Source organism: Nocardioides sp. NPDC127503, assembly GCF_040302165.1.
Taxonomy (GTDB): Bacteria; Actinomycetota; Actinomycetes; order Propionibacteriales; family Nocardioidaceae; genus Nocardioides.
The window spans coordinates 300,077-356,030 of sequence record NZ_JBEORH010000003.1 but is presented as its reverse complement, the minus strand read 5'-3'; the positions used below and the strand labels follow the sequence as shown (position 1 = coordinate 356,030).

At 68.7% G+C, this 55,954-nt stretch carries 56 protein-coding genes (1 of these 56 only partly in view); 24 read left to right on the top strand and 32 right to left on the bottom strand.

Annotation, left to right across the window (positions count from 1 at the left end):
• Positions 1-82: 82 nt before the first annotated feature.
• The 3 genes from ABTW65_RS08765 to ABTW65_RS08755 are packed head-to-tail and all read right to left on the bottom strand — an operon-like array spanning position 83 to position 2,559.
• The gene (locus tag ABTW65_RS08765) at positions 83-286 is read right to left on the bottom strand and encodes a hypothetical protein (protein ID WP_350659651.1); all 204 of its coding nucleotides are present in this window, start codon (positions 284-286) and stop codon (positions 83-85) included.
• 26 nt (positions 287-312) lie between these two features.
• Complete coding sequence (locus ABTW65_RS08760) at positions 313-1,440, bottom strand: fatty acid desaturase family protein (protein WP_350659650.1); 1,128 nt, start codon at positions 1,438-1,440, stop codon at positions 313-315.
• Positions 1,441-1,464: 24 nt separating this feature from the next.
• Entirely contained in the window at positions 1,465-2,559 is a 1,095-nt protein-coding gene (locus ABTW65_RS08755) for a flavin reductase family protein (RefSeq protein WP_350659649.1), read from the bottom strand.
• A 146-nt stretch (positions 2,560-2,705) separates the two neighbouring features.
• Between ABTW65_RS08755 and ABTW65_RS08750 the strand changes: the two genes are divergently transcribed.
• A complete protein-coding gene (locus ABTW65_RS08750; protein ID WP_350659648.1) occupies positions 2,706-3,341 on the top strand; it encodes a TetR family transcriptional regulator in 636 nt (211 codons plus the stop codon).
• Positions 3,342-3,382: 41 nt separating this feature from the next.
• Here the strand turns inward: ABTW65_RS08750 and ABTW65_RS08745 are convergent, their stop codons facing one another.
• From ABTW65_RS08745 to ABTW65_RS08730, 4 genes are all read right to left on the bottom strand, one after another.
• Complete coding sequence (locus ABTW65_RS08745) at positions 3,383-4,924, bottom strand: MDR family MFS transporter (RefSeq protein ID WP_350659647.1); 1,542 nt, start codon at positions 4,922-4,924, stop codon at positions 3,383-3,385.
• Between the two features lie 214 nt (positions 4,925-5,138).
• Positions 5,139-6,107, bottom strand: a complete 969-nt coding sequence (locus tag ABTW65_RS08740; RefSeq protein WP_350659646.1) for a zinc-binding dehydrogenase — start codon at positions 6,105-6,107, stop codon at positions 5,139-5,141.
• 59 nt (positions 6,108-6,166) lie between these two features.
• Complete coding sequence (locus ABTW65_RS08735) at positions 6,167-7,360, bottom strand: NAD(P)-dependent malic enzyme (RefSeq protein WP_350659645.1); 1,194 nt, start codon at positions 7,358-7,360, stop codon at positions 6,167-6,169.
• Positions 7,361-7,541: 181 nt separating this feature from the next.
• The gene (locus ABTW65_RS08730) at positions 7,542-7,904 is read right to left on the bottom strand and encodes a S24 family peptidase (protein WP_350659644.1); all 363 of its coding nucleotides are present in this window, start codon (positions 7,902-7,904) and stop codon (positions 7,542-7,544) included.
• Between the two features lie 54 nt (positions 7,905-7,958).
• Here ABTW65_RS08730 and sodN point away from each other — a divergent pair, with 54 nt between their 5' ends.
• The 3 genes from sodN to ABTW65_RS08715 all read left to right on the top strand — a co-directional run bounded on the left by sodN (position 7,959) and on the right by ABTW65_RS08715 (position 9,671).
• Complete coding sequence (gene sodN, locus ABTW65_RS08725; protein WP_350659643.1) at positions 7,959-8,360, top strand: superoxide dismutase, Ni; 402 nt, start codon at positions 7,959-7,961, stop codon at positions 8,358-8,360.
• A 131-nt stretch (positions 8,361-8,491) separates the two neighbouring features.
• Positions 8,492-8,872: an ATP-binding protein gene (locus ABTW65_RS08720; RefSeq protein WP_350659641.1), complete on the top strand. Its 381-nt coding sequence runs from the start codon at positions 8,492-8,494 to the stop codon at positions 8,870-8,872.
• A 49-nt stretch (positions 8,873-8,921) separates the two neighbouring features.
• Positions 8,922-9,671 (top strand): SigB/SigF/SigG family RNA polymerase sigma factor, encoded by a 750-nt coding sequence (locus ABTW65_RS08715; RefSeq protein WP_350659640.1) that lies wholly within the window; start codon positions 8,922-8,924, stop codon positions 9,669-9,671.
• On the opposite strand, the gene ABTW65_RS08710 is transcribed toward ABTW65_RS08715, so the two are convergent.
• Positions 9,668-10,066: a hypothetical protein gene (locus ABTW65_RS08710; RefSeq protein ID WP_350659639.1), complete on the bottom strand. Its 399-nt coding sequence runs from the start codon at positions 10,064-10,066 to the stop codon at positions 9,668-9,670. The two genes, ABTW65_RS08715 and ABTW65_RS08710, sit on opposite strands and share 4 nt — an antisense overlap.
• A gap of 293 nt (positions 10,067-10,359) precedes the next feature.
• Here ABTW65_RS08710 and ABTW65_RS08705 point away from each other — a divergent pair, with 293 nt between their 5' ends.
• A complete protein-coding gene (locus ABTW65_RS08705; protein WP_008362075.1) occupies positions 10,360-10,614 on the top strand; it encodes a WhiB family transcriptional regulator in 255 nt (84 codons plus the stop codon).
• Between the two features lie 36 nt (positions 10,615-10,650).
• Here ABTW65_RS08705 and ABTW65_RS08700 read toward each other — a convergent pair whose 3' ends face one another.
• Positions 10,651-12,141, bottom strand: coding sequence for a sensor histidine kinase (locus tag ABTW65_RS08700; protein WP_350659638.1), 1,491 nt, complete (start codon positions 12,139-12,141; stop codon positions 10,651-10,653).
• 83 nt (positions 12,142-12,224) lie between these two features.
• Here ABTW65_RS08700 and ABTW65_RS08695 point away from each other — a divergent pair, with 83 nt between their 5' ends.
• Both ABTW65_RS08695 and ABTW65_RS29410 read left to right on the top strand, forming a co-directional pair.
• Positions 12,225-13,064 (top strand): DUF2785 domain-containing protein, encoded by an 840-nt coding sequence (locus tag ABTW65_RS08695; protein WP_350659636.1) that lies wholly within the window; start codon positions 12,225-12,227, stop codon positions 13,062-13,064.
• 79 nt (positions 13,065-13,143) lie between these two features.
• Positions 13,144-13,218, top strand: coding sequence for a 50S ribosomal protein bL37 (locus ABTW65_RS29410; RefSeq protein ID WP_370249596.1), 75 nt, complete (start codon positions 13,144-13,146; stop codon positions 13,216-13,218).
• A gap of 68 nt (positions 13,219-13,286) precedes the next feature.
• Here ABTW65_RS29410 and rsrA read toward each other — a convergent pair whose 3' ends face one another.
• The 6 genes from rsrA to ABTW65_RS08665 form a co-directional block, all read right to left on the bottom strand.
• Complete coding sequence (gene rsrA, locus ABTW65_RS08690) at positions 13,287-13,550, bottom strand: mycothiol system anti-sigma-R factor (protein WP_350659635.1); 264 nt, start codon at positions 13,548-13,550, stop codon at positions 13,287-13,289.
• The gene (locus ABTW65_RS08685; RefSeq protein WP_350659898.1) at positions 13,547-14,194 is read right to left on the bottom strand and encodes a sigma-70 family RNA polymerase sigma factor; all 648 of its coding nucleotides are present in this window, start codon (positions 14,192-14,194) and stop codon (positions 13,547-13,549) included. The genes rsrA and ABTW65_RS08685 overlap by 4 nt, the downstream gene beginning before the upstream one ends.
• A 120-nt stretch (positions 14,195-14,314) precedes the next feature.
• Positions 14,315-15,823, bottom strand: a complete 1,509-nt coding sequence (gene arfA / locus ABTW65_RS08680; protein WP_350659634.1) for an arabinosylfuranosidase ArfA — start codon at positions 15,821-15,823, stop codon at positions 14,315-14,317.
• Positions 15,824-15,893: 70 nt separating this feature from the next.
• Positions 15,894-17,222, bottom strand: a complete 1,329-nt coding sequence (locus ABTW65_RS08675; RefSeq protein WP_350659633.1) for an ABC transporter substrate-binding protein — start codon at positions 17,220-17,222, stop codon at positions 15,894-15,896.
• A 33-nt stretch (positions 17,223-17,255) separates the two neighbouring features.
• Positions 17,256-18,137 (bottom strand): carbohydrate ABC transporter permease, encoded by an 882-nt coding sequence (locus ABTW65_RS08670; RefSeq protein ID WP_350659632.1) that lies wholly within the window; start codon positions 18,135-18,137, stop codon positions 17,256-17,258.
• Positions 18,134-19,042, bottom strand: a complete 909-nt coding sequence (locus tag ABTW65_RS08665; protein ID WP_350659631.1) for a carbohydrate ABC transporter permease — start codon at positions 19,040-19,042, stop codon at positions 18,134-18,136. Before ABTW65_RS08665 ends, ABTW65_RS08670 begins: the two co-directional genes overlap by 4 nt.
• A 244-nt stretch (positions 19,043-19,286) precedes the next feature.
• Between ABTW65_RS08665 and ABTW65_RS08660 the strand changes: the two genes are divergently transcribed.
• Positions 19,287-20,375 carry a LacI family DNA-binding transcriptional regulator gene (locus ABTW65_RS08660; RefSeq protein WP_350659630.1) on the top strand — a complete coding sequence of 363 codons (1,089 nt, stop codon included), beginning with the start codon at positions 19,287-19,289 and terminating at the stop codon, positions 20,373-20,375.
• Here the strand turns inward: ABTW65_RS08660 and ABTW65_RS08655 are convergent.
• From ABTW65_RS08655 to ABTW65_RS08635, 5 genes are read right to left on the bottom strand one after another with little or no spacing between them, the layout of a single operon-like run.
• Entirely contained in the window at positions 20,365-21,234 is an 870-nt protein-coding gene (locus ABTW65_RS08655) for a fumarylacetoacetate hydrolase family protein (protein WP_350659629.1), read from the bottom strand. The two genes, ABTW65_RS08660 and ABTW65_RS08655, sit on opposite strands and share 11 nt — an antisense overlap.
• Before the next feature lie 10 nt (positions 21,235-21,244).
• Positions 21,245-23,026 carry an IlvD/Edd family dehydratase gene (locus tag ABTW65_RS08650; protein ID WP_350659628.1) on the bottom strand — a complete coding sequence of 594 codons (1,782 nt, stop codon included), beginning with the start codon at positions 23,024-23,026 and terminating at the stop codon, positions 21,245-21,247.
• Positions 23,027-23,082: 56 nt separating this feature from the next.
• Entirely contained in the window at positions 23,083-23,721 is a 639-nt protein-coding gene (locus ABTW65_RS08645) for an alpha/beta hydrolase family protein (protein WP_350659626.1), read from the bottom strand.
• Position 23,722: 1 nt separating this feature from the next.
• Positions 23,723-24,466: an SOS response-associated peptidase gene (locus ABTW65_RS08640; protein WP_350659625.1), complete on the bottom strand. Its 744-nt coding sequence runs from the start codon at positions 24,464-24,466 to the stop codon at positions 23,723-23,725.
• Between the two features lie 44 nt (positions 24,467-24,510).
• Positions 24,511-25,233: a hypothetical protein gene (locus ABTW65_RS08635; RefSeq protein WP_350659624.1), complete on the bottom strand. Its 723-nt coding sequence runs from the start codon at positions 25,231-25,233 to the stop codon at positions 24,511-24,513.
• A 292-nt stretch (positions 25,234-25,525) separates the two neighbouring features.
• Between ABTW65_RS08635 and ABTW65_RS08630 the strand changes: the two genes are divergently transcribed.
• From ABTW65_RS08630 to ABTW65_RS08595, 8 genes are all read left to right on the top strand, one after another.
• Entirely contained in the window at positions 25,526-28,090 is a 2,565-nt protein-coding gene (locus ABTW65_RS08630; protein WP_350659623.1) for a sigma-70 family RNA polymerase sigma factor, read from the top strand.
• Positions 28,091-28,146: 56 nt separating this feature from the next.
• Positions 28,147-29,454 (top strand): 3-phosphoshikimate 1-carboxyvinyltransferase, encoded by a 1,308-nt coding sequence (gene aroA / locus ABTW65_RS08625; RefSeq protein ID WP_350659622.1) that lies wholly within the window; start codon positions 28,147-28,149, stop codon positions 29,452-29,454.
• 7 nt (positions 29,455-29,461) lie between these two features.
• A complete protein-coding gene (gene rsgA / locus ABTW65_RS08620) occupies positions 29,462-30,472 on the top strand; it encodes a ribosome small subunit-dependent GTPase A (protein ID WP_350659621.1) in 1,011 nt (336 codons plus the stop codon).
• Between the two features lie 98 nt (positions 30,473-30,570).
• Positions 30,571-31,443 carry an inositol monophosphatase family protein gene (locus tag ABTW65_RS08615; protein WP_350659620.1) on the top strand — a complete coding sequence of 291 codons (873 nt, stop codon included), beginning with the start codon at positions 30,571-30,573 and terminating at the stop codon, positions 31,441-31,443.
• Positions 31,444-31,499: 56 nt separating this feature from the next.
• Positions 31,500-31,934: a CBS domain-containing protein gene (locus tag ABTW65_RS08610; RefSeq protein WP_350659618.1), complete on the top strand. Its 435-nt coding sequence runs from the start codon at positions 31,500-31,502 to the stop codon at positions 31,932-31,934.
• 81 nt (positions 31,935-32,015) lie between these two features.
• Entirely contained in the window at positions 32,016-32,717 is a 702-nt protein-coding gene (locus ABTW65_RS08605; RefSeq protein WP_350659617.1) for a response regulator, read from the top strand.
• Positions 32,714-35,332, top strand: coding sequence for a DUF4153 domain-containing protein (locus ABTW65_RS08600; protein WP_350659616.1), 2,619 nt, complete (start codon positions 32,714-32,716; stop codon positions 35,330-35,332). Before ABTW65_RS08605 ends, ABTW65_RS08600 begins: the two co-directional genes overlap by 4 nt.
• Positions 35,333-35,336: 4 nt before the next feature.
• Entirely contained in the window at positions 35,337-35,711 is a 375-nt protein-coding gene (locus tag ABTW65_RS08595) for an FKBP-type peptidyl-prolyl cis-trans isomerase (RefSeq protein ID WP_141795436.1), read from the top strand.
• A 66-nt stretch (positions 35,712-35,777) separates the two neighbouring features.
• Here ABTW65_RS08595 and ABTW65_RS08590 read toward each other — a convergent pair whose 3' ends face one another.
• Both ABTW65_RS08590 and ABTW65_RS08585 read right to left on the bottom strand, forming a co-directional pair.
• Positions 35,778-36,029, bottom strand: coding sequence for an RNA-binding S4 domain-containing protein (locus tag ABTW65_RS08590; RefSeq protein WP_350659615.1), 252 nt, complete (start codon positions 36,027-36,029; stop codon positions 35,778-35,780).
• Positions 36,030-36,038: 9 nt separating this feature from the next.
• Positions 36,039-37,316, bottom strand: coding sequence for a DUF445 domain-containing protein (locus tag ABTW65_RS08585; RefSeq protein ID WP_350659614.1), 1,278 nt, complete (start codon positions 37,314-37,316; stop codon positions 36,039-36,041).
• A 250-nt stretch (positions 37,317-37,566) separates the two neighbouring features.
• Here ABTW65_RS08585 and ABTW65_RS08580 point away from each other — a divergent pair, with 250 nt between their 5' ends.
• From ABTW65_RS08580 to ABTW65_RS08555, 6 genes are all read left to right on the top strand, one after another.
• A complete protein-coding gene (locus tag ABTW65_RS08580) occupies positions 37,567-37,866 on the top strand; it encodes a hypothetical protein (protein WP_350659613.1) in 300 nt (99 codons plus the stop codon).
• Between the two features lie 100 nt (positions 37,867-37,966).
• A complete protein-coding gene (locus ABTW65_RS08575) occupies positions 37,967-38,815 on the top strand; it encodes a nitrilase-related carbon-nitrogen hydrolase (RefSeq protein ID WP_350659611.1) in 849 nt (282 codons plus the stop codon).
• A gap of 10 nt (positions 38,816-38,825) precedes the next feature.
• Positions 38,826-40,250 (top strand): dihydropyrimidinase, encoded by a 1,425-nt coding sequence (hydA, locus tag ABTW65_RS08570; RefSeq protein WP_350659610.1) that lies wholly within the window; start codon positions 38,826-38,828, stop codon positions 40,248-40,250.
• A 4-nt stretch (positions 40,251-40,254) separates the two neighbouring features.
• Positions 40,255-41,280, top strand: coding sequence for a TIGR03842 family LLM class F420-dependent oxidoreductase (locus ABTW65_RS08565; RefSeq protein ID WP_350659609.1), 1,026 nt, complete (start codon positions 40,255-40,257; stop codon positions 41,278-41,280).
• 162 nt (positions 41,281-41,442) lie between these two features.
• The gene (locus ABTW65_RS08560; protein WP_350659608.1) at positions 41,443-42,744 is read left to right on the top strand and encodes an aspartate aminotransferase family protein; all 1,302 of its coding nucleotides are present in this window, start codon (positions 41,443-41,445) and stop codon (positions 42,742-42,744) included.
• A gap of 23 nt (positions 42,745-42,767) precedes the next feature.
• Positions 42,768-44,267, top strand: coding sequence for a CoA-acylating methylmalonate-semialdehyde dehydrogenase (locus tag ABTW65_RS08555; protein WP_350659607.1), 1,500 nt, complete (start codon positions 42,768-42,770; stop codon positions 44,265-44,267).
• A 160-nt stretch (positions 44,268-44,427) separates the two neighbouring features.
• Here the strand turns inward: ABTW65_RS08555 and ABTW65_RS08550 are convergent, their stop codons facing one another.
• Together ABTW65_RS08550 and ABTW65_RS08545 are read right to left on the bottom strand one after the other, a co-directional pair.
• Complete coding sequence (locus ABTW65_RS08550; RefSeq protein WP_350659606.1) at positions 44,428-44,616, bottom strand: Rv3202a family protein; 189 nt, start codon at positions 44,614-44,616, stop codon at positions 44,428-44,430.
• An 80-nt stretch (positions 44,617-44,696) separates the two neighbouring features.
• Positions 44,697-45,827: an endo-1,4-beta-xylanase gene (locus tag ABTW65_RS08545; RefSeq protein WP_350659605.1), complete on the bottom strand. Its 1,131-nt coding sequence runs from the start codon at positions 45,825-45,827 to the stop codon at positions 44,697-44,699.
• Between the two features lie 140 nt (positions 45,828-45,967).
• Between ABTW65_RS08545 and ABTW65_RS08540 the strand changes: the two genes are divergently transcribed.
• Positions 45,968-47,218 (top strand): FAD-binding protein, encoded by a 1,251-nt coding sequence (locus tag ABTW65_RS08540; RefSeq protein WP_350659604.1) that lies wholly within the window; start codon positions 45,968-45,970, stop codon positions 47,216-47,218.
• Between the two features lie 11 nt (positions 47,219-47,229).
• On the opposite strand, the gene ABTW65_RS08535 is transcribed toward ABTW65_RS08540, so the two are convergent.
• The 7 genes from ABTW65_RS08535 to ABTW65_RS08505 all read right to left on the bottom strand — a co-directional run bounded on the left by ABTW65_RS08535 (position 47,230) and on the right by ABTW65_RS08505 (position 53,721).
• Complete coding sequence (locus ABTW65_RS08535; RefSeq protein WP_201451241.1) at positions 47,230-47,520, bottom strand: chorismate mutase; 291 nt, start codon at positions 47,518-47,520, stop codon at positions 47,230-47,232.
• 43 nt (positions 47,521-47,563) lie between these two features.
• A complete protein-coding gene (gene trxA / locus ABTW65_RS08530) occupies positions 47,564-47,932 on the bottom strand; it encodes a thioredoxin (RefSeq protein WP_141803039.1) in 369 nt (122 codons plus the stop codon).
• A 105-nt stretch (positions 47,933-48,037) separates the two neighbouring features.
• Positions 48,038-48,178: a hypothetical protein gene (locus ABTW65_RS08525; protein WP_350659602.1), complete on the bottom strand. Its 141-nt coding sequence runs from the start codon at positions 48,176-48,178 to the stop codon at positions 48,038-48,040.
• A 93-nt stretch (positions 48,179-48,271) separates the two neighbouring features.
• Complete coding sequence (locus ABTW65_RS08520) at positions 48,272-50,479, bottom strand: DEAD/DEAH box helicase (protein WP_350659601.1); 2,208 nt, start codon at positions 50,477-50,479, stop codon at positions 48,272-48,274.
• A 284-nt stretch (positions 50,480-50,763) separates the two neighbouring features.
• The gene (locus ABTW65_RS08515) at positions 50,764-51,453 is read right to left on the bottom strand and encodes a hypothetical protein (RefSeq protein WP_350659600.1); all 690 of its coding nucleotides are present in this window, start codon (positions 51,451-51,453) and stop codon (positions 50,764-50,766) included.
• An 83-nt stretch (positions 51,454-51,536) separates the two neighbouring features.
• Entirely contained in the window at positions 51,537-52,295 is a 759-nt protein-coding gene (locus ABTW65_RS08510; RefSeq protein ID WP_350659599.1) for an alpha/beta hydrolase family protein, read from the bottom strand.
• 43 nt (positions 52,296-52,338) lie between these two features.
• Positions 52,339-53,721 carry an NAD-dependent succinate-semialdehyde dehydrogenase gene (locus tag ABTW65_RS08505; RefSeq protein WP_350659598.1) on the bottom strand — a complete coding sequence of 461 codons (1,383 nt, stop codon included), beginning with the start codon at positions 53,719-53,721 and terminating at the stop codon, positions 52,339-52,341.
• 134 nt (positions 53,722-53,855) lie between these two features.
• Between ABTW65_RS08505 and ABTW65_RS08500 the strand changes: the two genes are divergently transcribed.
• Positions 53,856-54,704 (top strand): acyl-CoA thioesterase domain-containing protein, encoded by an 849-nt coding sequence (locus ABTW65_RS08500; protein WP_350659597.1) that lies wholly within the window; start codon positions 53,856-53,858, stop codon positions 54,702-54,704.
• Positions 54,705-54,754: 50 nt separating this feature from the next.
• On the opposite strand, the gene ABTW65_RS08495 is transcribed toward ABTW65_RS08500, so the two are convergent.
• Positions 54,755-55,954, bottom strand: the 3' portion of a protein-coding gene (locus ABTW65_RS08495) for an Eco57I restriction-modification methylase domain-containing protein (RefSeq protein WP_350659596.1). It continues 1,098 nt past the right edge of the window; only the last 1,200 of its 2,298 coding nucleotides appear in the window; its start codon lies off the right edge, out of view; its stop codon occupies positions 54,755-54,757.

Here is a 55,954-nt window from a genome sequence, read left to right as displayed (position 1 = left end):
CTGGCGAGCGAGAAATCAGTTGTGGGCGACGAAACGATGGTTTCGTCGCCCACAACTGCGGCTTCGGCCGCCAGAACTACTACTATTCGGCGAGGTCCTTCTCGGCTCGCTTGGCGGCGGCACGGAGCTCGAAGAGCTCGGTGGCGAGGCCACCGATGGCACCGGCCACGTCGCGTACGGCGCCGGTGATGATCATGGTGACCTGGCCGACCGTGGTCGCGGTGACCTCGACGGCACTCTGGGCGACATCCTTGCGGATCTCGTTCTTGCTCAACTCGGGCTCCATGACAACCCATTGTGGCTGGTCAGGCGTCATGCCGCCACCTCGGTAGCGAGAGCGGGAGTGCTCTCGACACCCACGGAAGCCGGCTTCTTGCGGTCGGGAAGGGCGTACTTGCAGATCTTCTTGAAGACGCCCCACAGCTGCTGGTGCAGCGGGCCGGTGTTGTAGGCCAGGTCGTAGCGCTCGCAGATCTCGCGGACCTCGTCGGCGATCTCCGGGTAGCGGCGGGCGGGGAGGTCGGGGAAGAGGTGGTGCTCGATCTGGTGGGACAGGTTCCCGGACATGATGTGGAAGATGCGCCCACCGGTGATGTTGGCGGAGCCGAGGAGCTGGCGGTAGTACCAGTGACCCTGGGTCTCGTCCTCGCACTCCTCCTGCGAGAAGGAGGCGACGCCGGCCGGGAAGTGGCCGCAGAAGATGATGTTGAACGTCCAGATGTTGCGGATGATGTTGGCGGTGAAGTTTCCGGCGAAGGTCAGCGGCGCCAGCGGGCCGGTGAGCAGCGGGAAGAGGACGTAGTCCTTCAGCGTCTGCTTCTTCACCTTGCGCCAGATCCGGGCGCCGATCTCCTTGTTCTCGGCCCAGGTCCGGCGACCGGCGACGAGCTCGTCGACCTCGAGGTCATGCATCGCCACCCCCCACTCGAAGAACGTCATCAGCAAGAACGCGTAGAGCGGGTTGCCGAGGTAGTAGGGGTGCCACTTCTGGTCCTCGTCCATCCGGAGGATGCCGTAGCCCACGTCGCGGTCCTTGCCCACGATGTTCGTGAACGTGTGATGCATGTAGTTGTGGCCGTACTTCCAGTTCTCGGCCGGCGCCATCGTGTCCCAGTCGAACATGCGCGAGTTGAGGTCGGGGTCGCCCATCCAGTCGTACTGGCCGTGCATGACGTTGTGCCCGATCTCCATGTTGTCGAGGATCTTGGAGATCGACAGACAGGCGACGGCCGGGACCCAGCCGATCACGGGCAGGTAGAACAGCGCGCGGCCGGCGAGCTCGAAGGCGCGCTGCTTCTTGACGATGTCGTAGATGTACGCCGAGTCCTTCTCGCCCAGGTCGGCGACGATCCGCTGGCGGATGGCTTCCATCTCGGCGCCGAACGCCTCCAGCTCCTCGGGGCTCAGCCGGCGGTTTCCGGTGTTCTCAACGGTGGTCATGGGGATGTCTCCTTGGAGGAATCGTCAGAGGTCCACGGAGCAGTCGCCCTCGGGCGTGCTCACGCAGATCCGGATCTGTTCGTCGGGGAGCTCGGAGGTCTCGCCGGTCAGGATGTTGCGGACCCTTCCGGAGCTCTTGTTGGTCGTGCAGGAGAAGCAGATCCCCATCCGGCAGCCGGACTCGGGGGTCAGCCCCGCGGCCTCGGCCTGGTCGAGGATCGTGGCGCCGTCGTTGGCGACGGTCTTGCCGGTGCGGGCGAACTCCATCTCGCCACCGGCCACGCCGGCGTTCTTGGGCGGCTTGAAGTACTCCACGCGGAGCGAGTCGGTCCCTTCGTACGCACCCTGGGCCGCCTCGATCAGCGACGCAGGCCCACAGGCCCAGGCCGGTACATCGCGGTAGCCCGGGACGAGCTTCTCCAGCAGCGCCGGGGAGAGGTAGGGCGCCCCGTCGGCGGTGTGGAGGATGTGCAGGTCGACGCCGTGGCCCTGGTGACGGATCTCCTCGAGCTCGTCGGCGAAGATCTGGCGGTCGGCGCTGGGCGCCCAGTGCAGGAAGGTGACCTTGCCCCGGTGCGTACGCCGCTGCAGGGAGCGCAGCATCGACATCACCGGGGTGATGCCGGAGCCTCCGGAGATGAGGAGGATGTGCTCGGGCACCCGGTCGGGGAGGACGAAGTCGCCCTCGGCCTGGGACAGGTGGACCAGGGTGCCGACGGTGGCCCGCTCGGTCAGGTACTTGGAGATGCTGTAGGGGGTCGCGTGCTCGTCGTCGTGGGCACGGACCGTGATGGTGAGCGGCTCACCCGGCTTCCCCTCGGTGTTGGAAACGGTGAAGACGCGGGTGGTACGCCGCCCCTCCCCCGTGTCGATGCCGACACTGACGTGCTGACCGGCGCGGTGGCCGCGCCAGGTCGAGGTGGGCTGGAGCGTCACGGTCGCCACCCGGGGCGCGCCAGGCGCGCTCACCTCCGGGTGGATGTCGGTGATGCGGGCACGCACCTCGTGCGCGGCCAGCATCGGGTTGATCTGGGTCAGATAGCGGTCGATGCCGTGCGGTGAGGCGAGCGCCGCAACCGTGCGGGAGCGGAGGATCCGGCCGCCGAGGTCGAGTGCCATGTCTTTCGCCTTTCAGTGAACATCTGTACACCGACAACCATGGCGGGTCATCCCAGCACGCGTCAAGACGCTGCGAGCGTGGTCCAGATCACGGTGTACAGGTGTGCACCTGACGCTCCACCGACCTCTGCGCCTAGGATGGTCTGGTGATCGAGACGGGTGCCGAGCCTGAGAGCCGTGCGGAGCGCAAGCTCCGGACCCGGCGAGCGATCCTGGACGCGACGCTGGAGCTGTGCACCGACAGCTCGTTGACAGCGCTCTCGCTACGCCAGGTCGCCAAACAGGTCGGCATCGTACCGACCGCGTTCTACCGCCACTTCGACTCCATCGAGTCGCTCGGGCTGGCGCTGGTCGAGGAGTCATTCGACTCGCTGCGCGACCTCTTTCGAGACGTACGCCGCAACGCCCGGGCCGACCAAGACATCGTCGACGGCTCGATCGATGCGCTCGTCGACCACGTTCACCGGCGCCGCGACCACTTCGGGTTCATCGCCCGCGAGCGTGTCGCCGGGCCGCGTTCGGTGCGCGAGGCCATCCACCGCGAGATCGAGCTCTGCGAGCGCGAGCTCGCCACCGACCTGGCGCTGATGACCGGCACCGACACCTGGACGGCCAAGGACCTGCACGTGCTCTCGTCGCTGTTCGTGACTGTCCTGGTCGCCACCGCCGAGCAGATCCTCTCCACCGCCCGTCCCGAGCAGGAGGAGCAGATCGTCGCCACCGTGCGCACCCAGCTGAGGATGTTGCTGATCGGCGTCTATCAGTGGCGCTCGGAGTCGTAGGAATACCCGGTTAACCGGGTATTCCTACACAGGCATACGGCTCAGCAGCCGCACACAGCAGGCTCGCGCCCGTGCTCGCACAGCTCGGCGAGCTCGGCGTCGATATCTGCATCCGGCTCCTCGGCAGAATCCTCAGCGGACTCCTCGTCGGACTCGCCGTAGCCCTCGGCCCGAGCCGGCAGCAGGACGGCCATCACGACCACGATCAGAGCCAGCGCGGCGCTGACCATGAACGCGGCCTGCAGGCCGCTCACCTGGGCAGCGATGGCGCCGACCTCGTCGATGACCTGGTCGCTGCGTACGGACATCACGGTGACCGCCAGCGCGGTGCCGAAGGCGGCCGCGACCTGCTGGAGCGTGCCCAGGATCGAGGAGCCGTGGGAGTAGAGGTGCGAGGGCAGCGAGCCGAGGCCCAGGGTGAAGACCGGGGTGAAGGCCGCCGCCAGGCTGACCATCAGGACCAGGTGCAGCACCAGCACGAGCAGGTAGGGGGTGGTCAGCGAGATCTGCGAGAGCCCGGCGAGAGCGACCACGATGCCGACGGAGCCCGGGATCACGAGCACCCGGCCACCGTACGTGTCGAAGATCCGTCCCACGGTCGGCCCGAGCAGACCCATGGCCAGGCCACCCGGCATGACCAGCAGACCGGTCATCAGCGGGGACAGGCCGCGCACGGTCTGCAGGTAGAGCGGCAGCAGGATCATCGAGCCCATCATCGCCAGGAACGCGATCGCCATCAGCACCAGCGCCTTGGTGAAGGTGGAGTGCAGGAACGCGCGCAGGTCCAGCAACGGCGTACCGACCCGCTGCAGGTGGAGCTGACGGAACACGAACCCGACGATCAGCACCGCACCGAAGGCGGCGATCACCACCGGACGCCCGACCTCACTCTCCGCGAAGCGGCTCAGCCCGTAGACCAGAGATCCGAACCCGAGTGCGGCGATCACCACGGACGCCCAGTCCACGGTCGACTCGGAGGTCTCGCCCACGTTCTCCAGCTTGCGCAGCCCGGACCAGGCGACCCCGATCGCGATCGGCAGGACCAGCAGGAAGAGCAGTCGCCACGATCCGAAGCCCAGGATCAGCCCGGACACGGTCGGCCCGAGCGCCGGCGCGACCGAGATCGCCATGGTGACGTTGCCCATCACCCGGCCCCGGTCGCTCTCGTCGACAACCGTCATCAGCGTGGTCATCAGCAGCGGCATCATCACCGCGGTACCGGCCGCCTGGATGACTCGGCCGGCGAGCAGGATCCCGAAGACCGGCGCGATCGCCGAGATCAGGGTGCCGGCGATGAAGACACCCATCGCCGTGGCGTACGCGGTCCTGGTCGTCACCCGCTGCAGGAACCAGCCGGTCACCGGGATGACCGAGGCCATGGTCAGCATGAACGCGGTCGAGACCCACTGAGCGGCATGCTCGGTGACCCCGAAGCTGTTCATCAGGTTCGGGATCGCGTTGAGCATGATCGTCTCGTTCAGGATCACCACGAAGGTGGCCAGCACGAGCAGGGTGATGACGGCAGGCGTACGCCGCTTCTCACCGTCTTGTGGACGATGCGATGTTGTGACGGCAGCAGTCATGACGTGTTCCTCGGGTCGTACGCAGGGGCCCGGTGCCACCCGCTCTATACATAGATCGAACGGGCGGGGCCGATTTCGACATCACGCCACGAGAAACTTTTCGAGCCCCCCGGCAGTGACACTCAATGGTCGCTTGTTGAACCGGGGAGAGTCGAACGATATTCCGTACGTCACACGGCCGTACGTCACACCGCAGGCGTCACAGAGTGCTGTGTCACAGGGTGAAGACGACCTTCCCGAAGAGATCACCGGCGTGCATCGCCTCGAAGCCGGCCTTGGCCTCGGTCAGCGGCATGGTGCGGTCGATCAGCGGGCGGGTGCCGGTGGCCTCGAGCAGCGATACCAGGCTGGCCAGCTCGTTGCGGGTGCCCATCGTCGAGCCGATCACCTTCAGCTGCAGGAAGAAGATGTTGGTCAGCATCGCGTCGTCGAGGTTCGCCCCGGACGTGGTGCCGCTGATGATGATCGACCCGCCCGGACGCAGCGAGCGCACCGAGTGCTTCCAGGTCGCCCGGCCGACGGTCTCGATCACCGCGTCGACCTTGACCGGCAGCCTCTCGCCCGAAGGCAGGGCCTCGTGGGCACCGAGCTCGAGGGCACGCTTCTGCTTCGCCTCGTCACGCGAGGTCGCGTAGACCTTCAGGCCGGCTGCCCGCGCGAGCGTGATCGCCGCGGTCGCCACTCCCCCGCCGGCGCCCTGCACCAGCACCGAGTCGCCGGCCTTGAGCCCGCCCTGGGTGAACAGCATCCGGTAGGCCGTCAGCCATGCCGTCGGCAGGCAGGCGGCCTCCTCGAACGACATCCCCGCGGGCTTCGGCACGACGTTGCGGCGCGGCACGATCACCTTCTCGGCGAAGGTGCCCTGGTGGCGCTCGGAGAGCAGCGACCGCTTCGGGTCGAGGGTCTCGTCGCCGGTCCAGTCGGGCGAGGAGATCACCGAGTGCACCACGACCTCGTTGCCGTCCTCGTCGAGGCCGGCCGCGTCGCAGCCCAGGATCATCGGCAGCGCCTCGGCCTTGAGCCCGACCCCCTGCAGCGACCACAGGTCGTGGTGGTTGAGCGAGGCCGCCTTGACGGTGACCGTCGTCCACCCGTCCGGAGCGACAGGGTCGGGCCGCTCCCCCAGCACGAGGCCGGAGATCGGATCGTCGGATGAGAACTTCTCGGCGTACGCAGCGAACATGCGCCCGACCCTACCGACCTGGGCGGTTCCTCGATCAAGGTGTGCAGATCGCGGAACGCTCAGGCGCGAGCGACCCCGTCAGCCCGAGCGGCCTCGGCGACCGCGGCGGCGACGGCGGGGCCGACGCGGGGGTCGAACGGCTCCGGGATGATCTTCGTCTCGGAGAGCTCGTCGCCGACCAGTGCAGCCAGCGCCTGCGCGGCGGCGAGCTTCATGCCCTCGGTGATCGAGGAGGCGTGCACGTCGATCGCACCCCGGAAGATCCCGGGGAAGGCGAGGACGTTGTTGATCTGGTTGGGGAAGTCCGAGCGCCCGGTGGCGACGATGCTGGCGTACTTGTGGGCCACGTCGGGGTGGATCTCCGGGTTCGGGTTGGCCATCGCGAAGACGATCCCCTGCGGGGCCATGGTCGCGACGAGCTCCTCGGGGACGGTGCCGCCGGAGACGCCGACGTAGACATCGGCGCCGGCCAGCGCGTCGGCCAGCGAGCCCGAGCGGCCGGTGACGTCCGCGGTCACCTCGGCGATCGCCTTCTTCGACGCGGTCAGGTCCGAGCGGGTGGAGGAGATGACGCCCTTGCGGTCGAGCAGCGCAAGGTCCTTGATGCCGAACTCGAGCAGGATCTTGGCGACCGCGACACCGGCGGCACCGGCACCCGAGATGACCACGCGGGTCGACTCCGGGTTGCGGCCGGTCAGCTTCAGCGCGTTCATCAGAGCGGCCAGGGTGACCACGGCGGTGCCGTGCTGGTCGTCGTGGAAGACCGGGATGTCGAGCGCCTCCTTGAGGCGGTCCTCGATCTCGAAGCAGCGCGGCGCGGAGATGTCCTCGAGGTTGATCCCGCCGAAGCTCGGCGCCATCCGGATGACCGTCTCGACGATCTCGTCGACGTCGGTGGTGTCCAGGCAGATCGGGATCGAGTCGACGCCGCCGAACTCCTTGAACAGCACCGCCTTGCCCTCCATCACCGGCATCGCGGCGGCCGGGCCGATGTCACCGAGACCGAGCACCGCGGTGCCGTCGGTGACGACCGCGACGGTGTTGGGCACCCAGGTGTAGGTGTGGGCCAGCTCAGGGTTCTCGGCGATCGCGGTGCAGACTCGCGCGACACCGGGGGTGTAGGCCATCGACAGCGAGGCCTTGTCGGAGACCGATGCGGTCGCCGCGATCGCCATCTTGCCGCCGCGGTGAAGCTCGAACACCGGGTCGCCGTCATAGGCGGTGGTCTCGGTGGACAGGGTGGACTCGGTCATTGGGGGCCTCCAGAAAACTACGGACTCGGACGTCGGGCGGTCGAACGCGAGCCGAGGGGTGGAGCCGCGCAAGGCGCCATCTACAGGGATGTGATGCCCGGATGGCGAAAAGTTTCCCACAGGCTACCGGAGGAAGCGGTTGATGTTTCCTACAAGGTGACGAAGCCCTCATCTGGAGCCCTCATCCAGAGATTTGCCCCAGGATGCGCGGGCGCGGCCAGAGTCGGGCGACGACGACGCCGATCATGTCGGCGTCCGCGACAGGCCCACGGTGACGGGAGTCGATCACGCCGGGAGCGGCCGGATTGTCCGAGAGCAGCCACCACGCGGGACGCCCGGATGCGGTCGTACGCCGCTCCACCGCCCGCTTCACCACGACCGCCCCGTCGGCGAGCCGCGCGACGACCACGCACCCGGCCACCGGCGTACGTCCGTAGGAGACCCACAACCGGTCCCCCGCCCGCAGCGTCGGCTCCATCGAGACCCCTACGACCTTCGCCATCCCCCAGCTGTGTCGGGGTGCCCTGGCCGCGATGTCTTCCATGCGGAGTAGTGTCGCAATCCGTAGGACACATGAACACTCTTTGAGAGGACCCGCATGTTCGCGCGACTTTTCGCTCCCACCATCGAGGTCTCGGCCCACTGCGACCTGCCCTGCGGCGTCTACGACCCCGCCCAGGCCCGCATCGAGGCCGAGTCCGTCAAGGCCGTCATCGCCAAGGCCCTGGACAGCGACGACCCCGACTTCCGCACCCGCGCGGTGCTCATCAAGGAGCAGCGCTCCGAACTGGTCAAGCACCACCTCTGGGTGCTGTGGACCGACTACTTCAAGCCCCCGCACTTCGAGGCCTACCCCCAGCTCCACACCCTCGTCAACGAGGCCACCAAGCTGGCCGGCGCCTCCGGCACCAAGGGCACCCTCGACCTCGAGGTAGCCGACAAGCTCCTCGCCAAGATCGACGAGATCGCCGAGATCTTCTGGGCGACCAAGAAGGCCTGATCTCTCCCGAGATTCAGCTCGTACGCCACAGCCGCTCCGTTCACGGAGCGGCTGTGGTGCGTTAACGGCGCGGCGAGAGCGGTCTCGTTGCATAATCGTCGGGACTCCCACAGAAGGACTGACAAACCCAGATGCCCCAGGTCGAACTGCGCGTTCCCGCAGAAGGTGCTTACGTCTCCGTGCTGCGTACGACGACCGCCGCGCTCGCCGCGCGCCTCGACTTCACGCTCGAGGACATCGAGGACCTGCGGATGGCGGTCAGCGAGGCCGCGGCGATCTGTCTGGAGTGCGCCGCGGAGGACGCTGACCTGGACGTCGTCTTCGACCTGGGCGAGGACACCATCGGAGTCACCGTGACCACGACCTGCGATGCCGTGGCGGAGATCGACGAGGAGAGCTTCGCCTGGCAGGTGCTCACCACGCTGGCCAGGGAGGTCACCGCCACCCCGGACGGTGATCAGCTCAGGATCTCCCTGGTCGCGGGAGCGACCCCGCTTGGAGCCGCGCGCTGACATGGCGCAGGAGACGATTCGGTCGTCGAGGTCCAGGAGCTCCAGCGAGGTGGATGACGCCCGCGCACGCTCCCGTGAGCTCTTCAGGACCCTCGCCGGCCCAGACCTGACCGACCCAGAACGGACCCGCGTTCGCGACGAGCTGGTCCACCTCAACATGGCGCTGGTCGAATACTGCGCCTCCCAGTTCTACGGCCGCGGCGAGCCGCACGAGGACCTCGTCCAGGTCGGCGTCGTCGGCCTCCTCAACGCCGTGGACCGCTACGACCTCTCCCGCGACGTGGAGTTCTCGACGTACGCCGTGCCCACGATCCTCGGCGAGATCAAGCGTTACTTCCGCGACAGCCGGTGGGCCGTCAGCGTCCCGCGCCGCCTTCGCGACCTGCAGCAGAACCTCCGCGACGCCACCGCCGAGCTCTCCCAGGAGCTCGGCCGCTCCCCCACGGCCCGCGACCTCGCCACCCGGCTCGGGGTCAGCCTGGAGACCGTCGTCGAGGGCCTGGAGTCCAGCAATGCGTACGCAGCGCTGTCCCTCGACTCCGAGAGCGACGAGACCTCACCGATGCTCGACTCGCTGACCGCCCACGACCTGCGCCTGGACGACGTCGAGGTGCGGGAGTCGATCAAGCCGGTGCTCGACAGCCTCTCCGCCCACGAGAAGCAGGTGCTGATGCTGAAGTTCTTCCGCAACAAGACCCAGACCGAGATCGCCGCCGAGCTCGGGGTCTCCCAGATGCAGGTCTCCCGGCTGCTCAACCGCTCGCTCGCCCAGCTCCGCAAGGCGCTGGAGGAGGACTAGGGCGCGTCTTCGGGCGACACGCCCGGGCGGTCCTCGAGCGCGGCGATGCTCGGCGGCGCGAAGATGCCGACGAGGGCGACGACCGCGACCAGCGCCAGCCCGCCCGCGATCGCGAGATCGTCCCGCAGGTTCCAGGCCAAGCCGAGCACGATCAGCTGGACGAGCACCAGCGGCGCCCGCGCCCACGACTCCAGTCGCCAGAACATGGCGGCGCACCAGCCGATGCCGGCGGCGCAGAGCAGGAAGAACAGGCCACCCGCGATCGCGGTCGTGAGCGAGGCGGCGCCGGGGATGCGTACGAACTCCAGCGCTCCCCAGAGCAGCATCGCCACGGTCTCGGCGCCTGCGGCGAACACGGTCAGCAGGAGGGTCCAGGGGCGATGCGGCGCGGTCACCTCAGCAGCCTAGAACCCTCGCCAAGCGTCAGAAAATCCGCAGCAGCATACACCACCCGATTTGCGGGTAACTCACCGCGTTACCGAATTGTCTAGCCCCAGGAAGACTGAGTGTTACGGTCCGGTGACGAACCAGACACTGGTTAGGGGTTGTTTCGGCGTCCATTTCTTGGAACTCTAGAGACCAGCACGCACGTGAAGACATTCACACATCCCCGCCACGTGCCGACTCGCAGGGTCTCGAACCACCAGGGCCTTGCCCATCCTACGTCAGAAAGAGGGTCTACCCAGCCATGGATTGGCGCCACCGTTCGGCTTGTCTCGATGAAGACCCGGAACTGTTCTTCCCCATCGGAAACACCGGTCCGGCCATCCTCCAGATCGAGGAAGCCAAGCAGGTCTGCCGGCGTTGCGACGTCCGGGAGCAGTGTCTTCAGTGGGCTCTTGAGGCCGGTCAGGACCACGGCGTGTGGGGTGGACTTAGCGAGGACGAGCGTCGTGCGCTGAAGCGCCGCAACGCCCGCTCCCGTGTCCGCACCGCCGTCTGACCAAGCCCTAGAGGCCATCAACCCCTAGCGATCCACCTAGAGCTCCAACGGCAGTTCGACAGCAGCTCTCGCCCCATGGCCATTAGGCCGGGGCCCCAACGAGAGCCGGCCCCCGAGCTCGCCTTCGACGAGAGTCTTCACGATCGACAACCCAAGGTTTGTCGATGTGTCGAGACTGAACCCGTCGGGTAGTCCATGACCGTCATCCTCGATGGTCACCCGGAGATGCCCGGCGGGTTGCTGTCGTACGGACATCACGATCTTGCCCGTCTCGGCATCGCCAGGACCGCTGCCGCGGTAGCCGTGCTCGACTGCGTTCTGCAGCAGCTCGGTGACGACCATCGCCATCGGCGTGGCCACCTCCGAGGGCAGCGATCCGAACGACCCCTCACGGCGCACCCGCACCGGGACGCCGACCGAGGTGACCTCCCCGACCATCAACGCGAGCCGGTCGGCGATCTCGTCGAACTCGACGGTCTCCTCGACGGCCTGCTGAGAGAGGATCTCGTGGACCAGCGCGATGGACCCGACACGCCGTACGGCCTCGTTCAGCGCATCTTGGGCGACACCGGAGTCGACCCGGCGAGCCTGCATCCGAAGCAACGCGGCCACGGTTTGTAGGTTGTTCTTCACTCGATGGTGGATCTCGCGGATCGTTGCGTCCTTTGTGACGAGCTCACGATCGCGTCGGCGCAGGTCGGTGACGTCGCGCAGCAGCACCAGCGCGCCGATCGCCTCACCGCGTGGCCGCAGTGGGATCGAGCGCATGATGATCGCCATCACCCCGGTGTCGATCTCGGTGTCGCGGTGGGCCCGCCCACCGAGGACCGCGCTCAGCGTCTCCTCATCGGGCCGCTTGCGCGGCGGCACCAGAGCACGGGTCATCCCGGCCAGGGACTGGCCGGCGAGGTCGCCGGAGAGCCCCAGCCGGCGGAAGACCGAGAGCGCGTTGGGGCTGGCGTAGTCGACGACGCCGTCGGCGTCCACCCGCACGAACCCGTCCCCCACCCGAGGGGTATCGGTGTGGTCGCTGCGCTGCCCCACCGCCGGGAAGTAGCCGTTGGCCACCATCTGGGTCAGGTCGGCGGCGGTCTGCAGATAGGACAGCTCGAGCTTGGAGGGCGTGCGTACGCCGAGCAGGTTGGTGTTGCGGCTCAGCACCGCGATGATGCGGCCGGCGCGGCGCACGGGGATCGTCTCGACCCGCACTGGGAGGTCGTCGCGCCACTCCGGGTCGCCCTCACGAACGAGCCGGCCGGCGTCGACGGCGTCGTCGAGGGTGGCGTGGCGCCCCTTCGGCACGAACATGCCGACGATGTCGTCCACATAGGCCGTCGGACCGGTCGTGGGACGCATCTGACCGGCCGCCCAGAAGCCGTTCCCGGACTTGTCCGGCAACCACAGCACCAGGTCGGCGAAGGAGAGATCGGCCAGGATCTGCCAGTCGGCCATGAGCAGCTGAAGCCAGCCGACGTCCTCGCTGTCGAGGTCGGTGTGGCTCTGGGCAAGCTCACTCAGGGTGGGCACGCGGACAGCGTAGATGTAGACCTTGGTAGGGCATTGCGCGGGTCGGTGGTCGGCGCGTGGCCGGGTTTGGCAGGATGTTCCCCATGTCGGAGGCGTACTGGCGGGAGGTTCACTCGACCGGTCTCGCCGTACCCACGGACCGGCCCCTCGGTGACCTCACCATCGAGCTCACCCGGATGCTCGGTGATCCAGACCCGGACGTACGCAGCGGACTGGCCGTGCCGGCCCTGTCGACGTGGATCCAGCGCGGCGTCTACGACGACCTGCTGGGGGGTCTTGGCGACGGGATGGCCGCCGGCCTCGTGGTCGGGCTCGGCGACTCCGGCAACAACGGCGTCTTCCGCCGGGCTTCCTCGGTCGAGGCCCTGGCGCAGTGCATCGCCCGCGACAACGCCCGCTCGCTGGTGCCGGCGGAGAAGGTGCTGGAGTGGGGCGACCGGATCGCCACCTGGCTGCTGCGCGAGCGCGACCTGCGCGCCTTCGTTCCCGAGCGTGGCTGGGCGCACGCGGTCGCCCGTGGCGCCGACGCGCTGGGCACCCTGGCCTCCTCCACCCACCTCGGCAAGCCCGAGCTGACGGTGATCCTCGACGTGGTCGCCGACCGGGTGCTCGCCCGCGGAGACACCATCTACGCCCACGGCGAGCCCGACCGGCTGGCGGCCGCCACGATGTCCGTGCTGCGCCGCAACCTGGTCCCGCTCAACATCATGGAGCCGTGGATCAACCGGATCGTCACCGTCGCCACCGCCACCCCGGAGACACCCGACCGCGACCCGTTCCTGCTCACCGGCAACGCCGAGGCGTTCCTGCGGGCCCTCTACATCCAGCTCGCGCTCAGCAACGACATCCCGCAGATCCGCGGCGACCTGCTGCTGGTCGTCGTCGCCGCGCTGAAGAAGTCGAACGCGACCTACCTGACCTGAATTCGCCCTCCCGCACCTGGGTTTGAGAGACTGTGCCGAGGCCCCTCGGGGTCCACGTACCCCAATGGAGGAGATCATCATGGGCAAGACTGGCCGCAAGCGCCGCGCGCGCCGCAAGAAGGGCGCGAACCACGGCAAGCGCCCCAACAGCTGAACACAGCTGTAAATGACGTGAGAGCCCCAGCCGATTCGGCTGGGGCTCTCGTCGCGTCTGTGAGCGGATCAGGACCTCGTGCGGAGCTCCTGGATCTGGACCATGATCTTCGCGCGCAGGTCGCCCGGGGCGACCTCTGTGCACGAGCGTGCCACAACCGCCTTGACGATGCGCTGCTGGTCGTACGTCTCCAGGCAGGGGTTGCAGCTCTGCAGGTGTTGCTTGACCTGGTCGGCGTCGGCCGCGGTGAGCTCGTTGTCGATCAGGAAGACGATCTGCTCGAGGAAGTCCGCGCAGTCGGTGGGTGACGCGTCATGTTTGTGGGCACTCATGACGCACCTCCACGAGCGCCGGTGAGGTCGTTGGTGCGGACGTAGTCCGAGAGAAGATCGCGCAGCTGGCGCCGGCCGCGGTGCAGCCGCGACATCACGGTGCCGATCGGGGTTTCCATGATCTCGGCGATCTCCTTGTAGGCGAATCCCTCGACATCGGCGAGGTAGACAGCGAGCCGGAACTCCTCCGGGAGGCGCTGCAGCGCGTCCTTCACCTGAGAGTCGGGCAGGTGCTCGAGCGCCTCCATCTCCGCGGATTTCAGACCGGTCGAGCTGTGCGACTCGGCCCGCGCCAGCTGCCAGTCCTCGACGTCCTCGGACATCGACTGCTGCGGCTGGCGCTGCTTCTTGCGGTAGGTGTTGATGAAGGTGTTCGTGAGGATGCGGTAGAGCCAGGCCTTCAGGTTGGTGCCGGGCTTGAACTGGTGGAAGGAGGAGTAGGCCTTGGCGAACGTCTCCTGCACCAGGTCTTCCGCATCGGACGGGTTGCGGGTCATCCGCATCGCCGCCGAGTAGAGCTGGTCGAGGAAGGGCAGCGCGTCCCGCTCGAAGCGCAGCGCGCGCTCCTCGGGAGTCTCGGTGGCCAGGTCGACGACCTCATCGTTGTTGTCGCTCATCACGTCCCAGGGTACGCGCGCGACCATCGGGGCGCTCATCGGCGACATATTTGCCACCGGGCGTTCGAGCAGAATGGTCATGTTGCGTGAACGCCGCGACGGCCGCCAAACATTCCCTGCTGTCCAAGGGCCCGGCGGACCGCTGCGTCAGGACGTCTGCAGGACGAACAAGCTCCACGAGGCCGGCGGCAGCTCGGCCTCGAGCGCGCCACCCACGACCTTCGCGGAGTCGTACGCCTTCGGCACCACCCGGTCGGGATCCTCCATGCTGTTCACCGCGAACAGGTCCTCGTCGCCCAGGACCGTCGCCTCGACCAGGTCCACGCCGCCGAAGTAGCGCAGGTCGGTGGAGAAGGCCACGGACTCCGACGGGTGCCGGTTGACGACGAACACCGCCACGCGGCCGTTCTCCGGATCGTGGGTCGCCACGGAGTCGAGGACGGAGACGTCACCGTGCTTGGCGGTCGCCATCGTCGGAGCGACCACACGCGGCTCGAGCACCTCTCCCTGCGCGAACCGGGCGGTCAGCGCGAACGGGTGGAAGATCGACTGCCGCCATGCCGGCCCGCCCGGCTCGCACCTGATCGAGCCGATGGTGTTGACCAGCTGGGCTTGGCAGGCGGCGGTCACCCGGTCGCTGTGCTTGAGCAGCGTGATGAGCAGAGAACCGACGACGACGGCGTCGAGCACCGTGTACGCGTCCTCGCTGAGCCGAGGGGCGGAGGTCCACTCCGTCGGCGTCCCTTCCTGCTGGAACTTCTTCAGGTACCAGACGTTCCACTCGTCGAAGGAGATGTTGATCCGCTTCGGCGAGGCGAGTTTCGCTCCGACGTGGTCAGCGGTCGCGACGACCTCCCGGATGAAGAGGTCCATGTCGACCGACGAGGCGAGGAAGCTGGCGACGTCGTCGCCCTCGAGCTCGTAGTAGGCGTGCGCCGAGACGAAGTCCACGACGTCGTAGGTGTGCTCGAGCACCGTCGCCTCCCACGCACCGAAGGTCGGCATCGAGCGTCCCGAGCTGCCGCAGGCGACGAGCTCGAGGTCGGCGTCGTACTGACGCATGCCGCCAGCCACCTCCTTGGCCAGACGCCCGTACTCCTCGGCCGTCTTGTGGCCCAGCTGCCAGGGACCGTCCATCTCGTTGCCGAGACACCACATCCGGATGTCGTGCGGCTTCACGGCGCCGTGCGCGATACGACGGTCGGACAGCTCGGTCCCGCCGGGGTGGTTGGCGTACTCCAACAGCTCGAGCGCCTCCTGCAGGCCACGCGTCCCGAGGTTCACGGCCATAATGGGCTCGATACCGGCCTTCCTCGCCCAGGTCATGAACTCGTCGAGACCGAACGCGTTGGTCTCGATGGTCCGCCATGCAGGGTCGAGGCGGGTCGGCCGCTGGTCGCGCGGCCCCACTCCGTCCTCCCACTTGTAGCCGGAGACGAAGTTGCCCCCGGGGTAGCGAACAGCGGTCACGCCGAGCTCGCGTACGAGATCCAGTACGTCACCCCGCAGGCCGTCGTCGTCCGCCGTCGGGTGCCCCGGCTCGAAGATGCCGCCATACACACAGCGCCCCATGTGCTCCACGAACGACCCGAAGATCCTCCTGTTGACGGGGGCGACGGTGAACGCCGGATCGATCGTCAGCTTGCCGTTCTCCATGGGTCCCTCTCTGGTCCGGGCAGCGGCGTCCCGGGCGCCGGCGACCGCTGGCGCCCGGGATCGTTGCCATCTACTTGAGCTCGTTCTCCAGATCGGCCTGCGCCTGGTCCAGCGCCTTCTTGGCCGGGACACCGTCCCCGAAGATCTGGTTGTACGTACTGGTCGTGAACACCTCGTCGACCTTGGGCAGGTTCGGGTCCTCGAAGGACTCGAAGTGGCCGATGTCGCCCTTGACCTCGTTGAGGACGTCGAAGAGATTGGTCCGGAAGTACTTGTTGAACTTGTTCTCCGGGTTGTGGGTGACGTCCTTGTCCTCCCACACCGACATGTTCACCGGGTCGAAGCCGAGCTCCTCCCAGACGGCGACGTTGGCCTCCGGCGACAGCTTCGCGAAGGCGAGCCACTCCGTGGCGAACTCCTTGTCCGGGGAGCTGTCGATCACCGCGGTGCCGGTGCCGCCGCCACCGATCGTGGCGACCTCACCACCCTCGATGACCGGCGCCGGTGCGATCGCGACGTCGCCGGCCAGGTCGGGCATGTAGTCGACGAAACGGGAGGTGTACCAGGCCGGGTAGACGATGGCCGCGTAGTCGCCGTTGTTGATGGGGCCGAAGGCCTCCTCGATGTCCGGGCTGCCACCCGGGATGGTCGAGAGCGCTCCGGCCTTCTGCATCTCCTGCAGCAGCTCGATCGCCTCCACGACCTCCGGGCTGTTCACGGTGACGTTGCCGTCCTCGTCGAACAGGTTGCCGCCGAGCTGCGCCATGACCAGCGGCTGCACGATGTTGGTGTCGGTGCTGGCGACGCCGAACGCCTTGCCGGTCTCCTTGTTGTACTTGGCGCCGGCCGCCTTGAAGTCGTCCCAGGTCTCGATGGTCTTGTAGTCGACCCCGGCCTTCTCCATCAACGGAACGTTGTAGAAGGCCACCTGAGCCCCGACGTGGGTCGGGAAGCCGAGCTGCTTCCCCTCCCGGGCGTACAGGTCCATCCGGGCCTGCACGATGTCGTCCTTGTACGGCTCGGCGGCCTCGGAGAGGTCTGCCAGCGGCGTACGCCCGTCCTCGGTGACGAAGTTGGAGAACTTGTTCACCTCGATGTCCACGACGTCCGGGAGCCCCTTGCCGGAGTTCACCGCCAGCTGGAGCTTGTTGTGCATCTCGTCGTACGGGAAGACCGTGACGTCGAGCTTGATCTCCTTGTCGGGGTTCTTCTCGTTCCACTCCTCGGCCATCGCCTCGTAGTAGGTGCCGTGCAGCTCGGCGAACACCCACATGTCGATGCTGGTGCGGCCCTGGGCGTCAGGTCCGCCTTCGTCCTCGGAGCCGCCGCAGGCGCTCAGCGCGAGCGTCGCGGCGAGTCCTGCGGCGAGGAGCGAGGTCAATCTCCGCGTTGTCGTCATTGGTTCTCTCCATCTGTGAGGTTGTGCAAGGGGTCACCCCTTGAGCGCCCCGGCCGTCATCCCAGCGACGAAGAACCGCTGGAACAGCAGGAAGAGCACGAGGACGGGAAGGAGCGAGAACAAAGATCCGATGATGAGAAGCTCGTAGTTGTTCTCATGCGGGGTGAGCAGGGTGTTGAGCCCGATCGGGAGGGTGAACTTCGACTCCGAGCGCAGCACCAGCAGCGGCCAGAGGAAGTTGTTCCAGATGATCATCCCGTTGAGGATGGCCATCGCCGCGAACGCCGGTTTCGCCACCGGCACCACGATCTTGAAGAAGATGCCGAACTCCGTGGCGCCGTCCATACGGCCCGCCTCGAGCAGATCCTTCGGGATGCCGAGGAAGTACTGCCGGAAGTAGAAGATCGTCACCGAAGCGGCCAGGAACGGCAGCACGATCACCGAGTAGGAGTCGGCCAGGCCGACGTCGTTCACCAGCACGTACAGCGGCAGCATCATGATCTCGAACGGCACGGCCATGAGCAGCAGCACGGCGATGAACAGCGCGGTCTTGCCCTTGAAGTCGTAGACCGCGAAGCCGTACGCCACGAACGAGCTGACCAACAGCGTCCCGGCCACCTGCACGACGGTGAGCAGGATCGAGTTGGCGAACCAGCGGAAGTACGGCCCGGAGTCGGTGAAGAGCATCACGTAGTTGTCCAGCGACAGCGAGCCGAGGTCGATGTCGAAGGAGAGTCCCCGCCGGATGACGTCGTTGCCGTCCTGGAACGTCGCCACGAACATGATCAGCAGCGGAGCGAGCACGACAAGGGTCAGCACCAGCAGGAAGATCGTCATCAGGAGCGCCGTCTGGACCGAGCCGTGGATCCAGTACGGCAGCTGGACCCTGGTACGCGTTGCCGGCTCGGCACTCATCGGGCGCTCTCCTTCTTGAAGGTCCCGCTGAGCGTGAGGAACGTCAGGTTGATGGTCATGATGACCACGAGGAGCACGACACCGACCGCGGAGGCGAAGCCCAGATCGTTCTGCTCGATCCCCCGCCGGTAGAGGTAGCCGATCACCGTCAGGCCCTGGTCGTTGGGCGAGGCGTTGCCGCGGTAGAGCATGAAACTCTCCAGGAACATCGCCAGACCGCCGTACACGCTGATGGTCGTGACGTAGACGATGGTCGGCTTCAGGTTGGGCAGGGTGATGTGGAAGAACTGCTGCAGCTTGCTGGCCCCGTCGATGGTCGCGGCCTCGTAGTACTCCTCCGGGATGGCCTGCATGCCGGCGAGGAAGTAGAGGATGTTGACGCCGGTCCAGCGCCACATCGCCAGCGCCAGCAGGGCGATCAGCCCGCCGGTGTCGATGCGAAGCCACCGGACCGGCTCGAGGCCGAACACCCCGACGATCTGGTTCATCAGGCCGGTGCCGGTCTCGGCGAACATCAGCCGGAAGATGATCCCGGCGACGACGACGGAGGTCAGCGCCGGAACGAACATCGAAGCCTTGAAGACCGCTTTGACGCGGTCACTGCCGATCTTGGAGTTGATGGCCGCGGCCAGCACGAGCGGGATCGGGATCAGGAGCGCGATGGTCAGCACCATGTAGCGGGCACTGTTGAACATCGCCTTCCAGAAGAGCCGGTCCTCCCAGAGCCGCTGGTAGTTGTCCAGACCGATGAAGGCGGACTGTCCGAACACCACCTCCTGGGTGCTCAGCAGGAAGGTACGAACGAGCGGGATCATCCAGAAGGCGAGCAGCGTGATCACGAACGGCGCGATGAAGAGGTAGGGCGCCGCCCTCTGCGAGTACAGCAGCCGCCGGAGAACGACCATGAAGACTCCTCTTCGCTGAGGTATCCCACGCGTGGGGACACCGCCGGTTTACGACGATGCACGCCTCTCACCAGCGGATTTACTACGTGGTAATTAGCGCATATCCTTGTCCTGCGCTCAGGCGCTGTCAAGACCCGAACGTGACATTCGCCACACGGAGCGTCCGAATGGGCAGGCGGCGTCGAGGGAAAATAGCGATGTAGGCTGCCCCTGACCCGGGGGCACGAGGGAACACGAGGCGACGATGGCTGTGACGATGCGCGAAGTCGCGGCCATTGCCCGTGTCTCGCCCAAGACCGTGTCCAACGTGGTGAACGACCACCCGAACGTGCACCCGGACACGCGTGCCCGCGTGCAGCAGGCGATCGCCGAGCTGGGCTACCGGCCGAACCATTCCGCGCGCGGCCTGCGTTCCGGCCGCACCGGCGTCATCGGCCTGGCGGTGCCGGAGCTGAGGCAGGCCTACTTCGCGGAGCTGGCCGATGCGGTCATCGCGGCGGCGGCCAAGCGCGGACTGAGCGTCATCGTCGGACAGCTCGGAGGCGACCGCGAGCACGAGATCGAGCTCCTCACCCACGGGCTCCCCCAGACCGACGGCCTGCTCTTCAGCCCCGAGCGGCTCGGCACCGAGGACCGCGACCTGTTGGCGTACGTCGACTTCCCGCTGGTCATGCTGGGAGAGTGGATCTTCGGGGGGCCCACCGACCACGTGACGATGCACAACATCAGCGCGGCGCGCGCAGCCGTCGAGCACCTGATCTCACTGGGGCGCCGGCGGATCGCCGTCATCGGGGCCCATCCGGACGACGAGACCCGGGTGATGGGGCCCTCGAACCTGAGGATCCAGGGCTACCGGGAGGCTCTGGCGGCTGCCGGTATCGAGCGCGATCCCCGACTCGAGCGCGTCGTCGCGCCCTGGCATCCGGAGGACGGCGCCGACGCGGCCCGGCAGCTGATCGAGTCCGGGCTGGAGTTCGACGCCATCTTCACCCTGACCGACTCGCTCGGGCTGGGTGCGCTCCGGGCTCTCGGTGAAGCCGGGCGCATCGTGCCCGACGATGTGGCCGTGATCGGCTTCGACAACATCACCATCAGCCACCTCACCATCCCCTCGCTCTCCAGCATCGACCCCGGCCGTGCGGAGATCGCGGAGATGGCGGTCAGCATGCTCGTCGAGCGCATCGAGTGGGGCGCAGGGTCGGCGCGGCCGGCACGGCTGCACAAGGCTGCCTTCGACGTCATCGTGCGGGAGTCGTCCGGCGGGACCGCCTCCGGGACACCGAAGACCTCATCGCGGAAGTCCGGCGCGCCGGCTCAGACACTCAACGGTTGAGCCTCCCGAAGGGCTCCTTGCCGACCTCCACCCGGTTGACGAGCCTTCCGACCTCCGCGACCTCGATCTCCACCATGTCGCCGGGCTGAAGACTGAAGTCCATGTCGGGGACGATCCCGGTGCCTGTGGCCAACGCCGCACCGTCAGGAAACTCGTTGGCGGCGAACAGGTAGTCGACGAGCTGCTGGATCGGACGTACGAGCTGGTTGGTCGATGTCCTTGCCGTGACCACCTCCTGGTCATTCCGGCGGACCACCAGGCTGATGGCGAGGCCGGTGGCGTCGGGGACCTCCCATACGGGTCTGATGCCTGTCGCGAGCGCTGCCGCACCTGCGTACACCTTGGCCTGGGGCAGGTAGAGCGGGTTCTCGCCCTCGATCGAGCGCGAGCTCATGTCGTTGCAGACCGTGTAGCCGATGATCTCGCCGTGGGCGTTGACCACGACGGCAAGTTCCGGCTCGGGCACGTCGTGGCCGGAGTCGACCCGGATGCCGACCGGCTGGCCGTCGGTGACCAGGCGCCAGGCCGGCGCCTTCAGGAACAGCTCGGGCCGCTGCGCGGAGTAGACCTTGTCGTAGACCGACTGCTCGGCGCTCTCCTCCATCCGGGCGCTGCGCGAACGGGCGTAGGTGACGCCCGCGCACCACAGCTCGGCCCGCCCGTCCAGCGGGGCGAGCAGACGTACGGACGCGACCGGGACCGGGGCCGCCGACGCGGACTCGACGGTCGCCCGGAGCTCGTCGTACGGCATCGCGAGGAGCTCCGCCATGGATCCGACACCGCTCACCGGCGTGATCGAGTCGTCCCTGCGTACGCCGACCTGTGGACCGTTCCCGCTGTCGTATCGGACAAGGTGCATCGGCTGCTCCTCAGTGGTTGTCGCGCGGGGTGCCCTTGGTCTGCACCACCCGCTGATATCTCACCGCAGGCTCGAGGACCATGCCTTCGGCGAGCTGGCCGACCATTGACCGCTGGATCTCCTGCCACGGCGTCTGCGACTCCGGCACCGGGAACTCCCCGAGCGCCTGGCGCCGCTCGGCCAGCTCGTCGTCCGAGACCAGCATGTCCGCCCTTCCCGCGTTGAGGTCGATCCGGACACGATCGCCCGTACGCAGCACCGCCAGGCCTCCTCCGGCGGCAGCCTCGGGCGAGGCGTTGAGGATCGAGGGCGAGCCTGACGTACCGGACTGGCGGCCGTCGCCCACGCACGGCAGCGAGTGCACACCACGCTCGATGAGTGCGGCGGGTGGCTGCATGTTCACGACCTCGGCCGAGCCGGGGTAGCCGATCGGGCCGACACCCCGGATGAACAGGATGCACTGCTCGTCGACCTCGAGCGAGGGATCGTCGATGCGGGCGTGGTAGTCCTCGGGCCCTTCGAAGACGATCGCGCGGCCGTCGAAGACGTTCGGGTGCTCGGGGTCCGAGAGGTAGCGTTCCCGGAACTCATTCGAGATCACGCTGGTCTTCATGATCGCGCTGTCGAACAGGTTCCCGGTCAGCACGATGAAGCCGGCCTGCTCCATGAGCGGGTCGTCGAAGCCGCGGATCACCTCGGCGTCCTCGCTCATCCTGTCGCGGCAGTTCTCGCCGATGGTGCGTCCGTTCACGGTGAGCGCATCCTCGTGGATCAGCCCGTGACGCATCAGCTCGTGGACGACGGCCGGCACCCCGCCCGCGCGGTGGAACTCCTCACCGAGGAACCTGCCGGCGGGCTGCATGTCGACCAGGAGCGGGATCCGGTGCCCGATCGTCTCCCACTCCTCGATGCCGAGGTCGACCCCGATGTGCCGGGCGATCGCGTTGATGTGGACCGGAGCGTTGGTGGAGCCACCGATCGCCGAGTTCACGACGATCGCGTTCTCGAAAGCGTCCCTGGTCAGGACGTCGGAGGGCTTGATGTCCTCGTGCACCATCTCGACGATGCGCCTGCCCGTCAGATACGCCGTCCGGCCGCGATCACGGTGCGGCGCCGGGATCGCGGCCGAGCCGGGCAGGCTCATCCCGAGGGTCTCGGCGAGGCTGTTCATCGTTGCGGCGGTGCCCATGGTGTTGCAGTGGCCCGGCGACGGCGCAGAGGATGCGATCAGCTCGGTGAACTCCGCCTCGTCGATCTCCCCCGCAGCGAGCATCTCGCGCGCCTTCCAGATGATCGTGCCCGAACCGATGCGCTCCCCCTTGAGCCAGCCGTTGAGCATCGGCCCGCCCGAGAGCACGATCGCCGGGATGTTCACCGTGGCCGCCGCCATCAAGCAGGCCGGCGTGGTCTTGTCGCATCCCGTCGTCAGCACCACCCCGTCGAGCGGATATCCGTAGAGGACCTCCACCAGACCGAGGTAGGCGAGGTTGCGATCCAGCGCCGCCGTCGGCCGCTTCCCCATCTCATGGATCGGGTGCACCGGGAACTCGAACGCGATCCCACCCATCTCCCGGATCCCGTCGCGTACGCGCTGCGCCAGCCCGAGATGGTGCCGGTTGCAGGGCGACAGGTCCGAGCCGGTCTGCGCGATGCCGATCATGGGCTTGCCCGACTGGAGTTCCTCGCGCGTCACGCCCCAGTTCATGTAGCGCTCGATGTAGAGCGCCGTCATCGGAGGATTGGCCGGATTGTCGAACCAGTCCCGGCTGCGCAGACGAGAGGCGTTTACCACGTTGTAAACCCTAGCGCCGCCACACATGGCTCGCTTTGGAAATCGCCCAGATCCGGCTAGACGATGACCTCGCGGACCAGCCACTCCAGGGTCGACTCGACCAGGATCGCGTCGGCGTCGGCCTGCGTGATCGGGCCACGCTTGCCGACGATCAGGGAATGGTCCGCGCCCGGGATCGGGGTGACCTCGATCCCCTCCGGGAACTCCTCGGGCCTGCCGAACCTGTCCCGGGTGCCCTGCAGCACCAGCGTCGGCACCCGAGACTCCAGCAGCTCGTGGGCACGGGAGATGCTCGGCTTGGCGATCGGGTGCAGCGGGAAGGCGAGGCAGAGCGCCCCGGCGGCGCCGAACCCGCGCGCCGTACGGACCGCCGAGCGCGCCCCCGCGGAGCGGCCTCCGACCACCAGCGGCGTGCGCACCCGCATCCAGTTGGCGGCCAGGGTCAGCGCCGCGTCGAGGGACTTGGGCGGCGTGGCCACCGGTTTCCCCTTGACCCGCCAGGGCTGCTCGAAGCGGACCACAGTGATCCCCTGAGCCGGCAGCGCGTCGTTGAGCGCCATCAGGTCGTGGGTGTCGATGCCGTTGCCGGCACCGTGGGAGAGCAGCAGCGTCGCCTGTGGTCGCCGCGCCCGGCGGGTGTAGAGCCGCCCCTGTCCGTAGGGCGTGTCGATCATCTGCGTCGTGGTTCCACCCATGTCATCCCCAGGCTTCCTCGAGCGGCAGCGGCTTTACGAGCTCGCGGCCGTTGTTGCGTACGTTGCTCACCAGCGTCGAGACCGGGTAGGCCTCCAGCCGGCCGGGCGCCGCCGGGGTCAGCAGCTCCAGGTCACCCGGACGGGCCGGGTCGAGCCACTCGTCCCAGCGCTCGCGTTCCACCATGAGCGGCATCCGGTCGTGGATCCGCCCCAGGGAGTCCTCCGCCTCGGTGGTGATCACCGTGCAGCTCCACAGCCACCGGCTGGGGTCGTCCTCGGCCTTGGCGGGGTCGGGCCAGAGCTCGTAGAGCCCGGCCATCGCCAGCACTCCCCCGTCCTTGGGGGTGATGAAGTAGGGCTGCTTGCGAGGTTTGCCCTTCGCGTCCTTGGCCTCGGTCGCGTACCACTCGAAGTAGCCGTCGGCCGGCAGCAGGCAGCGGCGCTTGGCGAAGGCCCGGCGGTAGGCGGGCTTCTCGCCCACCGTCTCCATCCGGGCGTTGATCATCCGGTTGCCGACCTTGACGTCCTTGGCCCACGACGGGACCAGGCCCCAACGTACGGAACGGAGCTGGCGCTCGCTGGAGGCGTCGTCCTCTCGCGGCGGGCGTTCGACGACGGCGTAGACCTCGTCGGTCGGGGCTACGTTGTAGCTCTCGGTGAGCGGCTCCTGCAGGCGCAGCTCATCGATCTCGAACTCCTCGGCCAGCTCGTCTGGTTGGCGGCTGGACGCGTAACGACCGCACATACGTTCACCTTAGCGCCGCGCGGCGGTGGTGTTCGGAGGTATTTCTAGGCTCCGCGGGCGAGCTCGTCGAGCAGGATGCCTGCAGACCGGTCGTTCTCCGGGAGCCCTTCGATCCAGATCCGGTCGGCACTGTGCTCGACCATCCGCTTGAGGAGTCCGAGCCGTTTGACCAGCGTCTCGTCACGCGGTGCGACCACGACCATCCGGCTGTGGCCGACCTGTCCGACGGCGGCTGCGGTCGCGAAGACGGTGCGAGCGGTCTGGCCGAGCAGCGACATCCGGCGGGCGGTGGCGATGCTGTCGGTCTTCCCACCGGGGGCGCCTGGGAGGTGGGCGTCGGTGACGACCAGCGCGTGACTGCGCGCCGTCGCCTCACGGTAGAGATCCGAGATGCGTTCACGCAGGTGCGCGAGGGTGGCGAGACCGGTGAGCGGGTCGGCGCAGGAGATCGTGTGCAGGTAGCCGAGCGTCGCCTCGCTCCAGGCGACGGACAGCGCATGCATCTCGACGAAGGCCGGGTCGCGATCCTCCATGGCCTGGGTCGTCATCCGCAGGTCCTCGAGGCTCTCCCCGAGGGACACGCCTGACTCCGCGAGGTCATGGCCGGCGACCCAGCAGGCCTCGGCGACGTAGTTGCTGCGCTCGGCGAGCGCCTCCGCGACGGCCTCGAACCGCGGCGGGAGCGCCGCACGCTGCTCGTCGGAGAGCTCTCTGAATTCAGGCGAGGTGGATGCAGGCGCACGCCGACCTCGGGAGAACAGCCGCACAACTCACCTCTTTCCTCGTGTTTCCTGGCGTTGGTGTCGTTCCTTGTCCGAAGTTGCTGGGTCACGGATACAGTGGTGCGCGCGCTGATCTACCGCGTGCCCACATGGACTTGACGTACTAAATCGGCAACCATGACGCGGTAGCGACCCACATTTTCTGGGTTTCGCGAAAGTTGTTGTCAGATCCGGGGAGGGGGCGTGACGTGCGGGCTTCCGTAGTCGTTAGCACAACGCATGTCTCCCGTCGGCGCAACCCGCGTCATACCTCCGTCCTTCTAACGTCTCTGGTGCTGTGAGCGAATCGACCCCCACCTCTCTACCTACCCTCGACGCCCCTGGCGACGCCGAGCTGATCACCGCTGTCCGCGGCGGTGACCTGGATGCGTACGGGACCCTGTTCGAGCGCCATGTCGAGGCTGCCCGCCGTCTCGCCCGCCAGCTGGTGTCGGCCGGTGACGTCGACGACCTCGTCTCCGAGGCGTTCGCCAAGGTGCTCAACGTGCTGCAGCGGGGCGGCGGCCCGGACCTCGCTTTCCGCGCCTACCTGCTGACCTCGCTGCGCCGGCTCCACGTGGACAAGATCCGCGCCGCCTCGAAGCTGACCACCACCGACGACCTGACGCCGTTCGACCCGGGCGTGCCCTTCGAGGACACCGCGGTGTCGGGCTTCGACAACCAGGCCGCCGCGAAGGCGTTCCAGCAGCTTCCGGAGCGCTGGCAGCAGGTGCTGTGGCACACCGAGGTCGAGGGCCAGAAGCCGGCCGAGATCGCGCCGATGCTCGGGATGTCGGCCAACTCCGTCTCCGCGCTCGCCTACCGGGCTCGCGAGGGCCTCAAGCAGGCGTTCATCTCGATGCACGCGCAGGACGCCGGCGAGGAGGCCTGCGCCACCACGCGCGCCAACCTGGGTGCCTACATCCGCAACGGCCTGTCCAAGCGCGACTCGACGAAGGTCGACGACCACCTGCAGGACTGCCGTCCGTGCACCGCGATCTACCTCGAGCTCACCGAGGTCAACTCCGGGATGGGTGCTTGGCTCGCTCCGGCCCTGCTCGGCGCCGCTGGCGCGGGCTACCTCGCCGTCGGAAGTGGTGTCGCTGCCAAGGGTGGCGTGGTGCTCTTCTTCGGGCGAGTCCGGGACTGGGTGCTGGGCGATCCGGTGGGACGTACGGTCGGTGCGGGTGCCGGTGTCGCGGCCGCTGCGGCCGTGGCCGCGGGGCTCGTGCTCACCGGCGGCGACCCGGCGCAGAAGGTGCCGGCCGCCGAGGAGCCTGCTGCCGAAGCACCGGCAGACCCTGCTCCGGCTCCGGCAGACCCGGCCGCACCTCCGGCCGACAACCCTGCGGCGCCGCCCGCAGCGGCACCGCCTCCCGCCGACCAACCGGCCGACCAGCCCGCTGACCCGGCTCCCGCCCAGACGCAGCAGGCGCCGGTCATCAGCCAGCCCCTGTCCACCGTGAGCGGGCAGCCCGGCGGCAAGACCATCATCGACCTGACCGAGGGAGCCACCGACGCCAACGGCGACCCACTCTCGGTCAAGGAGGCCACCGTCGCCTCCCCCGCCCACGGCACCGTCACCATGGGCGGCACGTCGTCCCCGGGCGGTAGGGGCGGCAGCGTCAGCGGCGCGATCTTCGGTGGTCTGCGGATGGCCGGCGAGCCCGTCACCACGGTGACCTACCAGGCGGACATCGGCTGGCGGGGCACCGACACCATCGAGTACGTCCTCACCGACGGCAACGGCGGCGAGGTCGCCGGCACCGTCGACGTGACCACGCCCAACGCCGACCCGAACGCGGTCAACGACACCGCCACGGCGACGGTGACCGACGGCAACGGCAACGGCGAGGGCAACAACGGGAACGGCAACGGCAACCAGCCGGGGACCGCCAAGACCACCATCGACGTGCTCGCCAACGACGCCGACGACAACGGCGACACCCTCGGGCTGGTCGAGATCGTCGAGCAGCCTGCGCACGGTAAGGCCGAGATCGTCGACGGCAAGGTCGTCTACACGATGACCGCCGGCTACGACGGCGCTGGCGACACCTTCACCTATCGGATCTCGGATGGCCACGGCGGTAAGGACGTCGGTGCTGTGGAGGTGACCTTCGAGCAAGCTCCGAAGCACGACCCAAAAGTCGGGGTTAGCCACCGTCACGAATCGGGTATGGGCGGGGTCTTCATCATCCCGGGCGTGTCCGACCTGCACGAGTACGAGGACGTCGTCGTCTCTGTCGACGGCCTCCCCGAGGCTGCCGACGGCCGGTCGACGACGCTCCGGATCACCATGACCGGCGTGGCCTCGCCCTACTTCGGACCTGGTTTCGCCTGGTCGGCCTGCGGAGCTCCCTTCGCCACCATGCCTGTCAACGGCACGGTCACCTACGAGTGCACGCTCGCCGGTGACGGCGAGGCCGCGCACGTCTCGTTCATCCCGATGTCGGGCGCGACCTGGACCTTCGAGGCGAGCATCGTGCCCGCCGGCTACGAGGACAGCGACACCAGCAACAACACCGCCTCGACCAGCGGCACCGCCGAGCCGGAGCCGACTCCCACTCCGACTCCGGAACCGACGCCCTCCGAGACGCCGGACGTGCCGCAGGTGCCGACGCCGCCCACGACTCCCGACGTACCCCAGGTGCCCACGCCGCCCACGACTCCTGACGTTCCGCAGGTGCCGACGCCGTCCTCGGACCTTCCCACCCTGCCGAGCACGCCCGGCGAGAGCCCGTCGCTGCCCGAGAACTCCGGCGTGCCCAGCGCCAGCCCGAGCGCGACGCCCGAGGCTGAGCGCGGCGCCACGACTGGCGGGCTGACCTGGAAGGAATTCCTGAAGGCGATCGGGTTCGAGTGATTTCATCCCAGTGACCGACGGCCGCCTCCGCTCGTGGAACCTCTAAAGTTGGACCTGTGACTACGACGACCGACCGTGCCGCCGACCCCGCCAACGGACCGGCCGACCCCTGGCCGGCACCCCGAGCGCGCGGTCCGGTGACGGCGACGGTGTCGCTGCCCGGGAGCAAGTCGCTCACCAACCGCGCTCTGGTGCTCGCAGCGATCGCGGACGGGCCCGGCGTCGTACGTCGCGCGCTTCGGTCCCGCGACACGCTGCTGATGGCGGCTGCGCTGACGTCGTTGGGGTCCCACGTGGACACCTCGGGAGACGACTGGGTCGTGACGCCTGGGGCGTTCGACGCCGATGCCGCGGTCGACTGCGGGCTGGCGGGGACGGTGATGCGGTTCGTACCTCCGGTGGCCGCGCTCTCCACCGGCACGGTCGCCTTCGACGGCGACCCGCACATGCGCAAGCGGCCGGTCGGCGAGGTGCTGCGTGCGCTTCGCGATCTCGGCGTGGACATCGAGGGTGACGGGCTGCCGTTCACGATCCAGGGGCAGGGCGCCGTGCCCGGCGGGACCGTGGTGGTCGACGCCTCGGCCTCGAGCCAGTTCATCAGCGCGCTGCTGCTGGCGGGGGCGCGATACGAGCACGGTGTGGACGTACGCCACGACGGCAAGCCAGTGCCGTCGCTCCCCCACATCGACATGACGGTCGCGATGCTGCGTGAGCACGGCGTAGCGGTCGACGCTCCGTCATCGGGAGGGGACGCCAACCGGTGGACCGTGGCACCAGGACCGATCAAGGCGCTGGACCGCACCATCGAGCCGGATCTGTCCAACGCGGCCCCGTTCCTCGCCCTGGCCGCCGTCTCGGGTGGGACCGTGACCGTGCGCGACTGGCCGCAGGCCACCGACCAGCCGGGCGACCAGCTGCGCGAGGTGCTCTCGCTGATGGGCTGCGAGGTGCAGGTCACCGACGAGGGGCTCACCGTGACCGGGCCGGAGCGGCTCACCGGGATCGACCTGGACATGCACGACATCGGCGAGCTCACCCCGGCCGTCGCCGCGCTGTGCGCACTCGCCTCGACGCCTTCGCACCTGACCGGCATCGGCCACATCCGTGGCCACGAGACCGACCGGCTCGCCGCGCTCGCGCGCGAGCTGGGTGCGCTCGGGGCCGACGTCACCGAGCATCCCGACGGACTGACGATCCGGCCGGCGACTCTGCACGGCGGGGTGTTCCACACCTACGCCGACCACCGGATGGCCCACGCCGGCGTCATCATCGGGGCGGCCGTCGAGGACGTCCTGGTCGAGAACATCACCACCACCAGCAAGACCTTCACCGACTTCGCGCCCTTCTGGGCCGGTCTCTTCTGAGCACCTGATGTCGAAGGCACAGCGGCGCTACGGGACCGAGGACGTCGAGCACTACGACCGTCCCCGGCGCCGCACTCGGCCGCGGACGAAGGACCGGCCCAGCTACGACGAGGCCGATCTCGGGCGGGTGATCACGGTCGACCGTGGGCGGTTCACGCTGGTCATGGACGACGCCCCCGACGTCGAGGTGTGGGCGGTCAAGGCCCGCCCGCTCGGCCGCAAGGGCGTCGTCGTGGGCGACCGGGTGAAGGTCGTCGGCGACACCTCGGGCGCGGAGGGGGCACTGGCCCGGATCGTCGAGCTCGAGCCGCGGGAGACTGTGCTGCGGCGTACGGCCGATGACGACGACCCCGTCGAGCGGGTCGTGGTCGCCAACGCCGACCAGCTGGTGATCGTCACCGCGATCGCCGACCCTGAGCCGCGCACCGGGTTCATCGATCGCGCCCTCGTGGCTGCCCTGGAGGCGGGCATCGAGCCGCTCCTGTGCATCACCAAGGCCGACCTGGCCGACCCGGAGTCGCTGGCCTCGACCTACCGGGCACTGGGGGTGCCGTGGGTGGTGACGCAGCGGGGCGGCGACATGAGCGCCCTGCAGGAGAAGCTCGACGGACGTACGTCGGTCCTCCTCGGCCACAGCGGCGTGGGCAAGTCGACGCTGGTCAACGCCATCGTTCCCGACGCCGGGCGCGAGGTCGGGCACGTCAACGCGGTCACCGGGCGGGGGCGGCACACCTCCACGTCGGCGTTGATGCTGCGGCTTCCGGGGGCCGGCTGGATCATCGACACCCCGGGGATCCGTACGTTCGGGCTGGCTCACGTCGAGCCGGAACGGCTCATCGTCTCCTTCCCCGATCTGCAGGAGGCGACGGCCGAGTGCCCGCGCGGCTGCTCGCACGCCGCCGAGGAGCCCGAGTGCGGGCTGGACGCCGCGATCGAGGCCGGCGGGCTCGATCCGGAGCGGGTTGCCTCGTTCCGTCGCCTGCTCGAGGCTCGGTCGGTGCCGACGTACGCTCTCTGACCTGGGCGGATCAGACATGCCCTGGACGGTGTTTTCGTGGGGAACCGGTTACCAGGGGAGGGTTCGCTCCGGGGGCGGAGCCACTAGAGTGGACCCTCGTGGCGAGCACTCCTGACTTCAACGACGACCTGCGGCTGGCGCACCTTTTGGCCGACGACGCCGACTCGCTGTCGACGTCGCGGTTCAAGGCGCTCGACCTGCATGTCATGACCAAGCCCGACCTCACCCCCGTCTCCGACGCGGACAAGGCCGTGGAGGAGTCGATCCGGCGCACGCTCTCCCGCGCGCGGACACGTGACGCGATCACCGGCGAGGAGTCGGGATCCTCCGGCTCGTCCAGCCGCCGCTGGATCGTCGACCCGATCGACGGCACGAAGAACTTCGTGCGCGGTGTGCCGGTCTGGGCGACCCTGATCGCGCTCGCGGTCGACAACGAGGTCGTGATGTCGGTCGTCTCCGCGCCCCAGCTCGGGCGGCGCTGGTGGGCGGCGAAGGGCCAGGGCGCCCACACCGGCAAGTCGCTGATGAAGTCGACGCCCTGCCAGGTCTCGGACGTACGCCGCCTGGAGGACGCCTCGATGTCCTACTCCTCGCTGCACGGCTGGGAGGAGCGCGACCGCCTCGAGGACTTCCTCGCGCTGATGCGGAGCTGCTGGCGCACCCGTGCCTACTCCGACTTCTGGTCCTACATGCTCGTCGCCGAGGGCGCTGTCGACATCGCGGTCGAGCCGGAGCTCGAGCTCTACGACATGGCGGCGCTGGACATCATCGTGCGTGAGGCCGGTGGCCAGTTCACCTCGCTGGCCGGCGACCCGGGCCCGTGGGGCGGCAACGCCCTGGCCACCAACGGCCACCTGCACGACGCCGTGCTCTCCTTCCTCGGCGGGCTGCCCGACGGCAACAACGACGCCGACTGGCCGGCCGCGCAGCCCGGATCGGTCACCGCGTTCCGCCGGCCGGGCACCGAGTAGTCGCGTTCCGGAACAGACCCTGGCGTGACGCACGTCACGGCCGCTACCGTTGGTGCATGAAGATCGCGGACGTACTCACTCGCAAGGCGATCGCAGAAGTCGTCACGATCGCATCAACCGCCACCGTGCGTGACCTGCTCGGGGTGCTCGCCGAGCACGGCATCGGAGCCTGTGTCGTCAGCACCGACGGCACCGCCGTCGCCGGCATCGTCTCCGAGCGCGACGTGGTGCGCCGCCTCCACGAGAACGACGCGCTGCTCGCCGCCGAGGTCTCCTCGATCATGACCGCCGAGGTCGAGACATGTGCGCCCGAGGCCACCATCGACGAGATCCTGGGCATCATGACCAAGCGCCGGATCCGGCACATGCCGGTCGTCTCCCCCGACGGCGCTCTGGTCGGCATCGTCAGCATCGGCGACCTGGTCAAGCACCGCATCGACCAGCTCGCCTTCGAGCGCGACCAGCTCGAGGCGTACGTCCACCAGACCTGAGATCCTGTTCGGGTCCGACCTTCACAGGACCTGCACAACTTCTGCAGCCTTTCCGGCGGCTCGGGCTTCTAGCCTGAGCATGTGCCAGAACATCTGACCGTCACCCGCCGGGTCCTCGTCGTCGAGGACGAGCCGGTCATCAACCAGGCCGTCTCGGACCGGCTCGAGGCGGAGGGCTACGACGTCGTCCGAGCGTGGGACGGCCCCGGGGCGGTCTCCTGCTTCGAGGAGACCTCGCCCGACGTGGTCGTCCTCGACGTGATGCTGCCCGGCTACGACGGCCTCGAGGTGTGCCGCCGGATCCAGGCCGTACGTCCGGTGCCGGTGCTCATGCTCACCGCGCGTGTCGACGAGGCCGATGTGCTCGTCGGGCTCGGGGTCGGGGCCGACGACTACCTGACCAAGCCGTTCCGGGCCCGCGAGCTGGTGGCCCGGGTCAACGCACTCCTGCGGCGGGTGGAGCGGGCGGCCGAACTGGCCGGGTCGCCGCGGCGTACGGCTGAGATCGGGGGGCTGCGGATGGATCCGGCGGCCCGGCGCGTGTGGGTCGATGGTGACGAGGTCCGGCTCACGCCGACCGAGTTCGACCTGCTGGTCTGCCTGGCCGCCGACCCGGGCGCCGTGGTCACCCGCGAACGGCTGCTCGCCGAGGTCTGGGGCTGGAACGACGCCTCGGGCACCCGCACGGTCGACAGCCATGTGAAGGGGCTGCGCGCCAAGATCGGGTCCGCGCGGGTCCGCACCGTGCATGGCGTCGGCTACGCCCTGGAGGCCGGCGAATGACTCCCCTGGAACGGGTCTCCTCGATCAAGGTCAAGCTCGGGCTCCTGGTCGCCGCGAGCGCCCTGGTGGCGGCGGTCGTCGCCTCCGTCGGGCGGATCACCGGGGTCTCCCCGTGGATCTCCATCCCGGTCACGATCGGGATCGCGCTCGCGGTCACCCAGCTGCTGGCGGCCGGGATGACCTCGCCGTTGCGGCAGATGACCGTCGCGGCCCGGCGGATGGCGCGGGGCGACTACTCGGTCTCGGTGCCTGCCGTCGGTGCCGACGAGGTCGGTCAGCTGGGCCGTGCGTTCAACACCATGGCCAGCGACCTCGGCGCCGTCGACCGCCAGCGTCGCGATCTGGTCGCCAACGTCTCCCACGAGCTGCGTACGCCGCTGGCTGCTCTCACCGTCGTGCTGGAGAACCTCGTGGACGGCGTCGGATCCGACCCGGCCGCGCTCCAGACCGCGCTCGGCCAGGCCGAGCGCCTGAGCCGGCTGGTCGAGGACCTGCTCGACCTGGCGCGGGTCGACGCGGGCAAGGCGCCGCTGAGCACGGCCTCGGTCGAGCTCGGCCCGCTCCTGGAGGCCTGCGTCGCGGAGACGCGGGTCAACGGGCGGCCGGTCACCTATGAGATCGACGCGCCGGCCGACCTGATCGTCGACGCCGACCCCGATCGCCTCAGCCAGCTCGTCGTCAACCTGCTCGACAACGCCTCCCGGCACAGTCCCCGCGGCGGCGTGGTCACCGTACGGGCCGGAATCGACGGCGATCGCTATCACCTCGAGGTCCTCGACTCCGGGCCCGGCATCCCCATCGCCGACCGAGGGCGCGTCTTCGAACCCTTCGGCACGCTCAGCGCCTCCGGTGAGGGTGGCGGGACCGGGCTCGGGCTCGCCATCGCTCGGTGGGTCACCGACCTGCACGGCGGCTCCATCGCCTTCCTCGACCCGCTCCCCGGCGCCGCCGGCGCCCGGGTGCGCGTCGACCTCCCGCTGCGCCCACCCGCGCGCGCCGTCCCTGATCAGCACGCTCCCAGTCATCTCACCCCCACCCACGAGGAGAGCCAGATGCCCACCACTCCCCCGGCGGCCGAGCCCGCCGAACCGGCCAGGCCGATCGAAGCCCCCACAACGGACCCCAAGGCCGCCTATGCCACCCCGTCGGTCCTCGACGACATCTTCGGCACCTACTGGCCCGACTCCGGTGTCGCGGGGAGGTTCGGGCTCTTCATCGGAGCCGTGGTCGCCGGCCTCCTCGGCGGGCTGCTGATTCCCGACCGCAACGCCGGGCTCGGCACGGTCATCGTGCTGCTGGCCGCCGGTGGGGTCGTGACGCTGGCGAGCGAGAAACGTCGCAACTTGTTCCCGATCATCTGCTACGTCCTGTTCGCGCTGCTCGCCTCGGTCGCGGTGTTCCGCGATGCCGAGTGGCTCGTCGTGCTGTGCCTGCTCACGGCGATCGCGGTGATCCTGTGTGCCTCCACCCAGGCGAAGACGCTGCTCGGGATCGTGCTGACCGGGATCTCCTGGCCGCTGGCGGGGCTGCGCGGGATCCCGTGGCTGGGCCGCACGCTGACCAGCGTCTCCGGCAAGGGTCACGGAGCCGCGGTCGCCCGCACCACGGTGCTCTCGCTGCTCGGCCTGGTGATCTTCGGGCTCCTGTTCACCACCGCCGACGCGGTGCTGGGCAGCTGGGTCGACCAGTTCGTGCCGGACGTACGGCCGGACACCTTCGCGGCTCGGGTCTTCATGACCGTCTTCGTCTTCGGCGTCGTGATGGGCGCTGCGTACCTGGCCGTGAACCCGCCCCGGATCGACCGCAGCGAGCGTACGTCCCAGCCCGTCGCCAACCGCTACGAGTGGCTGGCTCCGGTCGGCGTCGTGGTCGCAGTCTTCGCCGCGTTCCTGATCGCACAGGCGACCGCTGTCTTCGGCGGCGAGGACTACCTTCGCGAGACGACGGGGCTGACGTACGCCGAATACGTCCACCAGGGCTTCGGCCAGCTCACCGTCGCCACCGCTCTGACCCTGCTGGTGATCTGGGCGGCGGCGCGCAAGGCGCCGGTGGAGACCGTCGCCGACCGGCTGTGGCTGCGGATCGCGCTCGGGCTGCTCGCCGCGGAGGCCCTGGTCGTCGTCGGGTCGGCGCTGTACCGGATGCACCTCTACCAGGAGGCGTACGGCTTCACCCAGCTCCGCCTGCTCGTCGATGTCTTCGAGGCCTGGCTGGGTCTGCTGGTGATCGCCGGGCTGGTCGCCGCGGTGACCGGCAAGGCCATCGGCGGCGGGCTCTGGCTCGGCCGGTTCGCGCTGGTCAGCGGTGCTGTCGCGCTGCTCGGGATCGCCGCGATCAACCCGGATGCGTGGATCGCCGAGCACAACGTCTCGCGCTACGAGGAGACCGGGAAGATCGACACGGACTTCCTCGCCGAGCTCAGCGACGACGCGGTGCCGGCCCTGAAGGAGCTCCCCGACGACCTGCGCAGCTGTGTGCTCGGGCCCAGCGAGCGCGAGGGCGACTGGCTGGAGTGGAACCTCGGCCGGGAGCGAGCCGACGGCCTGACCACGATCTACCCCGGGACGGCCGACGCGTCGGTGGTGTGCCCCAGCGAGAATCGATACGTAGACTGAATTCATGAGCCAGAAGCCTGAGATCGACTTCGTCGACCCCACCCCTCCGACCGACCTCGTCATCAAGGACATCACCATCGGTGACGGCGAGGAGGCCACCGAGCGCGACCGCGTATCGGTCCACTACGTCGGCGTTGCGCTGTCCACCGGTGAGGAGTTCGACGCGTCCTACAACCGCGGCGAGCCGCTCGACTTCCGCGTGGGCATCGGCCAGGTCATCCAGGGCTGGGACCAGGGCATCCTCGGCATGAAGGTCGGCGGCCGCCGCCAGCTCGTCATCCCGCCCCACCTGGGCTACGGCGACCGCGGCGCCGGCGGCGCGATCAAGCCCGGCGAGACCCTGATCTTCGTCTGCGACCTGGTCAAGGTCGAGAAGTAAGCAGTTCGTACGCAGCGAGGCGGTGACCCTTCGGGGTCACCGCCTCGCTCCTATTTGCGCCGGGCCCTACCAGGGCACGTCGAAGTCGGCCTCGTCAGAGACCCGGGCCGCCTGCCCGGCGTACTCGACGACGTCGCCGAGGCGGAGCTGGCGGCCGCGGCGGAGCTCGATCTCACCATTGACCTTCACCTCGCCGGCGGTGATCGCCGGGCGCGCCTCGGAGCCGGCCTCGACCAGGTTGGCCAGCTTCATGAACTGACCGAGCCGGATGACCTCGTCGCTGATGGGTACGTCAAATGGTTCGCTCACGTGGCCCATCCTCCCCCATCACTCCATCAGGACGGCGACGGTGTGGATGATCACGCCGACGAGGCCACCGACGATGGTGCCGTTGATGCGGATGAACTGCAGGTCGCGGCCGACGAAGAGCTCGATGCGGCGGGCGGCCTGCTTCCCGTCCCAGCGCTGGATGGTGTGGGTGATGACGGTCGTCGCCTCACGGCCGTAGCGCTTGACGACGTAGACGGCCACGTCGGAGGCGAGCGCGTCGTAGCGGCGCTGGAGGGCCTCGTCGAGGACGACCTTCTGGGCGTAGCGGACGACCTCGTCCAGGGCGCGGCGGCGGACGACGCCCTCGGGGTCGCGCAGGGACGTGGTCAGCGCACGGCGCAGCGCGTCCCAGATGGAGATGGCGGTGTTGATCACGCCGGGGTGGTCGAGCACACGCTCCTTGAGCCGCTCGGCGCGCTCCATGGTCGCCTCGTCGTGCTGCAGGTTGTCGGCGAGGTCGGCGAGCATCGTGTCGATCGCCTTGCGGGCGCGATGCTCGGGGTCGTCGCGGATGTCGGCGATCCACCGGACCAGCTCGACGTGGATGCGGGCGGTCACCGGCTCGCGCAGCACCTGGGGCGTCCACCACGGCGCCCGCTCGCCGAGCACCTCGGTGACGATCTCCTCGTTCTCCTCGAGCCAGCCGTGCAGCTCGACCAGGGCCAGGTCGACCAGACCGTGGTGAACGCCGTCGTCCAGCGCCGCCTGCAAGGTGCCGCCGAGCAGCGGCGCGATCTGCTCCTCGCGCAGGCGGGGTACGAACCCGTCCTGGATGATCTCGACGATGTGCCGGTTGCTGATCCGGGAGAGCCCGTCGGCGACCACGGTGGAGACCTCGTCGACGACCCGCTTGGCGTTGGGCTCCTCGGCGAGCCACAGCGCGAGCCGCAGCGACGGCATCGCGACACCGAGCCGCTCGCGGATGGTCTCCTCCTGCAGGAAGTTGTCCTGGACGAACTCCTCGAGGCTGGCGCCGAGCTCGTCCTTCCGCTTCGGGATCAACGCGGTGTGCGGCACCGGCAGCCCGAGCGGGTGACGGAACAGTGCGGTGACCGCGAACCAGTCGGCCATCGCACCGACCATCGACGCCTCGGCGCCGGCGTTCACGAACCCCCAGAACCCGTCCAGCCGAAGGGTCAGCAGGTAGACGATGGCGGCCACGACCAGGAGCCCGGTGGCGACGATGCGCATGCGACGCAGTGCCTGGCGGCGTACGACATCGGCCTCGGTCTCGACCATCAGACCGCCGATGCCGGCGCCCCCAGGAGAACTCATGGGCTCAATTGTGCCGGGTCGTCCCACGCGAGGCGATCTGCAACACCAGGGTCATGGTTTCTATAGGTTACTCACGGGTCGGCCCACAGGTCAGTTACAAAGCACCCAAGGGCGTCACCGATCCCTTCCCCTGCTCGTTGGAGTGGGCGAGAGTGCCTCGGGGGAGGCACACGTCCCACCGAGGAGATACATGTCGTCGCACAACGCGGACGGTGTGGGGTCGCATCTGTTCGACTCGTCGAGGAGCGCTATGTCGTTGACCACCGCCGCCAAGGTGGAGGTTCTGAGCGTCCTCGTCCGCGCCGGCCGGGAGGCCCGCGCCCCACTCACCCCGCACGACTGCAACACCGTGGTCGAGACCAGTGCCCATCTCGCCGAGATCGCGCCGACCCTGGCAGAGGGCACGCCCGGCGAGAGGGCCCGCGCGACCCGCTCCGCGATGGAGCTGTTCCTCTCGATCGACTGCCCTCAGCTCGCGCCCGAGCTCCGCGAGGAGCTCGCCAGGGCCGTCGAGCACGTCGTCGTACGTCATCCGGCGACCGCCGCATAAAACAACAGGGTTTCAACCACCTCAACGTCTGAAGCAAAAATGCCGTCGCGACCCCACGGGTCGCGGCGGCGTGCTTGTATGTGAGGCGGGAGGTAGTTGCATGACGATCGTCAGAGCCGCAATCAGCCAGACCACCTGGACCGGGGACAAGGTCTCCATGCTGGACAAGCACGAGGGCTTCGCGCGTGACGCCGCTGCCCAGGGCGCCCAGGTGATGTGCTTCCAGGAGCTCTTCTACGGGCCCTACTTCGGGATCACCCAGGACAAGAAGTACTACCGCTACGCCGAGCCGGCCGACGGGCCGATCGTGCAGCGCTTCGCGAGCCTGGCCAAGGAGCTGGGCATCGTGATGGTGCTGCCGATCTACGAGGAGGCGGACACCGGGGTCTACTACAACACCTCCGTGCTCGTCGACGCCGACGGCACGATCCTCGGCAAGTACCGGAAGAACCATCTGCCCCACGTGGAGAAGTTCTGGGAGAAGTTCTACTTCCGCCCCGGCAACATGGGCTACCCGGTCTTCGAGTCCGCGGTCGGGAAGGTGGGGATGTACATCTGCTACGACCGCCACTTCCCCGAGGGCTGGCGCGAGCTCGGGCTCAACGGGGCCCACATGGTCTTCAACCCCAACGCGACCAAGCCGGGGCTCTCCAACCGGCTGTGGGAGATCGAGCAGCCCGCCGCCGCGGTCGCCAACGGCTACTTCGTGCTCGCACCCAACCGGGTCGGCCTGGAGGACAACGAGTACGGCGAAGAGGCCGTCAACTTCTACGGGATGTCGCAGATCGTCGATCCCCGCGGCAACTACGTGGGCGAGCTCGGCTCGGGCGAGAAGGAGGAACTGCTCGTACGCGACCTGGACATGAGCATGGTCCAGGAGATGCGCGACGACTGGCAGTTCTACCGCGACCGCCGGCCCGATTCGTACACCTCCATCCCCCGACCCTGAGGAGGGCCAAATGACCACGCTCATCACGGGCGGCACGGTCGTCTCCTCGACCGGGCGCACCCAGGCAGACGTTCTCGTCGACGGCGAGAGGATCGTCGCGCTCATCTCCCCCGGGAGCACTCCGCTGGGGACGATCGAGGCTGACGTCACCATCGACGCGACCGGGAAGTACGTCATCCCCGGCGGCGTCGACGCCCACACCCACATGCAGCTGCCGTTCGGCGGCACCAACGCCTCCGACACCTTCGAGACCGGCACCAGGGCCGCGGCCTGGGGCGGCACCACGACGATCATCGACTTCGCGGTGCAGCGCTATGGCGAACGCGTACATGACGGGTTGGCGCACTGGCACGAGCTGGCGGCCGGCAACTGCGCGATCGACTACGGGTTCCACCAGATCATCGGCGGGGTCGACGACGACTCGCTCAAGGCGATGGACACGCTCGTGGACGAGGGGATCACCTCGTACAAGCTGTTCATGGCCTACCCGGGCGTCTTCTACTCCGATGACGCGCAGGTGCTGCGGGCGATGCAGAAGGCGACCGACCACGGGCTGCTGACCATGATGCACGCCGAGAACGGGCCGGCGATCGACGTGCTCGCCGCGCAGCTGGCCGAGTCCGGCAAGACGTCTCCCTACTACCACGGCATCGCGCGCGCCTGGCAGATGGAGGAGGAGGCCACCCACCGGGCGATCATGCTCGCCGACGTGACCGGGGCTCCGCTCTACGTGGTGCACGTCAGCGCCAAGCAGGCGGTCGCGCAGCTGGCCGCGGCCCGTGACCACGGGAAGAACGTGTTCGGCGAGACCTGCCCGCAGTACCTCTACCTCTCCCTCGAGGACCAGCTCGGCGCGAGGTCGGAGGAGTGGGGCGACTTCGAGGGCGCCAAGTGGGTCTGCTCGACGCCGCTTCGCTCGCGCGAGGAGGGCCACCAGGACGCGATGTGGCAGGCGCTGCGCACCAACGACCTGCAGATGGTCTCCACCGACCACTGCCCCTTCTGCATGAAGGAGCAGAAGGAGCTCGGCAAGGAAGACTTCCGGGCCATCCCCAACGGGATCGGGTCGATCGAGCACCGCGTCGACCTGCTCTACCAGGGCGTGGTGACCGGACAGATCACGCTCGAGCGGTGGGTGGAGCTGATCGCGACCACACCGGCGCGGATGTTCGGGCTCTACGGCCGCAAGGGCGTCATCGCACCGGGAGCCGACGCCGACATCGTCGTCTATGACCCGAACGGTCACACCTCCATCGGAGTCGGCAAGACCCATCACATGAACATGGACCACTCCGCCTGGGAGGGCTACGAGATCGACGGGCACGTCGACGTGGTGCTCTCCCGCGGCACGGTGGTCGTCGCCGACGGCGAGTTCAAGGGCACCAAGGGCCACGGCAGCTACCTCAAGCGCGACCTCTCCCAGTACCTGGTGTGACGTGATGGACTTCGGTGTCGTCCTCCAGACCAACCCGCCCGCCTGGCGGGTCGTCTCCCTCGCTAAGCAGGCCGAGGCGTACGGCTTCGACTACGTCTGGACGTTCGACAGCCACCTGCTGTGGATGGAGCCGTACGTCATCTACAGCCAGATCCTCGCCGAGACCCGCACGATCAAGGTCGGCCCCTTCGTGACCAACCCGGCGACCCGCGACTGGACGGTGACCGCGTCGGTCTTCGCGACCCTGAACGAGATGTACGGCAACCGCACCGTGTGCGGGATGGGGCGCGGCGACTCGGCGGTGCGGGTGCTCAACGGGAAGCCGTCGACGATCAAGGAGATGCGGGAGGCGACCCGGGTGATCCGGGAGCTCGCCAACCGGCGTCCGGTCGAGATCAACGGCACCACGCTGCAGTTCCCGTGGGCCAAGCGCTCCGAGCTGGAGGTGTGGATCGCGGCCTACGGCCCGCTCGCACTGAAGGCGGCCGGGGAGGTCGGCGACGGGTTCATCCTGCAGCTGGCCGACCCCGACATCACCGAGTGGATGATCGGGGCGGTCAAGAAGGCGGCCACCGACGCCGGCCGCGACCCGGAGTCGCTGACCTTCTGCGTGGCCGCTCCTGCGTACGTCACCGACGGGTCGCCCGAGGCGCTGGATCATGCCCGCGAGCAGTGCCGGTGGTTCGGCGGGATGGTAGGCAACCACGTCGCCGACATCGTGACGAAGTACGGCAGCGGTGCCGTCCCGCAGGCACTCACCGACTACATCAAGGACCGCGAGGGGTACGACTACAACGAGCACGGGCGGGCCGACAACACCCACACCCAGTTCGTGCCCGACGAGATCGTCGACCGGTTCTGCATCCTCGGCTCGGTCGAGGAGCAGGTCGCCAAGCTCGAGCGGCTCAAGAGCCTCGGCGTCGACCAGTTCGCCGTCTACCTGCAGCACGACGCGATGGACCAGACCCTGGCGGCGTACGGCGATCTGGTGATCCCCCGGGTCAACCGGCCGGTGACCACGAAGGCGTGAGCGCGTGATTTCGTTGCCTGCGGCGGGAGAATATGGCGAAAACGTAGCCTCCTGCCTGATATACCGTCGTGATCGGTATCTCAGATCGGCGGCGACCCCGCTGCTCCCGGCGTAGAGTGAGAAGCCAGATCCATGTCCATCCACGCACCCCAGGGGACAGCCTTGACCAGCACCAGCGACGCCCGTGCCTACGACCTCGACCGAGCCCACGTCTTCCACTCCTGGTCCGCCCAGGGGTCGCTGAAACCGCTCGTCATCGCCGGCGGGCAGGGCTCGAAGGTGTGGGACGACTCCGGGCACACCTACCTTGACTTCTCCTCCCAGCTGGTCAACACCAACATCGGCCACCAGCACCCGCGGGTGGTGGAGGCGATCAAGAAGCAGGCCGAGACGCTGACCACGATCGCGCCGACGACGGCCAACCTGACGCGCGGCGAGGCGGCCGAGCGGATCACCGACATCGCGCCGGTGGGCTTCAACAAGGTCTTCTTCACCAACGCCGGCGCCGACGCCGTCGAGAACGCGATCCGGATGGCCCGCATCCACACCGGCCGCGACAAGGTGCTCTCGACCTACCGCTCCTACCACGGCAACACCGGGGCGGCGATCGTCGCGACCGGCGACTGGCGACGGATCCCGAACGAGTACGCCCGCGGCCACGTCCACTTCTTCGGCCCCTACCTCTACCGCTCGGAGTTCTGGGCGACCACACCGGAGCAGGAGGCCGAGCGCGCGCTGCGTCACCTGCGCCGGGTCATCGAGTCCGAGGGGCCCTCATCGATCGCGGCGATCCTGCTCGAGACCATCCCCGGCACCGCCGGGATCATGATCCCGCCGCCGGGCTACCTCCCCGGGGTCAGGGCGCTGGCCGACGAGTTCGGGATCATGCTCATCCTCGACGAGGTCATGGCCGGCTTCGGCCGCACCGGCGAGTGGCTGGCCCTGGACGCCTACGACGTCGTGCCCGACCTGATCACCTTCGCCAAGGGGGTCAACTCCGGCTACGTACCCGCCGGCGGGGTGATCATCTCCGACCCGGTCGCGGCGACCTTCGACGACCAGGTCTTCCCCGGCGGGCTCACCTACTCCGGCCACCCGCTCGCGATGGCGTCGATCGTGGCGACCATCGAGGCGATGAACGAGGAGGGCATCGTCGACAACGCCGCGACCATCGGCACCGACCACATCGCCCCCGGCCTCGCCTCGCTGGCCGAGAAGCACGACGTGATCGGCGAGGTGCGCGGCACCGGGGTCTTCTGGGCCCTCGAGCTCGTCGAGGACCGCGAGACGCGGGAGCCGCTGCCCGCCGCGACGATGGGCCGGATCAAGTCCGACCTCGTTGGCCGCGACCTGCTCCCGTTCATCATGGAAAACCGCATCCACGTGGTGCCCCCGTGCGTCGTCACCCCCGACGAGGTCGCCCAGGCGATCTCGATCTACGACGACGTGCTCGGCTCGCTGTAACAGCTCTTCAAAGGACGCATGACATGACCGATCTCCCCATCCTCGACCACTGGATCGGCGGGGCCACCAACCCCGGCACCGGAACCCGTCTCGGCGACGTCTACAACCCCGCGCTCGGCACCGTCCAGAAGCGCGTACGTTTCGCCTCGGCCGCCGACGTCGACACCGCCGTCTCAGCGGCCAAGAAGGCGTTCGAAGAGTGGAGCGAGACCTCGCTCACCCGGCGTACGGCCGTGCTCTTCAAGTTCCGCGAGCTGCTCAACGCCCGCAAGGGCGAGCTCGCCGAGACCCTCACCTCCGAGCACGGCAAGGTGCTCTCGGACGCCGCCGGCGAGATCGCCCGCGGGCTCGAGGTCGTCGAGTTCGCCTGCGGCCTCTCCCACCTGCTCAAGGGCACGGTCTCCGAGCAGGTCTCCTCCGGCGTGGACGTGACCACGCTCAAGCAGCCACTCGGCGTGGTGGGCATCATCAGCCCGTTCAACTTCCCCGCCATGGTGCCGATGTGGTTCTTCCCGATCGCGATCGCCGCCGGCAACGCGGTCGTGATCAAGCCCTCGGAGAAGGACCCGACCGCGTCCAGCTGGATCGCGGAGCTATGGTCCGAGGCGGGCCTGCCCGACGGGGTCTACAACGTCGTGCACGGCGACAAGGAGGCGGTCGACGCGCTCCTCGACAACCCCGACGTCGCCTCGATCTCCTTCGTCGGCTCCACCCCGATCGCCCGCTACGTCTACGAGCGCGGCACCGCCGCCGGCAAGCGGGTCCAAGCGCTCGGGGGCGCCAAGAACCACATGCTCGTGCTGCCGGACGCCGACCTCGACCTCGTCGCCGACTCGGCGGTCAACGCGGGCTTCGGGTCGGCGGGCGAGCGCTGCATGGCGATCTCGGTGGTGCTCGCGGTCGACTCGGTGGCCGACAGCCTGATCTCGAAGATCACCTCGCGGATGGCCACGCTCAAGACCGGCGACGGCACCCGGGGCACCGACATGGGGCCGCTGATCACCGGCGCCCACCGGGACAAGGTGGCGAGCTACGTCGACGTGGCCGCGGCCGACGGGGCCGAGGTCGTCGTCGACGGCCGCGGGATCGAGGTGGACGGTGACCCCAACGGCTTCTGGGTCGGACCGACGCTGGTGGACCGGGTGCCGACCACGTCGACCGTCTACACCGAGGAGATCTTCGGCCCGGTGCTCTCGGTCATCCGCGTCTCCGGCTACGAGGAGGGCCTGGAGCTGATCAACTCCGGTCAGTTCGGCAACGGCACCGCGATCTTCACCAACGACGGCGGCGCCGCCCGCCGGTTCCAGCGTGAGGTACAGGTCGGGATGGTCGGCGTGAACGTGCCGATCCCGGTGCCCGTCGCCTACCACTCCTTCGGCGGCTGGAAGGCCTCGCTGTTCGGGAACGCGAAGGCGTACGGCCCCGCGGGGCTGGACTTCTTCACCCGGGAGAAGGCGGTCACCACCCGCTGGCTCGACCCGTCGCACGGCGGGATCAACCTGGGGTTCCCGCAGAACTCCTAGGAGAGATCGCGCGGGTAGGGGCGCCGTCGCGAGCGTCGCGAGACGGGTGCGATGGCAAGGCGGAGCCTCGAAGGCGGTCTGGTTGCACCATCGAGAGGCGACAACGCAGCCAGCGCGCCCGTATCGCGGCGCGCAGCAGGCGGCCCTACCCGCGCGATCTCTAGTAGTCGTAGTCGTCGTCGGGGCCGACTGCGTCGAGCTTCTGCTCGGCGTAGTCGGCCTCGTTGACGTCGTCCGGCGTCGAGGTCACCGTCTCCTCGGCGTCCAGAGGCGCCTCGTCGTCGACGGTCTTCTTCACGACGTCGGTCGCCTGCTCCTCGAGGTCTGCCTCTGCTGCGTACTCGCTCATCTACCCTCGCTCAGCTCGATCCGTGTGCTCGGTCTCCAGTAGATCACCGCCACCCGGGTGCTGCCACGGATCGCTGTGGCTCAGCGCCGGCGTGGTGCCCCCAGGGCGAGGCGGAGATCCTGCTTCAGGGTCGTGTATGCCTCCTTGGGCTGCCGGTTCACATCCCAGAGCAGCGCGTAGCCCTCCCCTTCGAACCAGCCAGGTACCCAGGAGTGGGTGTCATCGATGCCCCAGACCGTGAACGACGTGCAGGCGCGTACGGCGAGGCAGGCCTGGAGCATCTGGGAGAACTCATAGGGATGGGCGAAGAGTGCCAGGTTGTCCGTGGGGACCTGGGTCTCGGCGGAGTCGACGAAGGTGCGTACGTCGGCCTCGGTGACCGCGACCTCGAGACCGAGGTCGGCATAGCGCTGCAGGTCAGCGCGGAAGCGCTCGCCGGAGAAGCCGTACTGTGTGTCGAGGTGGCCCTGGTTGCCGACACCGTGGATGGGTACGCCCTGGGCGACCAGGCTCTTGACGAAGGCGTAGACCGCGTCCGCCTTGGCGTTGTGGCCGTCCTCGCCGGCGATGTTGTAGTCGTTGTAGAACAGCCGCGCCTTCGGGTCTGCCTGGTGGGCCCAGCGGAAGGCGTCGGCGACCACCTCGGGTCCGAGGCGGGAGACCCAGAAGTTGTCCGGGTTGAGCCGCGAGGGGTTGGTGTCGGTGAAGAACTCGTTGGCGACGTCCCACTGATAGACCTTGCTGCGGAAGTGGGCGACCTCGTCGGTGATGTGCTTCTTGAGGATCCCGCGGAGCTCGTCGTTGCTGATGGTGCCGTTGTTGACGCCCTCCGTCAGCCAGGCGGGATTCTGGTTGTGCCAGAGCAGGGTGTGGCCGCGCACCTTCTGACCATGGGCGCGGGCGAACTCGACGACCTCGTCGGCGCCGGACCAGTCGTAGGTGCCACGAGTCGGCTCGACGGTCTCCCACTTCATCTCGTTCTCGGGAGTGATGCTGGAGAACTCGTCCGCGGCGATGCCGGCGAGCTCCTCGTCGGCGAGCACTTCGGGGTTGGCGGCGACACCGAGGTGCAGCCCGATCTGGGAAGCGTAGGAACGGAGCGAGTCGGACGGGGGCCGGAAGCCACGTGGCTCGGCCTGGGCCATGGATGACGCGGTGGCCGCGATGGTCGCCGCTGCGGTCACGGTCACGACGATGTGACGAAGTTTCACGGTGCCTCCAAGTGCACTAAGTGTGATCGGCATCACAGACAGGGATCAGAATGGCGAGAGGCTTGCGACTTTGTCAATCGTTGTCGATAACGTTTTCCGAAGACGGGCGCCGAAGCGGGATCCCGGCTACGATCCGGTCCATGCCCACCGAGACCTCTGCCCGCGAAGCTCCCGGATCGACGTGGGCCCGCAGCTACGACTACACCGCGCGCGAGCTGGTGCGACCACGTTCCGTGGATGACGTACGCGACCTCGTGCTGCGCGAGCCGCGGCTGCGCGCGCTGGGGTCTCGGCACTCCTTCACCGATCTCGCGGACACGCCGGGGGTGCTGGTCGCGCTCGACGGCTTGGAGGCGTCCCCGAGCCTGATCGGGGACGTGGTCCGGGTGCCCGGCGGGATGCGCTACGGCGAGCTCGCCGCCTGGCTGCAGGAGCACGGCCGGGCGCTGCCCAACCTCGCCTCGCTCCCCCACATCTCGGTCGCCGGCGCGGTCGCGACCGGGACTCATGGCTCGGGGCTCGGCAACGGCTCGCTGGCCACCTCGGTGACCGCGCTGGAGCTCGTCGACGGCCGCGGCGAACTGGTGCGGCTGGAGGCCGGCTCGGCCGACTTCGCCGGAGCCGTGGTCGGCATCGGCGCCCTCGGGATCGTGACCCATCTCGAGCTGCTGACGTCGCCGACCTACCAGGTCGCACAGACGGTCCACGAGAGCCTCACCTACGCTGACCTGCGAGAACACCTCACCGAGATCCTCGGTGCGGCCTACTCGGTGTCGATCTTCACGCGTTGGGCCGACGAGCCCGACGGGTCGGCCGCACGGGTCTGGGTGAAGTCGCGCTCGACGACGCCGGAGCTCCCCGGTACGGTGCTCGCAACCCAGCCGCGGCACGTCATCCCCGGCTTCGACCCGGCTTCGTGCACCGAGCAGCTCGGCGTGCCGGGACCGTGGCACGAGCGGCTGCCCCACTTCCGCCTCGACTTCCAGCCGAGCGTCGGCGCGGAGCTGCAGAGCGAATACCTGGTGCCGCTCGATCGCGCGCAGGAGGCGGTCGAAGCCGTCCGCTCGCTCGCCGACCGGATCCGACCCCTCCTGCAGGTGAGCGAGATCCGCGCCGTCGCCGCCGACGAGCTGTGGCTCTCCCCCGCCTACGGCACCGACACGGTGGCGCTGCACTTCACCTGGAACGCTGACCCCGTCGGCGTACGCGAGCTCCTGCCCGAGCTGGAGCAGCGGCTTCCGGCGGGCACGCGGCCGCACTGGGGCAAGCTCTTCGCCACCAAGGACCCCGGCGCCGAGTTCCCGCGCTGGGACGACTTCAGGGACCTCGTACGCCGCTTCGACCCGGACCGCCGGTTCTGGAACGCCTGGCTGGACCGGGTGCTCGGCTGAGGCCGGTCCGCTCAGTCCTCGACGAACTGGCGGTGGTTGCGGATCACCTCGGCGATGATCACGTTGAGGATCTTCTCGGCGAACTCGGGGTCGAGACCGGCGTCGTCGGAGAGCCGGCGGAGTCGCTCGATCTGGACCGCCTCGCGGCTGGGATCGGCCGGCGGGAAACCCGCGCGCGCCTTCAGCCGGCCGACCTGCTCGGTGCACTTGAAGCGCTCGGCGAGAAGGTGGACAAGGGCGGCGTCGAGGTTGTCGATGCTGCCGCGCAGGCGCAGGAGCTCGTCGTGGGCGTCTTCGGTCACAGCGCTATCAAACCTGATCCGAGCCCCGGAGCACCGACGAGTCTTACTCGCCGGACTCCTTCGAGGACTGCTCGGCGAGCGCCTTGTCGATGTCGAGCTCGACGACGGCGTCGATGACCTGCTTGAGCGCGGGCGCGGGGAGCGCACCCGGCTGGGAGAAGACGAGGTTGCCCTTCTTGAAGGCCATCAGCGTCGGGATCGAGGTGATGTTGGCGGCACCGGCGAGCGCCTGCTCGGCCTCGGTGTCGACCTTCCCGAAGACGATCTCGGGGTGCTCTGCGGAGGCGGCGTCGTAGATCGGGCCGAACTGGCGGCACGGGCCGCACCAGGACGCCCAGAAGTCGACGAGGACGATCTCGTTGTCGGTGACGGTGCTCTCGAAGTTCTCTGCGCCGAGCTCGACGGTGGACATGGGGCTCTCACTTCCGGTCTGGGTGAGTGCGCGCCGGATCGGCGGGCACGTACGTCTCAACGCACGTGCACCACTGAGGATTCCCCGTGCGAATTCCTCGTGGGATCAGGGAAGGCGCTTGGCCTTCGGCCCGATCTGCCGCTCGATGCGGCTGCGTGGCTGACCCGTCAGCTTGGCCACGATCGGAACCCGGAACACGTATCCACCGACAGCCGCTGCGATGACCAGCAAGATAATCCAGAACATGTGATCCAGCGTACGCCGGACCACCCAGGCCCCACCTCAGGATTCACCCTGAGATGTGGCCCGGATGGGGCCGGGACGGGTCCCGGGTCGGCGTCAGGCGGCGCGCCGGCCGCGGCGGCCGGACTCGCGCTTGCGGAGGGCGTCTGTGAGCAGCGAGACCAGAGCCTCGAGCTGCACGTCGGCGGAGTCGGTGACCTCCTCGTCGGAGCCGTCCAGGGCACGAGCCGCGAGTCCGGCCTTGGAGTCGATCAGCTCGGCGATCCGGGTGTCGATGGTCTGCGAGGCGATGATGCGCCAGGCGGTGACCGGCTCGGTCTGGCCGATGCGGTGGACACGGTCGATCGCCTGGGTCTGCTCGGCGTCGGTCCAGGAGAGCTCGGCCAGGATCAGGTTGGAGGCGGCCTGCAGGTTGACGCCGACACCGGCGGCGGTGAGCGAGCAGACGATGACCTTGACCTCGGGGTCGTTCATGAACTCGTCGATGGCCTTCTCGCGCGCCTTCGAGGTCTGGTCGCCGCGGATCGTGGAGTAGCGGATGCCGCGCTCCTCGAAGAGCTTCTGCGCGGTGTCCATGACCTCGATGTGCTTGGCGAAGAAGACGACCTTGCCGACGTTGCGCGCCAGCTGGGCGGCGTAGTCGGCGGCCAGCGAGGCCTTCGCGCGACCGATGCGGCGCATCATGCCGAAGACGTTCTCGCCGGTGGAGGCGTCCTGGTCCTCGCGCTCCCAGGTGGCGACGCGGCGGATCAGCTCGAGGTCGAGCTCGCCGGGGGCCGGCTTGGCGCCGGTCACCCGGGTCTCGATCGCGGTGTCGTAGCGCTGCATCATCCGCTTGGCCAGCTCGGCCTCGGCGGCCCGGATCGAGCGACCCTCGGCGTCATCGAGCTCGACCGGCAGGTCGGCCACGCGGCGCGCCGGGATGTCGCTGGCGACGTCGATCTTGCGGCGGCGCACGATGCCCTGGTTGACGACGACGCGGCGGGCGGCGCCGTAGAAGCTGTTGTCCTGCGGGGTCAGCCCGGTCTCCTCGAGCCCCTCGAGCAGGCCGTTGAGCGGCTTGACGTCGTCGATCCAGCCGAGGAACTGCCAGATCGCCCGGAAGTCCTCGATGTCGTTGATCAGCGGGGTGCCGGTCAGCGCCATCAGCAGCGGGTTGGCCGTACGCTGCCGGATCTTCTCCGAGAGAGCCAGCACGTGCTGCGAACGCTGGGAGGACTTGTTCTTGATGAAGTGGGCCTCGTCGACGACCATGCCCTTGAAGCCGAACTCGCCGAGCCAGCCGACGTGACGGTCGAGGATCTCGTAGTTGACCACGATGATGTCGGCGAAGCCGTCGATGTCCTCACCGTTGCCGTGCACGACGGTCGCCTTCTTGGACGGCGTCCAGAGGTTGACCTCGCGCGCCCAGTTGGCCTTGACGACGTTGGGCACGACGACGAGCAGCGGGTAGGCGTCGGCTGCCTCGGCTGCGAGCAGCGCCTGCGCGGTCTTGCCGAGGCCGGGCTCGTCGGCCAGCAGGTAGGCGCGGTGGCCCTCGGCCGCCGAGGCGACCAGCTGCGCCTGGTGGTGCATGAGCTCGCGGGTGCCGGGCGCGTCGATGTGACCGGGGCCGTAGGCGGGCGGCTCGGGCAACGGCATGCAGGAAGGGCCGGAGTCGGCGTACTCGAAGCTTCGGAACAGCGGCCCGAGGAGCTCCCAGCCGGACAGGCGGCGAGCGTGCACCGGCGGGCGGGCGTTGGTGAAGTCGGGCGCCAGGAACGGGTTGGAGAGCTGACGCTGGACGACGCTCGTCGGGACCACGCGCTTGTCGGGTATCACGACGGCGGGCGTCTCGTCCTCGTCCTCCTCCTCGTCCTCCGGCACGTCGACGCCACCACGGGCCATCAGCTCGTGCTTGAGGTCGACGGCGGCGTCGGAGATCTCGGCGTCCTCGGCGAGGAGCTCGAACAGACGCGAGTCCATGGTCGCGGTCTTGGCGAGGATCGTGGCGATCCCGTCCAGACGCTTGAGCTGCTCGGCACGGCGGCCCTCGTTGAGGGTCTCGTCCTCCAGCACGCGGTGGCGCTCGTCTCGGGCGAGGAGCGCGACGACCTGGAACTTGGTCCGTACGTCAGGCATGGCCGAGCGGCGCTGCACGGCCGACTCCACCTCGCGGACGACCTGAGCGAGCACCGGGATGATGCCCTCGTTGTCCTTGTGGACGCCCTTGCGGCGACCGTTCTGCCCGGACTTGCCGGCATTGCCGTTGCTACGCGAACGGCCTGACCGGTTGTTGCGCCGGGTAGCGGCTCCCTGAGCCAACTGAATCCTCCTTGGGGCCACGCACGGGTGAGTGGCATGTCCAAATGCCGACCCTCATCGGCCGGTCGCCCTCCCAGGGCTCACGCAGATCGATGGCAGACGACTGACGACCGCGTCCAAACAGCGGATACGCGCGATCGGCGCCTCATCGACCGGGCCAGTGACTCGTTCGGTCCCCACGACGAACGTCCACGAGCCGGGCGCTTGCAGCGAGTGTAACCCCACCCACACCCGTTAGCGGAAGTCTCGTTCCGCGTTTTCTGTCAATTGATCAAACCTGGGGCTCAGACAGATCTCGGACGGGCCCTGTAGAACTCGCGTGCGCGCCTTCCGAGACGCCTGGTGGCGACGTCCGAGAACACCACACCGAGCGGGATGTTGAGCACCGGGATGCCGCGCAGGACGACACGCCGGGCCACCCGGGCACCGACGAGCTGCGCCATCGACCTGGTGGCCTGGACGGTCTTCCTCGCCGCCCACTGGGAGGCGGCACGGACGCCGAACCGGCTGCCGGCGGCGCCCGCCGCGCTGCCGCCGCCGTCGAAGAGCAGATCCACGCCGGCCAGCCTGAGGAACTCGTTGATCCGGGCCGGATCCTCCAGATTGTGTCCGTACGCGGCGGCGATGTGCATCACCAGGCGCTGCTCGATCCACGCCAGCGCGATCAGGTCCCCCAGGATCGCCGTCCCGGCCGCGGCCACGACCGCACCCGGACCGCCGATGACGGCCGGCACCTCGGCGACCGCGATCATCGCGCCGCCGCCGGCACCCTGCAGGCGAGCGATCCAGCGGTGCTTGCGGACCAGCTCGTCGACGTACGCCTCGGTGTCGAAGCCGGGCTCGGCCCGGTCCTCGGCCACCTTCCTGGCGATCTCCGGACCCTGGGTCGCGACCAGGTGGCCGACCAGCACCTGCGGTGCCGCCGCTCCTGCCATGATCAGTTCCTTGACCGGGAACTTCGGCTTCTTGATCATCTGCCCTCCGCGTCGCTCGGCGGCCGTGCCACCGTCTGATGGCCCGAACCTATCCGAGCTCGGACCGGCGACGGCTCTGCGACTCAGTCGATCAGGTACTGATCCGCCCAGGCCGAGATGATCCGGGCGGCGCGCTGTGCCTGACCCCTCTTCGTGAGGAGGTGGTCGGAGGCCTCCAGCGCCACGAAGGACCGCGGGTGGCGGGCGGTGTTGAAGATGTCGGAGGCGTTCTCGATGCCGACGGTGGTGTCGGTCGGGCTGTGCATGACCAGGAGCGGCTTCTTGAGCTGCATGATCTTCTGGCGCAGGTCGGCGCGGCGTACGTCATGGACGAAGTGCTTGCGCAGGGTCAGCGACTTGCCGCCGGCCATCCACGGCGCCTGGCCGTCCTCGAATACGCGGGAGAGCACGGCGTCGTAGTTGTGCTCGACGTGCGCAGGCTGGAACGGGGCGCCGACGGTGGCCACGGCGTCGACGCCGACGGCCTCGTTGGCCGCGGCCAGGACCGCCGCGCCACCGAAGGAGTGGCCGACGAGCAGCTCGGCCGGGGTGCCGCGATCGGCCATGAAACGGGCGGCCTCGACGGTGTCGGCGACCTTGTGGGTGAAGGATCCGTCGCCCCAGTCGCCCTCGGAGTCGCCGAGCCCGAGGTTGTCGAAGCGCAGCATCCCGACGCCCTCGGAAGCGAGCTGCTTGCAGATCCGCGCGGCGGCCGGAGAGTCCTTCCCGAGGGTGAAGCCATGACTGAACACACCCCAGCCACGCACCTCACCCTCGGGCAGGTCGATCAGACCGGCCAGCATGGGTCCGGACGTACTCTTGAAGGTCACCTTCTCAGCCACGCCCAGGATTCTCTCAGAATCCGGCGCGACTGCTCGGGTCTGCTCAGCGCTCGACGTAGAACAGGCGCTTGTTGAGGAACTCGTCGATCCCGAGCGGGCCGAGCTCGCGGCCGAAGCCGGAGCGCTTGGTGCCGCCGAAGGGGACATCGGCGCCCTCGCCGGCCGGCGTGTTGACGTTGGCCATGCCGACCTCGAGCTGCTGGGCGACAGCGATCGCGCGGGCCTCGTCGGTCGAGAAGACGGCGCCACCGAGGCCGTACTCCACCGCGTTGGCCAGCTCGACGGCCTCCTCGTCGGTGCTCACCTTGTAGACGACGGCGACCGGGCCGAAGAGCTCCTCGGTGTAGGCGCGCATCTCCGGGGTGACGCCGGTCAGGACCGCGGGCGCGAAGAAGGCGTCGGGGCCGTCGGAGATCTCGCCGCCGGCGTGGAGCGTGGCGCCCTTGGAGACCGCATCCTCGATCTGGTCGCGCAGCGCCTCGGCGGCCTTGCGGGCCACCAGCGGGGAGTAGGCGGTGTCGTCGCCGTCCTCGCCATCGAGCGGCTTCATCGCGGCGGCGCGCTTGGTGAGCGCCGCGACGAAGTCGTCGTAGACGCCCTCGTTCACGATCATCCGCTTGTTGCCGTTGCACACCTGGCCGACGTTCTCCATCCGGGTCGCCCAGGCGGTCTCGGCGGCCTCGTCGATGTCGTCGGAGTCGAGGATGATGTAGGGGTCGGAGCCGCCGAGCTCGAGGACGACCTTCTTCAGGTGGCGGCCGGCGGCCTCGGCGACGGCCGTGCCGGCGCGCTCGGAGCCGGTCAGGGAGACCGCGCGGACCCGCGGGTCGGCGATCATCGTGGCGATCTGCTCGTGGGTGGCGTAGAGGTTCTGGTAGACGCCTTCGGGAAGACCGGCGTCCTCGAAGATCTTCGCGATCGCGGCCGAGGAGCGCGGGCAGTTCTCGGCGTGCTTGAGGATGACGGTGTTGCCGGCGACCAGGTTGGGCGCGGCGAAGCGTGCGACCTGGTAGTAGGGGTAGTTCCACGGCATGACACCGAGGACCGGGCCGAGGGGCAGGCGCTGGATGACCGCCTTGCCCTCGTGGCCGGGCAGGTCGGTCTCCGCGAGCAGCTCGGGGCCGTGGTCGGCGTAGTAGGCGGTGATCTCACCGGAGAACTCGGCCTCGCCGGCGCCCGAGGAGGCCTTCTTGCCCATCTCGGTGCGGATGATCTTCCCGAGCTCAGCGGCACGCTCGGTGAAGAGGTCCGCGGCGCGCTTCACGATCGCGGAACGCTCCTCGATCGGGGTCGAGCGCCAGGCTGCGTACGCCTTCTTGGACCGCTCCAGCGCCTCCTCCACCTCGGCGTCGGTGGCGAACGGGAAGGTCTCGATCACCTCGCCCGTTGCGGGGTCGGTCACCTGGTAGGGAGGCGTGGTGCTCATCGTCATCCTCTTCGATCGGGGGCTGCTTTGGTGCGATGGTACGTGGTTTTGGAGTGCTTTTGATGACGGAACCGTTACTCTTTACCGGTTTTCGCAACTGAATCCGAAGTTAGGACACGTTCTAGAATGTCCGCATGGATCTCGCATTCTTCCGGCGCACCGATGATGGTTTCGAGCCTACGCCGATGGCTCGCAGCATGTGGGCCGAGGACCACATGCACGGAGTGGCCGCCAGCGGCCTGATCGCTCGCGGTCTCGAAGACCAGATCGAGGAGCTCGGACGTGCCTCGGAACTGGTGCCCTCGCGCTACCACGTGGACCTGTTCCGACCGCCGCGGATGGTGCCGACGCGGATCCGCACGAGGGTCGTACGCAACGGCCCGCGCATCGCGCTGCTCGACGCCGAGATGGTCCAGACCTCCGGTGACGGCGAGGAGCGGGTCGTGGCCCGCGCGACCTGCACCTACCTGCTCGCCGGCGAGAACCCGGCCGGGGACGTCTGGTCGGCGACCGACCGCGCCACTCCACCGCCGCTCGAGGTCGCGCCGCCGACCTCCGAGCCGCACGTACCTTTCTTCGTCTCCGAGAACCCCTGGTCTGACGACTTCGGCAAGCACCAGAACGCCGGGCGCCACGTCACCTGGCAGGTCGCCGTACCCACCGTCGCCGGCGAGCCGATGACCCCGTTCCAGACCGTGGCCTCGATCGCCGACGCCACCTCGATGGTCACCAACTGGGGCAGCAACGGCGTCGAGTGGATCAACACCGACATCTCGCTCGCCCTCGCCCGGCGACCGGCCGGGATGGAGGTCGGCCTCGCCACCATCGACCACGTCGCTCGCGAGGGCATCGCCGTCGGCACCGCCGAGGTCTTCGACCGCGAGGGCACCATCGGCACCGCCACCGTCACCGCCCTCGCCAACGCCAAGCGCACCGTCGACTTCACCGCCCCCGGCGAGGGCGGCCCCGCCACTCCCGTCTAGCCGAGGCGTCACCCCCGTCGGCCGAAGCGTCGCTCGCGTCGGCCGAGATGTCATCGTGGTGACGTCTCGGCCGACGTACCTGACGTCTCGGCCGACGTACCTGACCTCTCGGCCGACGTACCTGACGTCTCGGCCGACGTACCTGACCTCTCGGCCGACGTACCTGACGTCTCGGCCGACGCTTGTGCCTTCTCGGCTAGGGCGAGGTTCTGGTCGACGAGGGCGGCCATGAGGGCTCGCTGGCGGGTCGGGGTGAGGCCGAAGCCGGAGGGCGTGAGGTCGGGGGTGGCCAGGGACTCGTCGATGCCGTGGAGGCGGGCGGTCGCGTGGTTGACGTCGGCGATGGCCTGCCGGAGGGCGGTGGTCGCGGGATCGTGGGTGTGGGGGTCGCCGGCGAGGTTGAGTACGCCGGTGATGCCGATCCTCCGCTCGTCGCCGACTCGGTCCAGTGCGGCCAGGAGTGCGACGCCGGCCGGGCGGAGCGGCCCGAGGTCCGCGGGGAACGGGTAGGTGGCGCGCAGGCGCGAGGGGTTGTAGCGGTAGGCGGTGTTGAGCATGGTGCCGCCGGCGCGTACCGCCCAGACCCGGTGGAGGTCGGAGGCCAGGAAGGCGTACGCAGCCGCATCCTGTGTCGGATAGACGACCAGTCCGTTGGAGAAGACGTGATCGGCACCGACCAGCACCGGCCACAGGTGTTTGCTGTGCTTGCTGAAGGCGATGACGTGCGAGAGCCCGGCGGCGTCGCGGTAGAGCTCGTCGACGGGGCTGAGGAAGCCCCACCAGCGCTCCTTGAGCTGGGGGTACTTCACGAACTGGCGGCGGCGCTCGGCGCGAACCTTCGACCGCACCAGGCGCGCGAGCGCGCGGTCCTCGGCGAGCTCCTCGAGACCCAGCTTGCCGACGTCGAGCACGAAGCGGGACGCGGTCGAGCCGCACGGCGTCACCAGGTCCTCGCCGCTCAGATAGGGCCGTACGTTGTGCCCGAGCGGACCGCGTCCGAGCGCCTCCGCCTCGGCCGGCGTCAGGACGAGCGTGCGTCCGAGCACGATGGTGCCCTGATAGCCGTGCGGTAGCGGTACGTCGAGATCCAGCCGCGCCGGCTCCGGGAGCGAGAAGCCGTCCTCGAGCGTCCCGGTGATCGCCGGGACCGAGCGCCCGTCGAGCCACGCGCTGTCGAGCGGCCGGGTGGTGAGCCAGATCTTCGCGAACCGCACGCCTGCCGTCGGCCACGGCGCCGAACGCTCCGCCCG

Coding starts and splice junctions, on each gene's coding strand:
- ABTW65_RS08765 (WP_350659651.1), bottom strand. CDS start 286: ATGGAGCCCGAGTTGAGCAAGAACGAGATCCGCAAGGATGTCGCCCAG.
- ABTW65_RS08760 (WP_350659650.1), bottom strand. CDS start 1,440: ATGACCACCGTTGAGAACACCGGAAACCGCCGGCTGAGCCCCGAGGAG.
- ABTW65_RS08755 (WP_350659649.1), bottom strand. CDS start 2,559: ATGGCACTCGACCTCGGCGGCCGGATCCTCCGCTCCCGCACGGTTGCG.
- ABTW65_RS08745 (WP_350659647.1), bottom strand. CDS start 4,924: ATGACTGCTGCCGTCACAACATCGCATCGTCCACAAGACGGTGAGAAG.
- ABTW65_RS08740 (WP_350659646.1), bottom strand. CDS start 6,107: ATGTTCGCTGCGTACGCCGAGAAGTTCTCATCCGACGATCCGATCTCC.
- ABTW65_RS08735 (WP_350659645.1), bottom strand. CDS start 7,360: ATGACCGAGTCCACCCTGTCCACCGAGACCACCGCCTATGACGGCGAC.
- ABTW65_RS08730 (WP_350659644.1), bottom strand. CDS start 7,904: ATGGAAGACATCGCGGCCAGGGCACCCCGACACAGCTGGGGGATGGCG.
- sodN (WP_350659643.1), top strand. CDS start 7,959: ATGTTCGCGCGACTTTTCGCTCCCACCATCGAGGTCTCGGCCCACTGC.
- ABTW65_RS08720 (WP_350659641.1), top strand. CDS start 8,492: ATGCCCCAGGTCGAACTGCGCGTTCCCGCAGAAGGTGCTTACGTCTCC.
- ABTW65_RS08705 (WP_008362075.1), top strand. CDS start 10,360: ATGGATTGGCGCCACCGTTCGGCTTGTCTCGATGAAGACCCGGAACTG.
- ABTW65_RS08695 (WP_350659636.1), top strand. CDS start 12,225: ATGTCGGAGGCGTACTGGCGGGAGGTTCACTCGACCGGTCTCGCCGTA.
- rsrA (WP_350659635.1), bottom strand. CDS start 13,550: ATGAGTGCCCACAAACATGACGCGTCACCCACCGACTGCGCGGACTTC.
- ABTW65_RS08685 (WP_350659898.1), bottom strand. CDS start 14,194: ATGGTCGCGCGCGTACCCTGGGACGTGATGAGCGACAACAACGATGAG.
- arfA (WP_350659634.1), bottom strand. CDS start 15,823: ATGGAGAACGGCAAGCTGACGATCGATCCGGCGTTCACCGTCGCCCCC.
- ABTW65_RS08675 (WP_350659633.1), bottom strand. CDS start 17,222: ATGACGACAACGCGGAGATTGACCTCGCTCCTCGCCGCAGGACTCGCC.
- ABTW65_RS08670 (WP_350659632.1), bottom strand. CDS start 18,137: ATGAGTGCCGAGCCGGCAACGCGTACCAGGGTCCAGCTGCCGTACTGG.
- ABTW65_RS08665 (WP_350659631.1), bottom strand. CDS start 19,042: ATGGTCGTTCTCCGGCGGCTGCTGTACTCGCAGAGGGCGGCGCCCTAC.
- ABTW65_RS08660 (WP_350659630.1), top strand. CDS start 19,287: ATGGCTGTGACGATGCGCGAAGTCGCGGCCATTGCCCGTGTCTCGCCC.
- ABTW65_RS08655 (WP_350659629.1), bottom strand. CDS start 21,234: ATGCACCTTGTCCGATACGACAGCGGGAACGGTCCACAGGTCGGCGTA.
- ABTW65_RS08645 (WP_350659626.1), bottom strand. CDS start 23,721: ATGGGTGGAACCACGACGCAGATGATCGACACGCCCTACGGACAGGGG.
- ABTW65_RS08640 (WP_350659625.1), bottom strand. CDS start 24,466: ATGTGCGGTCGTTACGCGTCCAGCCGCCAACCAGACGAGCTGGCCGAG.
- rsgA (WP_350659621.1), top strand. CDS start 29,462: ATGTCGAAGGCACAGCGGCGCTACGGGACCGAGGACGTCGAGCACTAC.
- ABTW65_RS08610 (WP_350659618.1), top strand. CDS start 31,500: ATGAAGATCGCGGACGTACTCACTCGCAAGGCGATCGCAGAAGTCGTC.
- ABTW65_RS08600 (WP_350659616.1), top strand. CDS start 32,714: ATGACTCCCCTGGAACGGGTCTCCTCGATCAAGGTCAAGCTCGGGCTC.
- ABTW65_RS08595 (WP_141795436.1), top strand. CDS start 35,337: ATGAGCCAGAAGCCTGAGATCGACTTCGTCGACCCCACCCCTCCGACC.
- ABTW65_RS08590 (WP_350659615.1), bottom strand. CDS start 36,029: ATGGGCCACGTGAGCGAACCATTTGACGTACCCATCAGCGACGAGGTC.
- ABTW65_RS08585 (WP_350659614.1), bottom strand. CDS start 37,316: ATGAGTTCTCCTGGGGGCGCCGGCATCGGCGGTCTGATGGTCGAGACC.
- ABTW65_RS08580 (WP_350659613.1), top strand. CDS start 37,567: ATGTCGTTGACCACCGCCGCCAAGGTGGAGGTTCTGAGCGTCCTCGTC.
- ABTW65_RS08575 (WP_350659611.1), top strand. CDS start 37,967: ATGACGATCGTCAGAGCCGCAATCAGCCAGACCACCTGGACCGGGGAC.
- hydA (WP_350659610.1), top strand. CDS start 38,826: ATGACCACGCTCATCACGGGCGGCACGGTCGTCTCCTCGACCGGGCGC.
- ABTW65_RS08565 (WP_350659609.1), top strand. CDS start 40,255: ATGGACTTCGGTGTCGTCCTCCAGACCAACCCGCCCGCCTGGCGGGTC.
- ABTW65_RS08555 (WP_350659607.1), top strand. CDS start 42,768: ATGACCGATCTCCCCATCCTCGACCACTGGATCGGCGGGGCCACCAAC.
- ABTW65_RS08550 (WP_350659606.1), bottom strand. CDS start 44,616: ATGAGCGAGTACGCAGCAGAGGCAGACCTCGAGGAGCAGGCGACCGAC.
- ABTW65_RS08540 (WP_350659604.1), top strand. CDS start 45,968: ATGCCCACCGAGACCTCTGCCCGCGAAGCTCCCGGATCGACGTGGGCC.
- trxA (WP_141803039.1), bottom strand. CDS start 47,932: ATGTCCACCGTCGAGCTCGGCGCAGAGAACTTCGAGAGCACCGTCACC.
- ABTW65_RS08525 (WP_350659602.1), bottom strand. CDS start 48,178: ATGTTCTGGATTATCTTGCTGGTCATCGCAGCGGCTGTCGGTGGATAC.
- ABTW65_RS08515 (WP_350659600.1), bottom strand. CDS start 51,453: ATGATCAAGAAGCCGAAGTTCCCGGTCAAGGAACTGATCATGGCAGGA.
- ABTW65_RS08505 (WP_350659598.1), bottom strand. CDS start 53,721: ATGAGCACCACGCCTCCCTACCAGGTGACCGACCCCGCAACGGGCGAG.
- ABTW65_RS08500 (WP_350659597.1), top strand. CDS start 53,856: ATGGATCTCGCATTCTTCCGGCGCACCGATGATGGTTTCGAGCCTACG.